Consider the following 54407-nt stretch of genomic DNA (forward strand, 5'->3'; position numbering starts at 1 on the left):
TTGGGCCGATCCATCAGCTTTCGTCGGAACGCACCCCTCACTTTCCCGTGGCCCTGATGGGCGCGATGAAAATGACTATGAGCGGCTAGTCACATATGCTGACATGTTCCTTGTTTGTCATGAATATGGCCATCACTTACTCGGTCACACAAACAAATTTGCGAAGAAGTTTAAGATAGAAGAAGATCTTCGTAACTTACTCAAAAAACGCGGTCTAGAGGCCGTTGTGTTTAGGCGGACACCTTCGAGGAAGGAGCCGCGAGCCAATGCGAAGGCTATAGATACTCCTGCTGTCTCCCAAAAAGAGGAATTCTTGGCAGATATTTTAGGATTGCAACTCGCTAGTAAGAGTCGTGGTGCAGACAGGACCGCGGCTGTCTATTTTGCGATGATTGGCACGATCTGTGCGCTGCTTGCGGAAGCTGATATTATGGACCACTGGTTTCTTGATTCGCTAGATACTCATCCAAGCACGTTCGAACGAATTGGCCTTCTTCTTAACTTGATGCCCACACTTTTTCATAGTTATCCTACGCATGGAATCGGTGATTCTGTAAAGCAATTGACGCAGCAATTGGCGGGATTTTCAACAGCGTGTTTTCAATACTCAATGTGCAGCAGATATCCTGACTTCTACCCTGCCCCTACAATGGGTCAGATTCTTCAGGCTTTCAACGAAAAAACGCTAGTCCGAGCTGTTTTTGAGTAGGCTATAAAAAAGGTCAGCTTGACTCATTGTGGGAGGTTGTTAAGTATTAATGACAAACGTGCGTCGTATCATTACGACTAATTCGACATGCATCAGTCCCGTGTGGGGCAGCCAAAGGGTGTTCTGAAATCATGTTGCCCGACAGGGCTGTGGAGCCTTGAGCGACGGGGTGAATATGGATTGGCTAATCGCGCGGCATGCCGCGCCGCGAAAGGCAGTTGCGCACCCATGGAAAATACGTGAGGCGCCCCTGATTCTCGCTGCTCAGCGGTTCGGCGTACGAATCTGTGGCTTATCCACCCGGTCCAGCAGCTGCAGCACTATGCGGGTGAGGGCAAAGGCCTGATCCGGGTCATAGTCGGCCAGGCTGATGTCCGCGAACAGGTGTGAGGCGCCGGGGTAGAGGAACAGCTCCGCGTCGTCGGTGGACGCGGCCAGATTCTGGGCGGCGTCCAGATCGCCGGAGTCAACAAACTCCTCATCGGCGTCCATCCCGTGGATCTGCACGGGCACTCCCGCCGGCCACGTGTCACCGTAAGTGCCCAGCGGAAGGCAGCCGCTGATCAGCACGGCGCCCCGGGCGCCCGGCCGGGTCTGCGCCAGGCGCTGGGCCGCCATCACGCCCAAAGAGAAGCCGACGTAGACCATCTCCGGCGGGAAGCGTTCAGCGATGGCCACGCTCTGCTCCACCACTGTGTCCATGCCGATTTCGCTGAGGTAGTTCAGGCCGTCTGCAAGCTCGGCAAAGGTCTGCCCGTTGTAGAGGTCCGGCACGGTCACCGTATGTCCGGCGTCGCGCAGAACCCCGGCAAAGGCGTCCATGCCCGGAGTAAGGCCCTGGGCGTGATGGAACAGCAGGATGTTGGCCATGCCGGCTCCTAGCGTTCGACGAGGATTCCATCCTCGTCGGCGTACAGCGTGGCGCCGGGACGGAAGGTGACACCGCCGAACTCTACGGGCACGTCCACTTCGCCAACAGAGTCCTTGGCGCTCTTGCGCGGGTTGGAGCCGAGCGCCTTCACGCCCAGGGGCAGCTTGGCCACGGCGGCGCGGTCCCTGATGGGTCCGTTGATGACAACGCCGGCCCAGCCGTTGGCAACGGCGGCCTCGGCAATCATGTCTCCCATGAGGGCACTGTTGAGGGATCCTGCGCCGTCCACCACCAGCACGGCACCATTGCCGGGCGAGTTGAGGACGGACTTCACCAGGCCGTTATCCTCACGGCAGCGGATCGTGCGGACCTGGCCGGTGAAGGACAGGTGCCCTCCGAGGTCCTGGAACTGCAGGGAGACGGAAGCCAAAGACTCACCGTGCTGGTCATAGAGGTCTGCTGTGCTGATTTCCATGGGACCACTGTGGCACGAGTTAATGGTTCTGCGGAACACTGGCGGCATGCGCCTTCAGGACATCCACAACCTCCAGCAGGTCGGCCACTGACTGGGCAGCGGAAGAGTCCTGGTCCCGCGGCCAGCCGCCCGGCAGGCCCTCGTTGTAATAGAGTCCGTCGCCGAGCAGGACAATGGCACGGGCAATGGCCGGATGGCCTACTTCCTCGAGGACCAGATCCATCCAGCTGCGGTGGATCCGTTCCAGCACCGCTGAGGCATCCGGATCGGAGGCCTGGGCAAGACGGACGACGCCGATCAGCGCGCGGTCCAAGGCACTGCCAACATAAACGGACTCCCGGACCAGATACCGCGACGGGCCTTCCGGGTCGGCGCGCATCCTCACAAGGTCGGCCGCAGCGAGTTCCTCGAGGCGGGAGATGAGGGCCGCGGCCATCGCTTCCTTGTTCTTGAAGTGATAGAGCAGCCCGCCCTTCGAGACTTCGGCGCGTGCAACCACGGCATCGAGGGTGGCGCCGCGTGGGCCTTCATTGATGAGCAGCTCCTCGTAGGCATCAAGGATGCGGTCCCGGGCAGGACGAGTGTTGGACATGCTTTTACGCTACGCCATCACACCGGAAAGCAGTCGCAATTTGAGAACTGTACAGTCTAGACGGTACAGTAGCTTGCCGGGCCTATCTCTGCCCAAAATCCCCCACGACTTTTAGAAGGAGGACGCCGTGACGGCCGTTCAGGAAAGGCCCGCTATCACGCGTGCAGGAAAGCGCGAATGGTGGGGACTTGCAGTCCTGATGCTGCCAGTGCTGCTGATCTCCATCGACAACAACGTCCTCAGCTTCGCCATCCCGTCACTGTCCCGGGCCCTGGCGCCCAGCGGCACGCAGCTGCTCTGGATTGTGGACATCTACGCGCTGGTGCTGGCGGGACTGCTGGTCCCGATGGGCAGCCTGGGGGACCGGATCGGCCGCCGCCGGGTGCTGATGATCGGCAGCGTAGGTTTCGGCGTCATGTCGCTGGTCGCGGCGTTTGCGCCCTCGGCCTCCATGCTGATCCTGGCCCGCGCCCTCATGGGTGTTTTCGGTGCCATGCTGATGCCTGCCACGCTGTCGCTGATCCGGAACATCTTCGCGGTACCGTCCCAGCGGCGCGTTGCGGTGGCCATCTGGGCTGCGGGGTTCTCCGGAGGGGCCGCCCTGGGGCCCATCGTGGGCGGAGTGCTGCTGGAGAACTACTGGTGGGGCTCGGTGTTCCTGCTGTCCATTCCGGTGCTGCTTCCGCTGCTGGTCTTCGGGCCCATCCTGCTGCCTGAATCCAAGGATCCGAGCCCGGGAGCCGTCGACGCGCCCGGCGTCGTGCTGGTCATGGGTGCCATGCTGTCCATCACCTACGGCATCAAGTCCTTCGCGTCCGACGGCGCCGCTCACGGACTGCCGTTCATCCTCCTCGGCCTGGTGCTGGGCACCTTGTTTGTGCGCCGGCAGCTGAGCCGCGAGAAGCCGATGCTGGACGTCCGCCTGTTCCGCAATCCGGTGTTCACCGGGTCCATCAGCGCCAACCTGCTCAGCCTCTTCGCCATGGTGGGCTTCATCTTCTTCCTCTCCCAGCACCTGCAGCTGGTGGTGGGGCAGTCACCCATCGAAGCGGGCCTGACCATGCTGCCCGGACTGGTGCTGACGGTCATCACCGGACTGGCCGTGGTGCCGCTGGTCAAGCATCTGCGCCCCGCCTACGTGGTGGCCGGCGGGCTGCTGTTCAATGCCGCCGGCTACGCTCTGGTGTTTTTCGCCGGCGAGTCCGTGACAGTACTCCAGCTGGTGGTGGCCTTCCTGTTCCTGGGCGTCGGAGTGGGCGCAGCGGAAACCATTTCCAATGACCTGATCCTCGCCAGTGTTCCGCCGTCCCGCGCCGGTTCCGCCTCGGCCATTTCCGAGACGGCCTATGAGATCGGCTCCGTCCTGGGCACCGCGGTGCTGGGCAGCATCCTCACGGCTGCGTACCGCAACGGCGTGCAGGTCCCGGCGGGACTGAGCGCCGAACAAGCCGAATCGGCCGGCCAAACCCTCGGCGGCGCCGTCGATGCAGCGCAGGCGCTGCCGCCGGAACAAGGTTCGGCTCTGCTGCACTCGGCGCAGGCCGCTTTTGATTCGGGTGTCAGTGTCACGTCCCTGATCGGCGTGGTGATCATGCTGGTGGCTGCCGCCGGCGCCGGCGTGCTGTTGCGCAAGGCTCCGGCCGGGCACTAAGTGCTGCGGCAGGATCCGTACCGTTTACGCCGATTCGCCGCGGTGAACGATCAGCACCGGACAATGGGCATGTGCCGCCAGCGTTGAGCTGACGGATCCGAGCAGCAGTCCCGCAAAGCCGCCGCGTCCGCGGTTGCCCACCACCAGCATTTCCGCCCCGCGGCTGGCTTCGATGAGGAGCTCCACCGGCAGTCCCACCAAGGCGGTCTGCTTGAGATCCACCGGGACGTCCTCCCCGAAGGCTTCCTCCACTGCCTCCTTGAGCGTCAGCTCGGCCTGGGTCTGCGGAGACCAGACTTCCGTGGGAACCGGCGGGGCCAGGGAAATGCTGTACTCCCAGACGGTCACCACCTCCAGGGAGCACCCCAGCACTGCGGCCAGGCGCCGGGCCTTCCAGAGCGCTTCAATGGAGAGCCGGGAGCCGTCCACCCCCACAACAATGCGTTTGCGGTCCTCTTCACCGTTGCTCATGGTGCATCCGTCCTTCTCAACGTTGGCTTTGGGCGTGCTGGATGGTGCCGTGCTGCCATCCTCCACCTGAATGGAGCCGCGGGGGAGGGGCCACGTACCATCAGGCCTATGTTTAGTCCGTTTCGCCGCAAGCCGGTTACCGCCATGACAACCGGGTTGTTGCTGGTTCTGGCCCTGCTCTCCGCCACCGGGCCGTTTGCCACCGATCTCTACCTGCCCTCCTTTCCGGCCATGACCGATGAGCTCGAGGCGTCCGCCACCGCAGTGCAGCTGACCCTCACCGCGTTCCTTCTCGGCATGGGGGCCGGCCAGCTGGTGTTCGGCCCGCTCTCGGACCGGTACGGCCGCTTCCGCCCGCTGTTCCTTGGATCCGCAGGCTTTGTTGTCGCGTCGGCGGTGTGCGCCCTCGCACCCAATCTGGCCGTACTCGTGGCCGGCCGGCTGCTCCAGGGGCTGTGCGCTTCGGCAGGGGTGGTTATTGCGCGCGCCATGGTTGCGGACCTGACTACGGGCGCGACGTCGGCACGCACCTTCAGCCTGCTCATGACCATCGGCGGCGTGGCGCCGGTGGTTGCGCCGACGGTGGGCGGGCTGTTGGCAGAGCACCTTGGCTGGCGCGGCGTCCTCTGGGTGCTTGCCGGGCTGGCGCTGGTGATGTTCGTGTGTGTGGCGGGTGTGCTGGCGGAATCCCAGCCCCTGCACCACCGCAGCAGCGGGCCGATGCTGGCCGGGCTGTCAGGCGTGGTCGCGAACCGCAAATTCCTCGGCTATGCCGTGCTCTTTGCCAGCACCTTTGGTGTGCTGATGGCCTACATCTCGGCCTCGCCCTTTGTGTACCAAAACCTGATGGGACTGACGGCGTCCGCCTATGGACTTGCCTTCGGAGTGAACGCCATGGGCCTGGTCGGTGCCGGATTTGTCTCCGCCCGGCTGGCCCGCCGGATACCGCCGAGGAAGACGGTCACGGCGGCGGTGTCCGTGCTGCTCACCATGTCCGTCGCTGTTCTGGTGCTGTCAGTTTCGGCTGCACCACCACTGCTCCTGGCGGTCCCCATTTTCTTCGCAGCCACCTCGGTGGGCTTCATCATGGGCAACACCACGTCACTGGCCCTCGCCGAGGTGGGCCTCGCCGCGGGCAGCGGATCGGCAGTCCTGGGCGGCGGCCAGTTCTTTGCCGGGGCACTGGTCTCCCCGCTGACGGGACTTGCCGGAGAGGAATCCGCGGTGCCGCTGGCGGTCATCATGACGCTGTCCGCACTGGTGGCCGTGGCTGCGCTGATTGCCACCCGCACACGTTCGGCCTCCGGTCGGTAGACTCGACGGACTATGCGAACCATGAACAAGTACCGAACGCTCATCGTCTGGCTCCTCATCATCGCACTGGTGGGCAGCCTCAGCGTGGGGTTCCTCGGCATGCTCTTCTGACCCGCCGGACCCCTTCCCCCGCGTGCAGCGAGACCCAACTTGAGGGCTGCCGCCTCATGGGCATAGGGTAGTAAGCATACTTACGCTTCTTGTCGGGGCGGTGAAAGTCCGCCCCAGATTGGCGTACCGCATGCAGAATGACCTACCGAAAGTGGGAAACTCTATGACCAACGGCAACACTAGCGACCAGTACACCTTCCAGAACCCCGTGGACCGCTTCCCGACCATCACGCCGCCGAAGCAGGACCAGCCCGAGCCTGGCCTGGATGCGACTCTGGAACCCAAAACGGACCGCGGCGAGGAATCCTACCGCGGCACCGGCCGGCTGGAAGGCCGCAAGGCCCTGATCACCGGCGCCGACTCAGGTATTGGCGCGGCAGTTGCCATTGCGTACGCACGTGAAGGCGCCGACGTCGCACTGGCCTACCTGCCCGAGGAAGAGGAAGACGCCCGGGAAATCGTGCGCCTCGTGGAGGAGGCTGGCCGCAAGGCTGTGGCTCTTCCCGGCGACGTGCGGGACGCGGAGTACTGCAAGCAGCTGGTTGCGGACGCCGTGGAAGCCCTCGGCGGCCTGGATATCCTCGTGAACAACGCGGGCAAGCAGGTTGCCGTGGAGAATCTTGAAGACCTCTCCGACGAGCAGCTGGATGACACGTTCAAGACCAACATCTACGCGTTCTTCCGCATTACCAAGGCTGCTCTGCCGCATCTGCCGGCCGGATCGAGCATCATCAACACCACCTCCATCCAGGCCTACAGCCCGTCACCGTTCCTGCTGGACTACGCCAGCACCAAGGCGGCCATCAACAACTTCACCAAGGGACTGTCGATGCAGCTGGCACCCAAGGGCATCCGCGTGAACGCCGTGGCACCGGGTCCGTTCTGGACGCCGCTGCAGGTTTCCGACGGCCAGCCTAAGGAAGCACTGCCGGAATTCGGCAAGGACACCGCACTGGGCCGCGCCGGACAGCCCACCGAGCTTGCCCCGGCCTACGTCTTCCTGGCGTCCCCGGAATCCAGCTACGTCATCGGTGAAACCCTGAACGTCAACGGCGGCATGCCCACCCCGTAGGGATCAGGCGTCCCGCTTAGCTCAAAAGGAACCGGCCCGCACCTCGAAAGGTGCGGGCCGGTTCTTTCGTCTGCTCCGGAAAGTCAGAACAGATCAGGCGCGGACGTCCGTGTCGCTGTAGTCGGCGCGGTCAATCCGGCGGTGATAGCGCATACCGGCAAGGCCGCCGAGCAGCGCACCGATGAGGGTCGCGGCCAGCGTTGCGGCAACGGCGAGCCAGGTTGCCGCTGTGGCCCCGTCGAGGTCATCGGGAAGGGGTGCCACAGTGTTCAGCTGGGTGATGCTGCGGATGTCGTCACCGAAGATCAGTCCGAGCACCACAACAACCAGTCCGGCGATGAGGGCCCACAGCCAAACGGCCAGACCCTGCTTGAGGCCGTTGAAACGTGCCATCCGTCCCGCCACGTACCCGCCGGCGAAGTAGGCCAGCAGCAGCACCAGCAGCAAAATGACCGTGCCAATGATGCCGGCACTCTGGTTGGCCATCGCCTGGTCCAGGGACTGGCCCAGGTCATTGTCGGTGTTGAAGTCGACGGCGGCGCCAATGGCTGCTGCCAGAGCGGACAGGAGCACCACCATTCCGGTGGCGGTCAGCCAGCCGAAGAAAGCCGCTCCGAACTTCATGCCGCCAAAACGTTCCTTTTCCATCGCCAGCAGGGCCTCGCGGTTGGCCTTGCCGGGCAGGGCACCGCCGTTTTCGGTGCTGCGAACGGCCGTGCGTCCGGAGTCGTCGCCGGTGTGGCGTCCGCCGTCCCCGGGACGGTATTCGGTGCCGTCGTCATAGTCTGCGTTGGGATCCTTGGTGTGGCTCACCGGCATCGCCTGGGTGCGCCCGCCGTCGTCGGTCTTGTTGCCGGAAGCCCCCGTCGCGGTTCCTGTTGCAGGGTTCCCGGCTGCGGTTGCTCCGGTTGCTGCGGTTGCCCCGGTCGCCGGGGAATTCTGTGCCTCGGATCCGTTGCCCGCGGGCAGGACCTGGGTTTCGTCGGCGGGAGCCAATCGGTCCGACCTGTCGCGCAGGCGTCCGCCGTCCGGGCCTGTGGAATTTCCGAAGTCGCCGGAGTTGTTGGCTCCGGCCCGGCCGTTGTTGCCTGGTTCCGTGCTCATCTGTGTCTCCTGTTGCCATCGAGTGATCGGGCTGTCAGAGCCAGCTTATAAGTATCCTTACTATTTTCTCCACTTGCCCTGGATCCCCGACTGCCCGCCTGGAACTCCGCTTTGGGACAAATTGACCGGTTTGGGAAATCCCTGCCGCGGCGGACCGGACGGATTTTCCCAAACCGGAGCAGAATCCCAAACCGGAGGGAAAACTCCGCAGCGGCAGGTCGGCATTCGGGGTTGGCGCCCAAATGAAACACTGGAGGAATGGACCCCGACATAGTCATTACCGTCATTGCCGCCCTTGCCGTCGCCGTGGGTCTCACCGGAATCATCATTCCGGTTCTGCCTGGCAGCATTCTGATCATCGCCGCATTGCTTGGCTGGGCGTTAGGCATGCAAAGTGCAGCTGCCTGGTGGACCTTCGGAGTGGGCGCGGTGCTGGCGCTGGCAGGTTTGCTCGCCAGCGCGGTGTTGACCGGCAGGAGGTTGAAGCAGCGTCAGGTCCCCAATACTTCCGTTCTGGCGGGAGTGGTGGTGGGTGTCGTGGGGATGTTCCTGATTCCCGTGGTGGGGCTCATCGTGGGGTTTGTGGCGGGTCTGCTGCTCAGTGAGTTCTTTCGCCGCCGCAGCCTGCCCGAGGCGTGGTCAGCCAGCTATGCCGCACTGAAGGCGATGGGGCTGGGCATTCTGGTGGAACTGGGCCTTGCCTTCGCCGCCGGATCCGTGTTTGCGGGCGGGATCTGGTGGCATTTCGCCAGCCGCTGACCAACCCCTGACCAGCCCTCCGCCTACGGGCTAGCCGGCGCTGACAAACTCCGCCAGCGCGGTGAGCTGGTCCAGCCGGCACTCCGGCTTCAGATACATCATGTGGCCGGCCTCGTGATAGTGGTGCGTGAACCGTGCCCGCGCAGCATCAGTCAGCCGCATGTGCGCCCAAACGTACTCGGCAGCGAAGTGGGGCGTGGCGCCGTCGTGGTAGCCGTAGTCCACGTGCACGCGCAGGTGAGGGTTGTGTGCCAGCAGCCGTTCGAGCGTTCCGGTGACATCCACGGGAACCCCTTCGAAGCTCTTGTAGCTCCAGGGCTGGACCCGGCCGGTGAGGATTTCATACGGGAGGTCATTTTCGTAGCCCAGCTCGGCCCGGACATAGTGGTTGACGGCGGCCGAGTACGGTCCGTTGATGGCCTGCAGGCTGGGGTCATCCCAGTTGATGGAATCCTGCTGGTTCGCGGGAGGTGCCGTGAACCGGCCGTCTATCCGCCCCACCACGAGGTTCTCGTTGCGCAGCAGCTCCGCGGAGAACTGGGCGTAATCCCACCGCAGGTTGGTGCGTCGGATAAACCCCTCCTCCAAGGTGGTGATTTCCGCCAGTCGGCGGACGACGTCGTCGAACTCTTCCGTGCTCAGCCGGGAACCCTGGGTCAGTGCGTAGCCGAACTCCCGTCCGGCGAATTCCTCCGCCTCGGCCACCACATCAGCCAGCGGCCGGTCTCCGTGCCGCCCGTGGAAGTGCGCAATGGCCGCGTAAGTGGGCAAATGAAGTGCGTACGGAGTGTCGCGGCCCGGAGCAAAATCCAGCGTGGCCATGTTCAGGACCGTGGAAATCAGTCCGAGCCCGTTGACGGCCAGGCCGTAGGCATCGAACAACCGTCCGGCGACGGCGACGGCACGCAGGGTCCCGTAGGACTCGCCCACCAGATACTTGGGGCTGAGCCAGCGGTTGTTGCGGGTGGTCCAGAGCCGGATGACTTCCGCCACCAGGTCCCGGTCCTCTTCAAAGCCGTGAAACTCTGCGGCCTCGTTGCCGTCCACCACCCGGGAAAACCCGGTATTGACCGGATCAATCATCACCAGGTCCGCGTGCTGCAGGATGGTTTCAGGGTTGTCCACCAAGCCAAACGGGGGAGGCGTCAGTGCCCCAACGTCCCCGGAGTCAACCATCCGGGGTCCCAGCAGACCCATGTGCAGCCACACCGAGGACGAGCCGGGGCCGCCGTTGAAGGCGAACACCACCGGACGGCGGTTGGCCTGCGGGGCAGGTGAATGCGCTTCCGCCGCCGGTTCGCCCGGATCAGCGGTGTAGGCGACGAGGAAAATCTCCGCCTTGGGCAGGAAACCGTCCGCTTTTCCGTCCTTGGTTTCTTCCCGCCGCAGCACCAGGCGTCCGGCCGTGGTGGTGTATTTCAGGCCTGTTGGAAGAGTGTGGCGGCGGACCGTGAAGTCATCGGTAACCCTCGGGTTCCTTCCTTCCGGCTCTCCGCCGTTTCCGGGGTTCTCACGGCTCTGGTGCTGATTGCCGGTGTCCTGGTGCTGCTCGTCATGGGGCATTGGAGCAGTCTAACCACTTCCTCACCTGCGGGCCGGATCAGGGTACACGTCACGATTATGTGACGCACCTTACATTTCGAAGGGGACTTGGATAGGTTCTCCCCCAGAGGTGCCGGTCTGCAACGCTGCAGGCCACGCGCCTGTTCCACCGGCAGTTTCAGGATCCTTAACGCTTCTCATCTACTCGCGCCCGCGGGGCGCTTAACCAGGGAGAATCCATGCCTTTGAACCAACGGAGCTGGCTACGTCTCGGCACGGCAGCGCTCATCGCTCCGGCACTGCTCCTCTCCGCCTGCGGCAGCCCCGATACGTCCGGCGATTCCGGGGCCGGCGCGGACGGCGGCGGCGGCACACTGTCCATTGCAACCGGCGGCACCGGTGGTGTGTACTACCCGCTGGGCGGCGGCTTTGCCACCGCTATCCGCGAGAACATCGAGGGCCATGACGCCACAGTCCAGGAAACCAATGCTTCCGTGGACAACGTGCTGCTGATAGCCAACGGGTCAGCCCAGATCGCTTTTTCGGTGGGTGACGTGGTTTCCGACGCTGTGGAAGGCGTTGGAGAGTTCGAAGGCAAGCCGCAGGAGATTTGTTCACTGGGCAACATCTACAACAACTATCTGCAGGCCGTCACCGTTGACGGCACGGGTATTACCAGCGCGGAGCAGCTTGTCGGCAAGGTTGTTTCAGTGGGAGCTCCGGGATCAGCCACTGAAGTTGGTGCACTGCGGATCCTCGAGGCTGCCGGCGTTGACCCGGACAGCGTGGAACGGCGCCAGCTGGGCGTTGCGGAAACGGTGGCAGCCCTGCGGGACGGAACCATCGACGCCGGATTCTGGTCCGGCGGACTGCCCACCGGTGCGCTGATCGATCTGGCCAGCGACGGCGATATGGTCCTGCTTCCCATCGGGCAGTATGCAGAATCCATGGCGGGAACCTACGGCGAGTACTACCTGGCCGAAGAAATCCCGGCCAACACCTATGAGGGCCAGACCGAAGCCGTCCAAGCCATCGCCTCGCCCAACCTGTTGATTGCCAGCCCCAAGATGGACGAGCAGCTGCAGCAGGACATTGCCGCTGCGCTCTTCGACAACGTTGAGCAACTCGAAAAAGTGCATCCCTCGGCCAAAGAAATGGACGCCGCCACAGCCGGTGACGTTTCCTACGTAGACACCTGTCCGGGAGCGGCGACCTACTTCGACCAGGCGGGAAGCTAGCCCTCATGCGCCGGCCGGCCACCGTCGTCGTGATGCTGGGAGTTGCAGCGGCTGCCGGACTGGCCGGCGTTGCCGGAGCCGCCGGGCCCCAGCAGCAATCCGTCGAATGGACGCTGAGCGTCAGCAATGACAGCGGCCGGCTGGCGGAGGTTCCCCTTCACGGGGATTCCTTCGCCGTTAGCTACCGGAACTCGATTTACGGCACCGTGGCCGAAGAACGCTACGAGGTCAGGCCCGACGGCAGCTATCTGCTGGTGCAGCTCGCAGCGGACCAGATGGCGGTGCTGGAGGAATACTATGCGGTGCCCGGTGCCCCCGAGGCGGCGGAACCGCCGGACAGAAGACAGTGGGTTGCTGACCCGGATCCGGCCCGTCCCGCCGCCTTCACGCGGTTGTCCCTGGCGGCCACCGACCTGGGACAGCGCACCGTCCATGCGGACGGGGCGCCGCCGCTGGAATTGTGGACGCTGGTGGACGACGGCGATCCCTTCGTGACGCTGGAACTCAAGGAGAATCAATGATCAAGCGACCCCGCGGCAGCGGCGCAGTCAAAGCTTCGGCCCAGGGTGCCGCCGGAAGCTCCGAATCTCCCACTGCATCAGATCCGCTGCTCAGATCGGAACAGCTGGGCAAAGCGGGCGACGAGGTCGTCAGCCCGCTCGAGCGCGAGAGCATCATTGACGAAGACGCCCTGATCGCCGAATTCGAGGCCGAGAAACCGGCCCGCCAGCTCAGCGGACTCCCCGCCTCGGTGATCAAGGCGTTCGGTGCAGGCCTGTCCCTGTTTGCCCTGTACTGGGTTTTCAGGCCCATGCCCACCCAGTTCTACCTGCCCATGTTCCTGGGCCTGGGACTGGCGATGACCTTTCTCGTCTACCGGGGATGGGGGCGCTCGGAAAAGGCCAAGGCGAAAGGAAAGGCCGACAACCCGCAGGTTGCAGACTGGCTGCTCGCGGTTATAGCGCTGGTGCCGTTCGTCTACATCGCCTTCAACTGGGACGGATTCTTCCGCCGGGCCATCACGCCCACCTACCTGGACCTGGTCATGGGAATCATCGCCATCCTGGTCACGCTGGAAGCCTCCCGCCGGACCGTGGGCATCCTTGTTCCCCTTGTAGTGCTGGTCTTCTTCGTCTACGCGTCCTTCGGAACCCTGGTGCCGGCACCGTTCAACACCTCGGACTTCAGCTGGATCCGGCTGGTGGGCCACAACGTGATGGGCACCCAGGGGCTGTTCGGCGTGCCCACCGACGTGGCGGCGTCGTACATCATCCTCTTCACCATCTACGGCGCAGTGCTGGCATCCTCCGGCGCCACCAAATTCTTCATTGACCTGTCCTTCTCCGCCTTCGGCCAGTCCAAATCCGGCCCCGGCCGGACGGTGACCCTGGCCGGGTTCCTGCTGGGCACGGTCTCCGGATCCGGAGTTGCCACCACGGTGACACTCGGCGGAATTTCATGGCCCCTGCTGCGCAAGGCGGGTTACCCGAAGGAACACGGCGGCGCCATCCTGGCAGCGGCCGGTATTGGTGCCATCATGTCTCCGCCCACCCTTGGAGCAGCTGCCTTCATCATTGCCGCACTGCTGGGCGTGTCCTACCTGCAGGTCCTGATCTGGGCCACGATCCCGACGCTGCTCTATTACTTCGGCATCATCCTGGCCATCGAAATGGATGCCCGCCGGTTCAAGACCAAGGCCGTCGATTTCGAGGTCAAGCCCGTCGGCAGGCTCCTGCTGCGCTTCGGTTACCACTTCAGCTCGCTGGTGGCGATTGTCGTGTTCATGATGATGGGTATGACACCGTTCCGGGCGGTGGTGTATGCCACCGGACTCGCCTTTGTCCTGAGCTTCCTGGACCGGCAGTCCTGGATGACGCCGCGGCGCATCTGGGACGCCCTGTCCGCAGGCGCAACCGGCGCACTGTCCGTCATTCCGGTCATGGCCGCCGCCGGACTGATCGTGGGCGTGATGACGTTGACCGGCCTGGGCCTGAAGCTGGCCAACATCATTGTGGACTTCGCCGGCGGAAGCCTGCTGCTGACGGCGGTTTTCTCGGCGATTTCAGTGACCCTGCTTGGCCTGGCTGTTCCGGTGACCGCCAGCTTCATCATTTCCTGGGTCATCATCGGTCCGGCACTGCAGGACGTTGGCGTTCCCGCTTTTGCCGCGGCGATGTTCATTTTCTACTACTCCGTCCTGAGCGAGGTCTCTCCTCCCACCGCACTGTCGCCGTTCGCGGCGTCAGCGATCACCGGCGGCAAGCCCATCCAAACCATGTGGCTGACCTGGCGGTACACACTCTCCGCATTCCTGGTGCCCTTCATCTTCGTGATGTCCGGACCGGGTATCGGCCTGCTGATGCAGGGAGGGCCGGCCACCGTTATCCTCGCGCTGGCCGTCTCCCTGGTGGCCGTCGCTGCTCTGGCCGTGGCGACCGGAGGATGGCTCGTTGGGCTGGCCCGCTGGCCCGAACGGGTTCTGCTGGGCATTGGTTCACTGCCGATGCTGATTATGGAACCGATGTATATCGGTATTGGTCTGGGCATTATTGCCGCGGGCGTCCTGGTGCATTTGGTCGGCCTGCGCAGGCGCGCAGGGGACACCCCCGACCAACTGCCGGACAGAAGCGCCGCTCCGCCCGCCGCCGTCGTCCGCCGAGGCAGCCACCGGGCGCCCTCACCCGTCCCGCCGGCCGCCACGGAAACGCCGTGAGTGCCGGATCTGCCGTGAAAACGCGAAAGGACGCCTCATGACCCCGTCCGTATCCCCGCTGGCTCCCGGACTCTGGGGCGTACTGGCCACGCCTTTTTACGGTCCCGCGCTGGCTGTGGACACTGAATCCCTGCGCCGGGAAGTCCAGCTGTACACGGGTCTGAACGCTGCCGGAATGGTGGTGCTGGGTGTCTTTGGCGAGGGTGCCGCATTGAGTTCCGAGGAGCAGGAACTAACCGTGCGCTCCGTTGCCCGGGACGCCGGGACATGCCCCCTGGTGGTGGGAATCTCCGCACGCAGCACCGCTCCGGCGCTTGAACAGGCTGTTGCCGCCTCCCGCGCCGCCGGCAGCAGCCTTGCCGCTTTGATGGTGCAGGTCAACAGTCCGGTCCCCGAGGTCCTCGCCGCCCATCTGAGCGCTATCCACGAGGCTACCGGTGCCGGAATTGTGCTGCAGGATTATCCAGTGGCGTCTTCGGTGCATATCAGTGCCGAGCAGATCCTCGCCGTCGTCGAACGCTGCCCGTTCATTACGGCAGTGAAGTCAGAGGCTCCTCCCACGGCCCTAGCCATCGCAAGGCTCACCCGCGGAACCCGGATTCCGGTCTTCGGAGGCCTGGGCGGAGTGGGACTGCTTGATGAACTGGCAGCGGGAGCCGCCGGAGCGATGACCGGGTTCTCGCACCCGGAAGGGCTTCTCGCCGCACTGGACGGCTTTCGCAAGGGGGGATTCCACGAGGCGCGGGCAGCCTTCGCGCCCTGGCTGCCGCTAGCCAATTTCGAAGCCCAGCCCGGTGTTGGCCTGGCCCTGCGCAAGGAGGTGCTGCGTCGGCGGGGCATTATTGCCGAAGCGTCCGTCCGTCCGCCGGCACCGTCCCTTCCGCCGGAACTGTCCGATCTCATTGAAGCCCAACTCGCAGCAGTTCGAATGGAGGTCGTCTGATGGACATTGGGTTGAAAGGCAAGAATGTGCTCATTCCGGGATCCAGTTCCGGGATCGGCCTGGCCATTGCCCGCGCACTCAGCGAGGAGGGTGCCAACGTGGTGCTCGCCGCCCGCAGGAGGGACGTTGTGGAGGCGGAGGCTGCCCGCCTGGCATCCGCCGTCGGCGTGACGGTGGATTTGAACGACGGCGGTGCCCCGGAGGAGCTGGTCCGGCTGGCGGAGGAGGCGTTTGGGCCGGTTGACGTGCTGGTGCTGAACAGCGGCGGTCCGCCGCCCGGTGCTGCCGCGGATCTGACGGCCGAGCAGGCAGCCGCGGCCGTGAACCAGCTGCTCCTCCAGCAGCTGCGGCTCACCTCCCTGGTCCTGCCCGGCATGCGCCGCCGCGGCTGGGGGCGGATTATCGCGGTGGGGTCCTCCGGAGTTCAGCAGCCGCTGCCCAACCTTGCCCTGTCCAACATGGCCCGGGCCGGCCTTGCCGGTTACCTGAAAACCCTGGCGGCTGAAGTTGCCGCTGAAGGGGTGACAGTCAACATGGTGCTTCCCGGGCGGATAGATACAGACCGCGTTGCCTCCCTGGATTCCGCCGCCGCCGCGCGGTCCGGACAAACCCCCGAAGAGGTCCGCGCAGCTTCCGAAGCCTCGATCCCCGCCGGACGGTACGGGCGCCCCGAGGAGTTTGCCGCCGTCGTCACTTTCCTCGCCGGAACCACCGCGTCCTACGTCACCGGGGAGCAGCTCCGGTGTGACGGCGGACTGGTCCGTTCCTACTAGAGAGTTCCTGCCGGACGCCTTCGTCCACTGTTGAAAGGACCGTTTCCGTGACTCCCCGTATCCTGCGCCTGTGTTCCATCCACGAGGGCAGCTCCAGCCCGGAACACCCGGTGGAAGCGCCCGCCGTCGTCCATCCACGGCGCGGCACGGCATTGGTCCGCGACCTGCTGCCGGGATTCACCGGTGATCTCCTGGCTGTGCTGAACAACGGACTGCTCGGGGACCTGGAGGACGCGGCGGAGAAAGCGGACGACGCCGTCTTCACCAATCCCGGGTCCGTCACTTACGGCGCACCCTACCGTCATCCGCGGCTCATCTGGGGCATCGGTTTGAACTATCTGGAACATGCTTCTGACCTGGCGGAAGTTGTTCCCGACGAACCGGCGTCCTTTATTAAGGGCGACCACACCGTCATTGGTCCCGGAGAAGCCATTCCTGTGCCGGAACAGAGCACACGCACCACCACGGAGGCGGAAGTGGGTGTGGTGATCGGACGGTACTGCCGCAATGTGGAACCCGAAGACGCCCTGTCCTACGTGGCCGGCCTCGTGCCGGTGCTGGACCAGACGGCGGAAGACATTCTGGAACGCAATCCGCGGTTCCTCACCCGCGCCAAGAACTTTCCGGGGTTCTTCTCCTTTGGTCCCCAAATTGTTCCGCTGGCCGAGGCCGTGGGGGAGGGGACGCTGGGGGACCTGGTGGTTTCCACCGTGGTGAACGGAGAGCAGCGGCGCACCAACACGGTGTCCCATATGCGCTATGACCCGGCCTTCCTCATCAGTTTCCACAGCAAGGTCATGCCCCTGTTTCCAGGGGACATCATTTCCACCGGCACACCGGGCGCCGTCCACATCCGGGCCGGGGATACTGCGCAATGCCGGATCAGCGGGTTTCCGGAGCTCATCAACCCCGTCACCGGCTCCGGCGGCTCCTAAGTGGCACAGGGCTCAAACCATGCAGTAATAGCCGGCGCCGGGATCGTCGGACTGGCCACGGCACTTGAACTTGCCCGGCGGGGCAACCGGGTGACGGTCCTGGACAAGGAAAGTTCCGTGGCGGCGCATCAGACCGGCAACAACTCCGGCGTCATCCACTCCGGGCTGTACTACACGCCGGGAAGCCTGAAGGCAGCCCTGGGCGCCGCCGGGGCCAGCTCCATGCGCGGCTTCGCCGAAACCCACGGCGTGGATGTGCGGATCACGGGAAAGCTCGTAGTGGCAACCCGGGAAAGCCAGCTGCCGGCCCTGAAGGAGCTGCTTCGCCGCGGAATGGAGAACGGTGTTCCCTGCCGTCTCATTGGGCCGGAAGAAGCGCGCGGCTATGAGCCGAACGTCCAATGCCTCGCGGCGCTGCGGGTGGAGTCCACCGGGATTGTGGATTACCGGGGCGTCTGCGCAGCGCTGGTCCGCCTGATCCGGGAGGCCGGGGGAGAAATTTACCTCAATGCCGAGGTGTTGGCAGTGCATTCCGACGCCGGCGGGGTCACCGTCGAGACGGATGCCGGAACCTTCCGGGGCCATCAGTTCGTGAACTGCGCGGGGTTGCACAGCGACCGCGTTGCACGCCTGGCCGGAATCCGGCCCGACGTGCGGATCATCCCGTTCCGCGGCGAGTACTTTGAGCTAACTCCGCAGGCACAGCATCTGGTGAACGGGCTGATCTACCCGGTGCCGGATCCAGCCTTTCCGTTTCTGGGCGTCCATCTGACCAAAATGACCACAGGATCCGTACACGCCGGTCCGAATGCCGTTTTTGCCCTGGCCCGGGAGGGATACACCTGGCTTACGGTCAACCCGCGGGATGTGCTGGACAGCGCCGCCTGGCCGGGACTCTGGAAACTGGGAGCAAAGTTCTGGAGGGTGGGACTTTCTGAAACCGCCCGGTCACTGTCACGGAAACGCTTCCTTGCCGGACTGCGCGAACTGGTGCCGGCTCTTCCGGATGACTGCCTCGTGCCGGCACATGCCGGGGTGCGGGCACAGGCCATGCGGCGGGACGAAACCCTGGTGGATGACTTTTTGTATGAGCGGGCGCCCCGGCAGATTCACGTGCTCAATGCACCGTCTCCGGCGGCCACGGCAGCGCTGGAAATTGGCCGCCTGATCGCCAATGAACTCACCGGAATTCAATAGTAAGTATGCTGATTACTCTTCCCCTGCGGGGGTTGCCGCGGCTACGTTGAGGGTACGCGCACCGGCTCGCCTGCTGCCAAAGCGGTGCCGAAGCGGGTGCTCCAACCCCTCACGGAGGTATCTATGTTTTTCCACAAGCAGGAACTCCAATTCAAGTCCACGCCCGACAAGCCCGACGCCGTCTATGCCCGCAAGCTTCAGGAGGTGCTTGGCGGCCAGTACGGTGAAATTACGGTTGCCCTGCAATATGAATTCCAAGCCTGGAACACGCACATTCCCGGCAAATACCGCGACCTGCTCTTCGGAATCGGGGCAGAGGAAATGGGCCACGTGGAGATGCTGGCCGTCATGATTGCCCAGCTGCTGGAGAAGGCGCCGCTGGGAATCACGGAAGACGCCGTCCAGAATGATCCAACAGTGGCGGCGGTGGTCGGAGGGATGGACGTGCAGCATGCCATCGTGGCCGGTGCCGGCGCGCGTCCGGTGGATTCCAACGGCAATCCCTGGCAGGGCAGCTACATCACCGCCAGCGGTAACCTGTTGGCCGACTTCACGGCGAATGCCAACGCCGAAATGCAGGGCAGGCTCGCTGTTGCCCGGCTCTACCATATGACCGATGACCATGGTGTCCGGGACCTTCTGTCCTTTCTGCTGGCCCGCGACACCATGCACCAGAACCAGTGGCTGGCGGCGGCCAGGGAGCTCCAGGCCGAAGGCGCTGAATCCCTTCCGGTGCCGTCCAACTTCCCGATCAAGAAGGAAGAACGCTCCGTCTCGTACCAGTATTTGAACTTCTCGGACGGAAAGACTGCTTCGGAAGGTTCATGGGCTTCCGGCCCCACTCCGGACGGACACGGTGAGTTCACCTACCATGACGGGCCGACGACGTCGGCCCCCATGCCCCCTCCCACCAGGGTGGACGCGCGTTACTACGGCACCACTGATTTGCCGAACGTAGTCGAAAAGGTGGCGGGCAGCGTTCAGGACAAGCTGCACAAGGAGTAACTGAAGAGCTGATGCCGGGGCTGCCGCCGTCCACAGGTCCGGCGGCAGCCCCGGCATCCACATGGCAGTAAGCGGTCCGGCGGCGGGCTCATCAGGGGAGGTGTGGCGCTGTGGTTCGTCCGGTACTGGCTGAAGCCGGATACATCCTGCCGCTCAAATGGAACGACGGCGGGGACCTTGCCTCGCTTTGCCGGTATCTGGAAGAGCTGAGCCAGTGGATCTCCGTCCTGGTGGTTGACGGTTCTCCCGCCCCTCAATTCTCCCTGCATGCAAAGGTTTTCCCCGCGGCCGTACGGCATTGCCGCCCTCATCCGCTGGGTTTGGCGAACGGAAAGGTCGAGGGCGTGCTGACGGGGGTACAGCTCAGCGCGTTTGAATACCTGGTGATTGCCGACGACGATGTGCGGTACACCCGCGAGTCTCTCGAGCGTGTGGTCGCGCTGCTCGAAAACGCCGACGCCGTCCGCCCCCAGAATTATTTCGCGGACGCAAAACCGTGGCATGCCCGCTGGGATACCGCCCGAACACTGATCAACAGGGCGCTCGGCTCTGACTATCCCGGGACGCTGGCCATCCGCAAGTCAACGCTGCACGCGGCCGGCGGCTACAGCGGTGACGTCCTCTTCGAAAATCTGGAACTGCTCCGCACCATCCGGGCCGCGGGCGGCCGCGAAATTCGGGCGGATGACCTGTTTGTCGCCCGGATCTGCTGTTCAGCCCGTCACTTCTGGGGCCAGCGGGTGCGCCAGGCCTATGACGACTTCGCCCAGCCGGGGCGCCTTGCTGCCGAGGCTGCGCTGCTGCCGCTGCTGCTGATGCTCCGGAAGGAACCGGCACGGCTGGCGATGGTTGCGGCAATCAGCGTCATGACAGCCGAGATTGGCCGGCGCCGGGCGGGCGGAGCGCGGGTGTTCAAGGCGGACGCTGCTCTGTGGGCTCCGCTGTGGGTGGCGGAGCGTGCGGTCAGCATCTGGCTGGCGGTGGGCTGGCGGCTGACGGGCGGAGTTCCCTACGCGGGGAAACGGCTCCTCACCGCCGGACACTCCCAGCGCCGGCTCCGAAAGATCATTTGACGCGATACCGCTGCACCTCCGTCGCTGCTGCATCTGCGGCGCCGAGTCACACTCCGGGCAAGCCTGTGTTTTATGTCACAATTCCGGTATCTTATCCGCAAGGTGCATACCGAACGTTCTTTCAGTTATTCCAGCCCTCCGGATGAACAATGGAGTTTTTCATGAGCAGCAGCATCGCGGGAGCCCCCGCCGCCGGCAAGATGTCACGGGAGGAACGCAAGGTCCTCGCGGGAACCCTCGTGGGCACCACCATCGAATGGTACGACTTCTTTATCTACGCCCAGGCAGCCGGCCTGGTCCTGGCAACGCTCTATTTCGGCCCGGTCAGCGAAGGACCGCTGGGACAGGTGGTGTCCTTCGCAACCATCGGCATCAGCTTCCTGTTCCGGCCGCTGGGCGCCGTTGTCGCCGGGCACCTCGGTGACAAGCTCGGCCGCAAGAAGATGCTCGTCTTCACCCTGCTGATGATGGGTGCTTCGACGGCACTCATCGGGCTCGTTCCCACCTACGCCCAGATCGGCGTTGCGGCTCCCATCCTGCTCGTGCTGCTGCGCATCCTGCAGGGCTTCTCGGCGGGCGGCGAGTGGGGCGGTGCGGCCCTGTTGTCCGTGGAGCACGCACCCGTGAATAAGCGCGGACTCTTCGGCGCCTACCCGCAGATCGGCGTGCCGATCGGCATGATCCTGGCGACGTTCGTCATGTACGTGCTCAGCACCAGCCTCACCGAAGAGCAGTTCCTGTCCTGGGGCTGGCGCATCCCGTTCCTGTTCTCCGTGGTGCTGATCGGGGTGGGGTACTTCATCCGCCGGTCCGTGGATGAGAGCCCGGTCTTCCTGGAAATCCAGGAGCGCAAGAAGGAATCCTCCGCGCCGCTGGCCCAGCTGTTCAAGCACAACACCCGCGAAGTTGTCCTCAGCGCCCTGATCTTCATTGCCAACAACGCCGCCGGATACCTGGTCATCGCGTTTTTCGCTTCCTATGCCACCGGCAAGGCAGACGACGGCGGGCTGGGGATGCACCGCCCCTCAGTGCTGCTGGCCACCACCTTGGGATCCTTCGGCTGGCTGATCTTCACCATGTACGGCGGGATTCTCTCGGACCGGATCGGCAGGATCCGGACCTTCCAGATCGGCTACGCCTGGGTGTTCCTCTGGGCCGTACCCATGTTCCTGCTCATCGACACCGCCAACATCGTCCTGTTCGCCGTCGCCATCTTTGTGCTGACCATCGGATTGGGTTTGTCCTACGGCCCGCAGTCGGCGCTGTACGCCGAGATGTTCCCCGCCCGGGTCCGGTACTCCGGGGTGTCCATCGGCTATGCGCTGGGTGCAATCCTTGGCGGCGCTTTTGCTCCCACCATCGCGCAGATGCTGCTCAATGAAACCGGATGGTCGCCGTCCATCGGCATCTACATCATGGTGCTTTGCGTCATCTCCTTCGCTGCGGTGAGCATGGTGAAGGAAACCCGGGGTGCTGACCTGCACGTCGATGAAGTGCACAAGAGCAAGCGGTGAAAATCCGGGGAGCGGTGCTCGAGGAGATCGGCAGGACACCCAACTACGCGGATTCCAAGCCACTGACCATCTGTGACCTGGAACTGGATGAGCCCGCCGGCGATGAAATCCGGGTCCGGATCGAATGCGCCGGGATCTGCCATTCGGATTTGTCCGTGGTCAACGGCGACAGGGTGCGCCCGGTGCCCATGCTTCTGGGCCATGAGGCCGCCGGCATTGTGGAAAGTGTCGGAGACTCCGTGACGGAGCTCGTCCCCGGTGACCGCGTTGTCATGACGTTCCTTCCCCGGTGCGGGGAATGCCGCGGGTGCCGGTCCAACGGGCTCCTTCCCTGCACTGAGGGAACCGCCTCCAACACCAAGGGAACCCTGCTGTCGGGACAGGTCCGGCTGCACCGCGGCGGCGAAGACGTGCTGCATCATCTGGGCGTTTCCGGCTTCGCCACCCACGCCGTCGTGGACAAGCGGTCGGTGGTGAAGGTGGGCGCCGATGTGCCGCCGGAGGTCGCCGCCTTGCTGGGCTGCGCCGTCCTCACCGGAGGCGGGGCTGTGCTCAACCTGGCCAAACCAAAGCCGGGGGACACCCTGATGGTGGTGGGCCTGGGCGGTGTGGGAATGGCTGCCCTGCTCACGGCACGCGCCCTCGGCGCCGAGGTCATTGGGATCGACGCGAATGAGGAAAAGCTGGGGCAGGCCCAGGCTCTGGGCGCTGCGGAGGCCTACACGCCGGCGGCCGCGGCTGAGCTTGGCATCACGGCGTCCACCGTGGTGGAAGCTGCCGGCAATGCCCGGGCCTTTGAGACCGCTGTGGCGCTGACCGAGCCCGGCGGCACCACCATTACCGTGGGACTGCCGGCTCCGACGGCCCTGGCGCAGATTTCACCGCTCACCCTGGTGGCTGAGGCCCGGACCATTATCGGCAGTTATCTGGGATCAGCCGTTCCTTCCCGTGATGTGCCCATCTTTGCCGACCTCTGGCGCCAGGGACGGCTGCCGGTGGAGAAGCTGGTGTCGGCCCGGATTCCGCTGGAGGGCATCAACGCTGCCATGGACGATCTCGCCGAAGGCCGGGCCCTGCGCCAGATCATCCATTTCGACGGGGAATGACTAGTTAGCGCTGAAGCGTGCCGATGGGGTCGCCGTCGTTGTTGAACAGTGCGAGACTTTCGCCGTCAACCTCGGCGGTGGCCGCATCGGACAGCCAGGTGTCGACGCCGATGCAGCCCACCAAGGTGGAGGTCATGTCTTTCAGTTCCACCGCGGAACCTTTTTGGTCCCAGCGGCCCATCAGGGCGTTGCAGCCGTCGGTGCCGTTCACCCGGCCGCCGGATTCGAACACCAGGGACGGCATGCCCGAATCCTCGGTGTTGCCCCAGCTGCCTTCAACGGAGGAGGAAGGTGTTCCGGCAGAGTCCGCGCAGGACGACAGTCCGGCTGCCGCCAGCACAGCCCCCAGCATGGCTGCGGACCGAAGCGGCGCTGCAGGGCGGCGTCGCATGCTCACAGCCATTTGTTCCTCTTAAAGGTCAGATACAGAGCTGCCGCCATGACAACCATGGCGCCAAGGGCCAAGGGGTACCCCCACTCCCAGGACAGTTCGGGCATGTTATCGAAGTTCATGCCGTAGATGGCCCCAATCAGGGTGGGGGCAAACAGGATGGCAGCCCACGAGGAGATGCGTTTGACCTGCTCGTTCTGCGCAATCGAGGTTTCCGCCAGACGGTTCGACGCCAGGGTGGAGGAGAGGTTCAGGGCATTCTCCAGCAGGGCACGGTAGGCGTTGACCCGGTCGATCAGACGCAGGACGTGGTCCAGGACGTCGCCCAGGTTGTCCTGCAGCTGATCCGGAATGCCGAACTCTCCGGTGTTGCTCCGCAGGGTTCCCACCATGCCTTCGAGCGGTGCAATGGCACGCTGGAACTGGATGACTTCGCGGGAGAGCTCATAGATGCGCCGTGATACTTCAACATCGCCGCCGAAGAGCTGGTCCTCGATCTCATCGATGTCGTTCTCCAGCCCGGCCGCCACCGGTGCGTATTCATCCACCACCTGGTCCAGGACTGCGTAGAGCACGGCATGCGGACCGAGGGCCAGCAGGTCCGGTTCCTGTTCCAGCCGCTTCCTGACACGGCCCAGGTCAGGGGATTCAGCGTGCCGCACCGTCACTACAAAGTTGGGGCCCACAAACAGGTGCAGCTCGCCGAACTCGACGCGTTCGACGTCGTCCAGGTACCGGGCCGGCCGCAGGACCGTAAACAGCGTGGTGTCATAGTGCTCAAGCTTGGCCCGCTGGTGGCCCGCAAGCGCGTCCTCCACGGTCAGCAGGTTCAATCCGAATTCCTCGGCGACGGCCAACAGCTCAATGTCGTCGGGGCGGTACAAACCGATCCAGGCCATGCCGCCGGAAGTGCGGGTCAGCTCGAACGTTTCATCCAGACTGTCCGGTGTGTGCTGGCGCTTTCCGTCCACATACACCCCGTTGTCGATCAGTGTCATGGACGTCCCTCCGTGTTGTTGGCTGCTGCCGCCCGCGGGCAGGTGCGGCGCGGACAAAAGTTCATTATCCCTGCTGTTACGCGGAATTCAGTTCCGAACCGTTCCCGGCACCACGCCGGGAGACTGCCGCGGCGCCGTCGATCCGGCCCAGCGGCCGGGCTGCGGCGGATCCGCCGCCCACGGCGCGCAACGCGTTGAGGATGGCAGCCAGGTCCACGAGCTCCTGGATCAGGGCTCCGGCCACCGCGGGGATGAATCCGAAGGCAGCGGCCAGCATCAGCCCGACGCTGAGTGAGATGCCCAGCCAGATACTGCCCAGGGCAATGCGCATCGTCCGCCGGCCAATGACGACGGCGTCGGCCACCTTGGAAATGTCATCCGCCACGATCACTGCGTCAGCCGATTCCCCGGCGGCAGTGGAACCGCGTGCGCCCATGGCAATGCCGACGTCGGCCGCAGCGAGCACAGGTGCGTCATTGACGCCGTCGCCCACCATAATGACCGGGCGCAAGGGCATCGCTGCCACCAGCCGGACCTTGTCCTCGGGCAGGAGCTCAGCATGGACCTGCTGGATCCCCAAAGCCGCCGCGGCGCTTTCAGCAGAGGCGCGGCCGTCTCCGGTGAGCATGACGGGCGGTTCCAGGCCGAGCCGGGCAAGCTGCTCCAGGGTGGCCTTTGCGTTCCGCCGCGGCGTGTCACTGAGGAGGAGGGTGCCGGCGAAGCGTCCGTCCACCGCCACGTAAACCCTGAGCTGCCCGGCGCCGGCCTTCGTTTCACCGCCGTCTCCGGTGTCGGGAGCCTCGGCGGCAACGAAGCGGCGCTTGCCCACCAGGACCGTGTGGCCATCCACAACGGCACGCACGCCGTTGGTCGCAACCTCTGAAGCGGTGGTGGCCGGGCTCAGCTGCAGTCCGCGCTCCTGGGCGGCACTTTGCACGGCGGCGGCCAGCACATGGGACGAGTATTGCTCGGCCGAGGCAGCCAGCCGCAGCACGTCGTCGGCTGCGAAGGAGGAAGCGGGCTGAATAGTTGTCAGCTCGGGCTTCCCATAGGTCAGCGTGCCGGTCTTGTCGAAAGCAATGCTGCGGGCTCCGGCCAGCTGCTGCAGAGTTGCCCCGCCCTTGACGATGATGCCGTCCTTGGCGGCCCGGCTCATGCCGCCCATGAAGGCCACCGGTGCGGCGATCAGCAGGGGACACGGAGTGGCCAGCACCAACACCTCGGCGAACCGGACCGGCTCCCCGCTCACCCACCAGGCAATGCCGGCAAGGAGGAGGGAGAAGACAGTGAACGGGACGGCAAAGCGGTCGGCAAGCCGGACCACCGGGGCCTTGGACTCGGCGGCCTCGCGCACCAGGGCGACGATTCGCTGGTACTGGCTGTCCTCCGTGGCCGCGGTGGCCCGGATCAGCGCAGCCTGCGATCCGTTGACCGAGCCGCTCATCACTGTTTGTCCTTCGGTGATGGTCACCGGCAGGGGTTCGCCGGTCAGCGAGGATTCATCAAAACTGCCTTCCGGGCTGAGCAGGACGCCGTCCACCGGGACCAGTTCAGCCGGTTTAATCAGCAGCACATCGCCCGGGACCACCGCACCCGCCGGGATGTCCTGAGGCGTTTGGGAATTCGGCGGCAGCCGGTGTGCCGCCTGCGGTGCCCGGGCGAGAAGGGCATCCAGCTCCCCGCGTGCCCGCCCGGCGGCGTAGTCTTCCAGCGCCTCGCCGCCGGAGAGCATCAGCACAATGATCAGGGAGGCAATGTACTCGCCCACCGCCACGGTGGACAGGATGGCCACCACGGCCAGGATATCCAGCCCCCAGTGACCGCGGAGGATGTCACGGATCATGCGGGCACTGGTTACAGCGGCGACCAGCAGGGCGAAAATTGAGGCGATCCATGCGGCGGGGGTATTGAGATCGGTGCCCAGCAGCGCAAAAACCACCACGCCGACGACGATGGTTGCCGCCACCACCGGGTACCTCCGGATTGCACGAAGAACTCTCATGTCTCCCGTTATAGGCCTGCCGCAAGGACCCCGCCAGCAAGAGATGGCTTGCCTAACTCCGAGGCCGGATTTAGTTCATCCGTGCGGTGATCGAACGCGCCGTTTCTGCCAGCCGCCGGCCCAGTGTTTCTTCATCCCTGCCGGAGCCGAAGTACACCACCGACACGGCCGCCGGCAGCTGCCCGGAAACGGTGATGGGAGACGCGACGGCGGAGACTCCGCCGATGACTTCGTCGTGGCTGACCGCATAACCCCGGGCTCGCGCCAGAGTGGATTCCGGCCGATAGGGCTGCCCGGGGGCCAGCTTGGCCCATTGTTCCTCGCCCACGGCGGACTGGATGGCAATGCCCGGCGCTCCGGAAGCGAAGGAGTGCCTGGTCCCCGGGCGCTGGACCAGTGCCGTGCGGCTGTGGCGCGGCTCCACTGTCACCAGCGTGACGCAGTCATGCTGGTCCCACACGGCCACGAAAGCGGTCATGGAGAGTTCTTCGGCCAGGACCGTCAGCTCGGGCAGTGCCGCCGTCTGGAGGTCCCGCGATACACCGCGGGCCAGCGCTGCGAGGCCGGGCGCCGTCGCCACCCGGCCGGCGTCGTCGCGCATCACCAGCGAATGCGCTTCCAAGGTGCGCAGGATTCGGTAGGCGATGGAACGGTGGACGCCGAGGCTCTGCGACAGTTCAGCGATGGTCATGGGCGCCTCGGCCTCCGCCAGCAGTTCCAGGGCGTGCAGGCCGCGCGAGAGGGTCTGGGATAAGGATCCGGCTCCGCCGGACCCCGGGGAAGGGGCAGATGCGGATGCGCCGTCGGGGCCGGAGGGTTCAGTCATGGAGCCATCTTAGGATGACACGCCCGGGGCCGGCCGAAGCTAGGGCATTCGGCGGCGGCTCAGCAGGCCGGACATGAGGAAGGCGAGCCCGCCGGCCAGCGGCCACCAGGTGTACATGCTCAGGGTTTCGCCCAGGAAGGCGACCACCAGGATGCCCAGCATGCAGGCAATGACCATGATCATGCCCACCACTATGCGGATGCGTCCGCGGTTGGGCGAGGGCAGGGGCGGAAGCCACGGAGGACGCTCGTCGGTCCAACTCATGCGGCAAGGTTAAGCCTGCCGGGGCCGATTGCACCCGGCTGGGAGTGGCTTTTTTCTCAGCCGCATCCGTCAATGCCGCTGCTCTATCCCGGCGCGTGCACCCGTGAAATGATGGCGGCGATCCTGTGTGCCGGGCGCCGCCCCTGCACTTCTCCTGCGGTTTACCGGCGCGGCAATTCTTTCTCTCTACGACTGGAGTACCGACATGGAACAGAGCGATCTCCTCATTGACGCCTTTGGCCGGCTTCCCCAGGCGGCCCGAAGCGCCACCCACGGTTTGGACGCGGGTGCACTGAACCACCGGCCCTATCCGCAGGGCAACTCCATCGCGTGGCTGGTCTGGCATCTGGCCCGCGGCGAGGATGCCCAGATTGCTCCGTTGGCCGGGCATGAACAGGCGTGGACCGCGGAGGGATGGTACGGGCGGGTGGGACTTCCACTTGCGGTCGAAGACACCGGATACGGCCACAACTCGGAGCAGGTGGCGGCCGTACAGGTTCAATCAGCCGATGTGCTGCTGGGTTACTACGAGGCGGTGCATTCACGCACGGCCGCCTTTGTTTCCGGACTTTCCGGACAGGACCTGGATCAAGTGGTGGACACCGCCTGGGATCCGCCCGTAACCCTCGGAGTGCGGCTGATCAGCATCCTCGGTGACGGCATGGAACACGTGGGCCAGGCCGCTTACCTTCGCGGGATGGCGGTGGCGGAGGGTTTGTAGCCGGCGGCCGCCGTCGTCGTTGGTAATTGCCCGCTGATCAACTGCGGGACATGACCACCAGGAGTTCCTCGCACATGGCGGCGCAGCGGCGGCATGTTTCCGCACAGATGCGGCAGTGTCCGTGTTCGGCGGCATGCTGGGCGCATTCTTCCGCGCACTGGCGGCAGGCCGCCGCGCACGCCCGCAGCAGTGCTTCCGTGCTGTCCGGATAGCCGGCGTACCGTGTTCCAACCCGGGCTACGACGGTGCCTGTGGCAGCGCAGATGTCGGCGCAGTTGAGGTCCTTGCGGATGCATTCCACCATGTCGCCGAGCATGTCCTCACTGAGGCAGGCGTCGGCGCAGGCGGTGCAGACCTGTACGCAGTCAAAGCAGGCAATGACGCAGGTGGAGACGGCCTCGAGGTCCGTTCCGGCGCCGTCGGGACGTTCACTGAGGATGGATTCGATGAGGCTCATGGCACTGCTCCTTGTTGCGTTCGCTGATCGGTGCGGTTTCGCCGGGAGTGCGGCCGGGGATGCTGCGGCCCGGGCTGTCAGGATAGCCCTGCGCCGGAAGGCCAAACCAGAGCGTGAGCGGCCAGAGGCACCGCGGGGGGCCAGAACACTGCGGCGATTTGCCTATGAACCTGTGCCCGGGTCTAGAATCGGGGTTATGCCCCTCGGGGTTGTCCGGCTTTGGCCGGACTGGGGCTTTAGCTCAGTTGGTAGAGCGTTTCGTTCGCAATGAAAAGGTCAGGGGTTCGATTCCCCTAAGCTCCACCCTTTCAAAAGGGGCCTGCTTTCCTTGTTCCAAAGGAAGGCGGGCCCCTTTTGTGTCGGTAAAGAGGTCAATCAGTTACTTCGACACGACGCCGAACGGTCACGCCTGCATAATGAGGCGGTTCAGCGTGTCCGTTACGTGCTTTGCCTCGGCGTGGGAGACGCGGAAATCGATGGTGTTTCCGGTCGTGATCACGGAAACGATGGTGTACATCATTCCGTCACGTCTTGTGGTCACAGATGAAACTCTCTTGAGCGGGATCATCTCCGTGAAGGCGTTTCCGTGCTTCACTCCGGTGCCAAGGAGGGATACGCCCCCGGTCAACAACCCGGCGGTGAGTTTGCCGGCGGACAGGCTCCGCTTCAATTCCCACTCAATGCGGTCGTGGAAAATGCGAACCTGCGCGTTCCTGCCTTTGGTGTGGGAGGCGAACTCGAGGATCGGGATGCTCACGGTCTTCCTTTCAGTAGTTGATGAGGGAGGACGCTTGGGAGGGCTCTTTTCGACCAGACTCCCGGGGCCGAACCTGCATTGCATCGGTTCGGGGCATATCCCCAATTTTATAAGGTGTGTCCCACAGCCATGTGGCTGAGTCCCGCACGATTCCTTGCCCTATACTCGGGCGACGTGCAATGAATCCGACAGCACAGATCCGACGTGCGTCACATCCAAGGAGCAACCATGAAAGTCCTCATCACCGGAGCCCACGGAAAAGTCGGACGCGCCGCCACGCAGGCAATGATCGACGCCGGACACGAAGTCATCACCACCGACCTCAGCCGGCCAAGCTACGAACGGAAGTCGGAAGGCACGCCCCGCTACGTCATGGCCGACCTCACGGATGCCGGGCAAGCGTACGCCGTCGTGCACGGAGTCGACGCCGTCGTGCACATCGCCGCCATCCCCGAGCCCACGGGCCATGCTCCCCAGGTTGTCTTCCAGAACAACCTCATGTCCACCTTCAACGTCCTTGAGGCCGCCGTCAGCTTCGGCGTTCAGCGCTTCGTCTTCATCTCCAGCGAAACGGTGCCCGGGTTCTTTTTCCCGGAACGCGATTTCCTTCCGGAGTACGCTCCCGTGGATGAAGAACACCCGATCCAGCCGCAGGACCCTTACGCGCTCGCCAAGCACTTTAGTGAGCAGCTCATGGACGCCGCTGTTGCCCGGTCCGACATTCAATGCATCTCCATCCGGCCCAGCTGGGTGCAGTTCGAGGGCAACTATGAAAACAATCTGGGCCCGCAGATCCGCGACGCTTCTGTGCTCAGCCCCGGGCTGTGGAGCTACATCGATGTGTATGACCTGGCTGACGCCATTGTCCTCGCCGCCGAGTCCGACCTGCCCGGACACGAAGTCTTCTACATCGCCTCACCGGACAACGCGGGCGGCCATGACTTCGCGGAGGTGCTGACGAAGTACTACGGCGACCGGATCGAACTGCGCGATCTTGACCGGCCCGACGCTTCAGGAATCTCCAGCGCCAAGGCCCAGCGGATGCTCGGCTGGCAGCCCAAGCGCTCCTGGCGTGACTACCTGGACGCCGACGGAAAGGCCCTTCAGAAGGACGACGGCGCAGCCGGCTAATCGGTCGGAGGCCGCTGCCGCTGGCGCTTGGTGGCGGAGCGCTGCTTCTTGGCGTCGAGACGCCGGTAGTTCGAGCCCCGGGTGGGTTTGGTTTTCCGCCGGGCTGCTGCCTCCGGGGCGAGGCCGTCCGCCACCATCTCGGCAAGCTTGGTGAGGGCGATCTCGCGGTTGCGCAGCTGGGAGCGCTGTTCCGAAGCGGTGACGGTGACGGTTCCGGCAATCAGGTGCCTTTTGAGGCGCCGCAGCAGGATCTGCCGCTGGGTGTCGGTCAGGGACGTCGAGGCAGCCACATTCCAGGACAGTGCTGCCCGGCTGTCGGAGGTGTTGACGTGCTGCCCGCCGGGACCGGATGAGCGCGAGAAACGCCAGGTCAGTTCCGACGCGGGAATCGTGAGCGCGGGCGACACCATCAAGTCCATACCCCCAGCCTCGCATGGGTTAGCCGGTGCAGCACCGTGACAACCACTCTTCCATCGGTAGTGTGCCATTGGTACAGTGCCGCCCATGACTACAAACACCCTGCCTCAGCCAACCGTCAATGCACGCACCGTGCTCCTGCCGTATCTGCTGGTTCTGGTCGCCGCCACGGCGGCGATCCAAGCCGTGATTGCCTTCACCGGAGGAGACATCACTCTTCTCGCCGGGATCCTCACCGCCCTGGTTGCAGCCGGAATTGCCGTCTGGTTTTGGCGCAACTACCGCAAACTCACCAAGATCCGCTTCGGCCTGGCCATTGCGCACACCCTCGCTTTTGTCACCGTAACGGCATCCTTCAACCTGCACGCCGTCATCCGTGCGCTTTCACTGGGTTCGACCGGCGGAGCCGACGGCGCCGCGGCCCATGAGCTGCTATCCACCCCCTGGTTCGGCGCCACGCTCGTGATGAGTGCCGCCTGGGGAGCCGGGCTCCTCGTCCACCTCGCCGGCGTCGTGCTGGGCCGCGGATGGGAAGACTGAGCGTGGCCCGACCCGTTGAGGAACAGGAATGGGTTCAAGCCCGGGTTGAATCCTGGGTGGAGACCTACAAGAAAGCCATGCTGACGCCGGTGGTTTTGCGGGCAGTGGCCGAGCGTCAACCGGTGACGGTGGCCAGGGTCGCAGAAGAGGTTGCAGCAGGCACCGGCTGGCAGATCACCGAGCGCAGTCTCTACCGCACCCTGAAAAGGCTGCAGGACACCGGTCTCCTGCACAGCGCGGAGGTCGATGTCCCGCGCACCGGGGCAAAGCGCAAGGAGATCTCCCTGACAGGCCTGGGGTCGCAGTTCCTTGCCGGAATCACCGCCAGCCTGGTTGAATTTCCGGACCCTGGAGCCGGCAGGAAAACTGGCCGCTAAACCGCCTTCACCACCGGAAGGTCGGACCACTCGGTGGTGTAGCGCGGGGAAGCGAAGTTCCGCGCCATGGTCCAGTCCGGCTTGGCTGTGGACATCCCGGCCAGTCCCAGGCCAATGCTGGCAGCGCCGTACTTGTCGGTGACCTGCGCCAGCAGCGGCCCGATGTCCTTCTGCTCCGGTCCGGCATCGAACAGGTCGAACACCGGCTCGGCGCCGGCGGGGGAGAGGCCCGTGAGCATGATTCCGGCCTTGGCATACCGGGCACCCTCCACCACCTGGGGATCCATGGCGTCAATCGCGGCCCGGGTGAGCACCAGGGGATCCGCGGTGGGCCGCTGAAGCCGGACCGTGGCCGAGGGGGAGGATGCTTCAGTGCCGCTGAACCGCGAGGTGGACGCAAAAACCGTCATGACGCTGGCCAGCTGTCCCTCCTTGGCCAGTCGAATAGCCGCTTTCTGGGCGTACAGGCTCATGACCTGGCGCATCGATTCCTGTGTAGTCACCGGCGTCGCGAAGCTGCGTGAAAAGAGGACCTGCTGCTTGTCTGCAGACTCGGTTTCCATGGGAATGCAGGCGGTGCCGTTCAGTTCCAGCACCGTGCGCTGCAGCACCACGGAGAACTTCGCACGAATCGCGGCGGGATCGGCGGCGCGCAGATCCGCGACAGTGTGGATGCTCAGCGCGTTCAGCCGGGCACCGTTGCGCGCGCCCACGCCCCACAGGCCGGTGACCGGCACGCGGGACATAATGGTGTCGACGACGGCGGGATCCAGGGTGTCGAGGTTGCAGACCCCGCCCATGTGGGGATTCTGCTTGGCGATCCGGTTCGCGAATTTGGCCAGGGTTTTGGTGGGGCCGATTCCCACGCAGACCGGCAGGCCGATGTTCTTCGCCACGGCAGCCCGGATGTCAGTGCCCCGGGTCCGCAGTTCCTCATCGGTGCCGTGCAGGTGCAGGAAACACTCGTCGATGGAGTAAATCTCCTGCTCGGAGGAGAAGCGTGCCAGCAGCTGCATCACGCGCGAGCTCAGGTCCCCGTACAGCTCATAGTTGCTCGAGCGCTGCACCAGACCCAGCTTGGGAGCGGCCTCGGCCAGCTTGAACCACGGCTCACCCGTCTTGATGCCCAGGGCCTTGGCCTCATCGGAGCGGGCCACCACGCAGCCGTCGTTGTTGGAGAGCACCACCACGGGAATACCGGCCAGCGTCGGGTCAAAAACGCGCTCGCAGGAGACGTAGAAGCTGTTTACGTCCACCAGTGCGATGCGGTGCTGCTCAGCCATGAGACGGCCTAGACATGGTGCAGGCACCGGGTCACGACACCCCAGACGGACAGTTCCGCGGGATCCGGCACCCGGATGTCTTCTGAGTCCGGGCTGTCCGCGTGCAGGAAGATCCCCTGGCCGGTCAACTGCAGCCGCCGGATGATCAGCTCTCCGTTGAGGACGGCAACAACCACCGACCCGTCTTTGGGCGTCAGCGACCGGTCCACGATCAGCTCGTCTCCGTCGCTGATGCCGGCTTCGTCCATGGCGTCGCCGGAAACCCGCATGATGAAGGTGGACGTGGCATCGCGGATCAGGTGCCGGTTCAGGTCAATGCCGGCGTCGTAATAGTCCTGGGCGGGCGAGGCGAACCCGGCCGGAAGCGTTGAACCGCGGGTGGCCGGCTGTTCCTTCGCGCCGCCGGAACGCGGCGCAGAGTCGGAGGAAAACACGGGCACCGCACACCTCCCTAGAACACACTTTCGAATAACAACAGGTTAGCACCGACCTTTAAAACACTTGGCTCACAGCGCGGGTTCGCGCAGACTAGGCAAAACAAACTAGGCAGTACTAACCGAGCAGGACAAGACCCAGCCCACGTCTGATGCCACCGGAGCTCCCATGAATCAGCCCGCCGTCGAAACGACCAGCCTCGTCAAGGCCTTCGGCTCTGCCCGTGCTCTGGACGGGTTCTCGCTCACGGTGGAGGCAGGGCAGGTTGCCGGTTTCCTGGGGCCCAACGGAGCCGGGAAATCCACCGCCATCCGGGTGCTGCTGGGCGTGCTGCGCGCTGACGCCGGAACCGCCGCGGTGCTGGGGCTGGACCCGTGGTCAGACGCCGTCGCCATTCACCGCCGGATCGCCTACGTGCCGGGGGACACCACCCTCTGGCCGAACCTGACGGGCGGGGAAGCCATTGACATCTTCACCCGGCTACATGCCGGCAAACGGTACGCGGGGAAGGACCGGGACGCGAAGCGGCAGGCGGCACGACGCGCTGAACTGCTGGAACGCTTCGAGCTGGACCCCACCAAGAAGGCGCGCACCTATTCCAAAGGCAACCGGCAAAAGGTGGCGCTGGTCGCCGCGCTCGCCTCAGATGCTGAGCTGTTCCTGCTCGATGAACCCACCTCGGGCCTCGATCCGCTCATGGAGGCCGCGTTCACCGAGGAGATCCGGAACCTGCGCAGCGAGGGACGTACCGTGCTGCTGTCCAGCCACATCCTCGCCGAGGTGGAAAAGCTGTGCGACACCGTCACCATCATCCGCTCCGGCCGCGACGTGGAAACCGGTACCCTGGCCCAGCTGCGCCACCTCGCCCGGTCCACGGTCACGGCGACGACGACGGCGGATCCGGCCGCGCTGGCCGCTGCACCGGGGGTGCACAACCTCAGTGCGGAGCACGGATATCTGCGGTTCGACGTCGACAATGCGCAGGTGAACAGCATCCTGGCACTGCTGGCCGAAGCCGGCGTACAAAACCTGACCATTGCCCCGCCGTCACTGGAGGAGCTGTTCCTGCGCCACTACGGTGACGAGGCGGGAGCAGAGCAATGAGCGCACCACCCACTGCCCGCCGGCAGTCCTTCCGCAACCCGTGGGCTGCCACCGGCGGATTGCTGCGGCTGCACCTGAGGCTGGATCGGATCATTATTCCGGTCTGGACCCTGGCCGTCGGCACAGGCGTTGCCGGGTCCATGGCCACTTTCGAGACGACCTACACCACCCCGGAATCACTGCAGGCCCGGGCGTCGCTCATGGACAACCCGGCCACGGTCATGATGACCGGACCGGCCTTTGGACTGGAGAATTACACGTTCGGCGCGATGGTCGCCAACGAACTCTCCTTGTACCTCTATCTGGCCGCCGCCATCATGAGCATCCTCCTCGTTGTGCGGCATACCAGGGCGGAGGAGGAATCCGGCCGGATGGAAATGCTCCGTGCCCTGCCGGTGGGCCCTTTTGCACCGGCCGCCGCCGCAATCATCACGGTCGCCGTCGCCAATGCCGCGGTCGGGGCGGCCGTTGTGGCGGCGCTCGCGGGCACAGCGTCCCTGGACCCTGCCAGTTCGCTTGCCCTGGGCGCCGGGACCGCGCTCACCGGCATGGTTTTCGGTGCGGTTGCCGCGGTTGCCGCCCAGCTCAATGAGCACGCGCGGGGAGCCACCGGCACGGCAATGGCGGTTCTGGCTGCCGCCTTCCTGATCCGGGGAATCGGCGACGTCATCAATAACCAGGGATCCTGGCTGTCCTGGTTCTCGCCGCTTGCCTGGCCGCAGCAGACCCGCCTCTGGGTGGACCTGCGCTGGTGGCCGCTGCTCCTCTCGGCTGCGGCCACGGCAATACTGCTGGTGCTCGCCGTGGAGCTGGCCCGGCGGCGGGACCTTGGCGCCGGGCTGCGGACGCCCCGGCCCGGTCCGGCAACCGCCAGGCCCGCCCTGCTTTCCCCGGCGGGTCTGGCCGGCCGGCTGCTGCGCGGCTCCTTTGCCACCTGGACCGTCTCCGCTTTCCTGTTCGCGGCCGCTTTTGGGGCGCTGGCCAATTCCCTGGAGGAATCATTCTCCGATCTTCCGCAGCTGGCGGATTTCATCACCGTGGACCTGGCGGATGTGACCACCAGTTTTGCGTCCGCCATCGTCTCCTTCGTCATCGTTGCCCCGCTCATCTTCAGCGTCTCGGCCGTCCTGCGGCTGCGCGCAGAGGAGGACGCGGGCCGTGTCGAGCAGCTGCTCGCCACCGGCAGTTCCCGGACCGGGCTGCTTGCGGGATGGCTCGCTGTGGTGGCCGGGCAGACCGTCCTGATGACCGCCGTTGTGGGGCTCGGCGCAGGTTTGGGAGTGGCCGCGGGAACCGGCGACGGCGGATGGACGGGCGAGCTGACCCTTGCTGCGCTGACGTATTTGCCCGCCATCGCCCTGTCCGCCGGCGTCGCGGCGGCCCTCTACGGCCTGGTTCCCCGGCTCGCTGCACTGGCGTGGGCGCCGGTGGTGTGGAGCGCCATTGTGCTCTTTCTGGGACAGCTGCTGGCTCTGCCCGATTGGGCCATGGACCTGTCATCCCTCGCCCATGTGGCGCTGGTGCCCAGCGCCGATCCGGAGGCTGCCCCGCTGGCGGTTCTGACGGCGGGTGCAGCAGTCCTCGTCGCGGCGGGTTTTACGGGTTTCCGGCGGCGCGACGTCGGGATCGGGTGATCAGGGCACCCGGATGCAGGCTGCCCCTAGCTGCCGTTTCGGCCGCCCCCTAGGCTGGCAGCGGCAGCCAGTCGGCCGCCGTCGGAACCGCCTCAGGAGCTCACGATGAAGCAGGCACCAGTCCGTACCGTCATCAGTCCCGGCCGCTACGTGCAGGGCGCCGGCGCCATCCACCGGCTCGGAGAGTTCCTTAGCCAGGTCGGCAAGACACCGCTGCTGGTGGCCGACGACGTCGTCTGGGGCTTTGTCGGCCATGACATCGGCACGTCCCTGCAGGTTGCCCAGCTGCCACTCACCCGGGAAGTCTTCAATGGAACACCCACGGCCGTTGAAATTGACCGGCTGACCGGCGCCATCCGCGCCGCGGGCGCTGACGTGGTGGTGGGAGTGGGCGGCGGCAGCACCATCGACGCGTGCAAGGCCGCCGGCGACGCAGCCGGCATCCGCTGGGCATCGGTGCCCACCGTCGCTTCCACTGATGCGCCGACGTCGGCGCTCGCCGTCGTTTACACCGCCGACGGAGCCTTCGAGGAGTACCGGTTCTTCACCCGGAACCCGGATCTGGTGCTGGTGGACTCGCAGATTGTGGCCAACGCTCCGGCGTCGTTCCTTGCCTACGGGGTGGGCGACGCGCTGGCCACCTGGCTGGAAGCACGCGCCACGGCTGCGTCTTTTTCGCTGACCATGGCCGGCGGCCTGCCCACTGAGACCGGCACCGCGCTGGCGCGGCTGAGCTGGGACGTGCTGTGGGAGTTCGCGCTTCCCGCTCTGGACGCCGCCCGGGACAACCTCGTCACGCCGGCGCTGGAAAAGGTCATCGAGGCCAATACCCTGCTGTCCGGCCTGGGGTTCGAGTCCGGCGGACTGGCTGCCGCCCATGCCATCCACAACGGCCTGACCGCTGCACCCCAGACGCATGGCCTCGCCCACGGACAGAAGGTGAACATCGGCTCACTGACGCAGTTGGTGCTGGAGGGCGCTCCCACCGCTGAGATCCGGGACTTTGTGGAGTTCACAACGCGCGTCGGCCTGCCGAACACCCTTACGGAGGTGGGTTTGTCCGTGGACGACGCCCGTGAACTGGATCTGGTGGCGGAGGCTGCCACTGTTCCCGCTGAGACCATGAAGTCCATGCCGTTCGATGTTGGTCCAGCCGACGTCAAAGCCGCACTGAAATCCATCGAACGGTTCTCGCGCCGGGTACGCCGTGAAGCGGGGCTGCCGGAACCGGTGCCGTACAAAGCGCACTAGGCTCCCCGCAGGGCCACGACGGGTTCAATGCGCGTGGCCTTGCGGGCCGGAAATCCGCCGGCGACCAGCCCGACGAGCGCTCCCAGGAGCGCCCCGCCGCAGGCGACAAGCGGGTTGAGGACGGGCGTCCACTGCTGGGACAGGGAGATTCCGATGACGGTGAAAACTCCCGCGGCCGCGCCGAGGATCCCGCCCAGGAGTCCGATAATGACTGACTCCGCGACGAACTGCGCGGCAATTTGGCGCCGGGTGGCACCGATGGCACGGCGCAGACCGATCTCTCCGGTGCGTTCCATGACGGAAAGCATCGTCACGTTCGCAATTCCAACGCCGCCGGCCAGAAGCACCACCACGGACAGGACCACAAAAATGAGGTTGACGTCCGCTTGGACATTGCCCGCGAGCTGGGAGCGTCCCTGCGGGGCTGCGACGTCGATGCGCTCGGGCTCATCGGGGGAGAGGGAGAGGGCAGTCTGGTCCGCCACCTGGGGGCCGGCGCCAACAACAATGCGCGCCTGCACCTCTCCCGGTGCACCAAGGCCAAAGTCTGAACGGGCCGCGCCGGTGGAGATGACAACACTCTCCAGCAGCTCGGAGCGCTGCTGGACGTCGCCGAAAACACCGACGACGGCGTACGGCAGGCCGTCGATGAAGATGGACGGTTGGGAATCCACCCGGGTGATGCCAAGACGGTCTGCGAGCCGGTTGCCCAACACAGCCACGCGGTCATGCCGCTGGTCGTGTCCGGCGTCGAAGAGCCTGCCGTGCAGGACGGTGCCCTCCAGCGTGTCGATGAGTCCGGGGGAGGCGGCAAAAACCCGCGGCGGTGAGGTGAGGGGTGCGGAGGGATCATTGACGGGAACGGCGGTGACGGTGCCTTCGCGGAGTTTCACTTCGGTGATTAATGCTGCTTGTTCGATCCCTGCGAGGCGTTCCATGCGTTCCACTGCGTCCCAGGGGAGGGAAGCGGTGGCAACGCTGTTGCCGTCGGAGTTCTGGGCCGTGGCGGGAGACGCGATGACCTGGGTGGCGGCGAAGGCGTCGAACTGTTTGGCCAGTTGCCCGGCGGTGGTCTGGGCGAAGCCCAGGGTGGCGACGAGGGCTCCGATGCCGAGGATGGTTCCGGCAAGGGTCATCAGGAGCCGGCCGGGCCGTGTTCCGAGGTCGGAGGTGGCTTCGATCAGCAGGTCGATAAAACTGAAGCGGTCTGCGGAAGGAACGGGGGAAAGGAGTCCTGCCGCCGGCGGGTCGGCAGGGGGACGGTTTCGTGTGACGCGGGCGAGCTTCATACGGGCGTGACCACCCTTCCGTCGGCAATCCGGACGCACTGGGGTGCACGCCGGGCCACGCCCTGGTCGTGCGTGATGATGACCAGGGCCAGCCCGTCGGTCACCAGTTCCTCGAACAGCGTCATGACATCCTGCGTGGTGCCGCCGTCGAGGTTGCCGGTGGGCTCATCGGCCAGAAGCACGCTGGGGCGGGTGACGACGGCGCGTGCCACGGCCACGCGCTGGCGCTCGCCTCCGGAGAGGGTGCCGGGCAGGAAATCGATGCGGTGGCCGAGGCCAACGCGCCGGAGTGCCTCCCGGGCGCGGTCAGCGCGCTCGATGCGCGGGGTTCCGCTGTAGAGCATGGGCATCATCACGTTCTCCAGGACCGACCGCCGCGGCATGAGGTGAAAGGCCTGGAAAACAAACCCGATGCGCTGGGCGCGGACTGCAGCGCGCGTGTCCTCGTCCAGAACTCCGGTCAGATGGCCGTCAAAGCGGTACTCGCCCACACTGGGCCGGTCCAACAGGCCGAGGATGTTGAGCATGGTGGATTTGCCCGATCCGCTGGGACCCACAATCGACACGTAGTCGCCCTGGCGCACAGTGAGGTTGATGCCCTTCAGTGCCTGCACTTCGGGTGGACCCGGGAAGGACCTTGTGACATCACGCAGTTCGAGGAGGGGGACACTCACTTGCCCACCACAACAAGGTCCCCTTCGGCCAGTTCCCCTTCCACCGGGATGACTTCCACGGCACCGGGAGTCGCCAAACCGCTGCGGACAACCACCAGCCGGGTGGCCGTCCGTTCGCCCTCACGGGGATCTCCTTCCACCACTTCCACGCGCGTTTCGCCCCCGGGACCGGCGGTGAGGGCCGCGTAGGGAACGGACAAAACATCGCCGTCGGTGGCGCCGACGGCGATCGACACGCGAACGTTGGTTCCCTGGAGTTCCTGGATCTGCTCCGGCGTCAGGGGGTCCGGCTGCAGCTGAACGGTCCATCGCGCGGAGTCGCCTTCTCCGGCTGCAACGGACGTGATGGTGGCCGCGTGCGCGGTGCCGTCCGGCAGGTCAAAGGACGCTTTGTCTCCGGTCTTGAGGAGGCGGGCATCAGCTTCCGCTGCGGAACCGGACAGTCCCAGCGTTGCGCCGGAGACCGTCATGGAGGATCCCTCCAGGATGGAACCCCGCGCGGTAGTGACGGTGTCGACGCGACGGGGCAGATCGGCCAGGTACAGCACCTCTGAGGCAGGCAGTGACGGCAGCGCAGCCTGCTCGGCGAGGACCAGGTCCTCCTGGGCCTGCGCGAGCTGCACCGCAGCGGCGTCAACTGCTGCCCGCTGTGGAGCGTCGGTTCGGTCGGCGCCGATTTGCTGCCGGCGCAGTTCAGCCAGTTCAAGGGCATCCACCAGGTTGCCGATCTGCAGCGCATCCCGGGGTGTGGCCTGCTGCGCGGCGGCCAGCTCTCGCTGTGCGGCGGCTACGGCATTGTCGGCCTCCCGGATCTCCACGGGTGTTGCACCCACCGGCGTCATGGCCAGCTCGTTCTGGGCTGAGGACAAACCCTGCTCCGCCATCCGTACAGATTCCTGCGCTGCGCGGACGGATTCGGCGCTTCCCTCCTCCGACTCCGGAAGCGAATACCCGGCCGCGGCGTAAAGGGTTGCGACGGCGTTGGCTGCGTCTGCGCCGAACACCGGGTCGGACGGATCGCCGGCGTCGATTCCCACCGTCCGAACCGCCGTCTTGAACTGGACCACGTCGGGGCCCGATGCGCCGAGGGAAAGGGTCCGGTAGGCAGGCAGTTCGCCGGGCAGGACCATGATGGGCCGGCCGGCAACCTCCAGGGCTATCGATAGGGGCTTCAGTTCCGCTCCAACTTCCGGCACCTGGCCCGTGACCACGGCGGGGCCGGCTATTGATGTGGTGTCGATGCGCACTTCCACCGGGTCCGCGTAGGCCACCTCTCCGCGGATGGTTACGTCATTGCTGAGCTGGCCGTACTGCACGGGAACGGTCACCAGCCCCGGCACCGGAGGCTCGGCCGCACCTGCTGCGTCAGCCGGCGAGACCAGAAACCGCCCCAGCAGCAGGCCGGCAACCAGGCTCAGAACGGCGGCAGCAGCCACAATCCAGAGAGTCCGGTTACGTTGGAAAACGGTGATGATGCCTGCCCATGCTGATGACCGTGCGGGAACGTCCTGCTCCTGGGCCCGGTCCGGAGCCTCTTCCAGGAGCAGACCCAGGCCAGATGCCTGGTCCGCCGGCCGGTCGGCACCATTGCGTCCAAGCCCCGCCACTCAGTTGCCCTGCTCGATGTCCGCGCGGAAAGCTTCCAGCTCGGCCTTGTGGTCATCAATGAACTGCTGCTCGAGCTCGAACTGCACGCTCTCCATGGTGTCCTTGTAGTTTGTCTTCTCCCGGCAGTCCAGGTCAGCGAGGGCGAGGGTAATTTCTTCCTCGGCCAGCTCGTCCATGTCCGGTTCGACCATTGCGCCGGGGTCAACAGCCTCGGCGGTGGCGCTGGTGCTGGCACTCACCCCGTTGTAGGCGGAGTTCATCTTTTCATTGATGCTGTTCTGCGCATCCATCTGAGCCGTGAACCCGGGGTGTCCGGCGTCGGCCATGCAGGAGGACCACTCGGCATCGGCCTCGGTGAGTTCCGGGGAACTCATCATGTCCTCGTAGAGGGTATTCATGGAATCAATCAGCGGCTGGTGCTTCTCGGAGGTGTTGACGTCGTCGCCGTTTATTTCGTTCTCCGACCATCCGTAACAGCCCGCGGTGGTCCAGTCCCATTCCGTCATTTCCCCCTCGGCGGGCATGTCCTCTTCGTCGGGAGTGGGGCCGTGGAGCGCCTCATAAAAGGCGGTTTGCTCAGATTCTGACAAACTGGAGACATAATCCGCGTTCGGATCGACGTATTCCTGTTCGCTGGCCACGGGCTCGTCATCCCGGCCGGGGAAATTGATCATTCCATAGCCGTATTGGGACACCCATTCCCGGGAATCAGGATTCCATTCCGTGTCCGTTCCCATGGAAAATGACACGTCCTGGACATTCGGCGTGTACTCGAAACCCTCCTCCGTCATGCACTGGGCCACGAGGTCTTCCCGCTTGCGCTCACGTTCGGCGTATTCCTTCTCCTGCTCCTCCACGCTCATCCCGCTGTCATAGGCGGAGGACATGAATTCGGCCAAAGGGGAATCTTTGGCGGCAGGAGTTTCTTCAGCTTCACCGGACGAACCACACCCGCCGAGGACTATGGAGAAACACAAAGCGGCAAGAAGCGCAGCAGCGCGCGGAGAATGGTGCACGGATATCCTCTTTTAGGAGTGCGGGCGGTGAACCTGCGGGCTCACGTACCTCAAAGAATGCCTCACAACCGGCCTGGAAATATGCTCGCGGCCAGTAACGTTTTCATCTCATCTGCAGACGGCATTAAATGGAGAGAAATTCCGGTGCGCGGCGACGGATCGGCCGCCCTTTCCTTCGGTTAGGGTTCCCCTGCTGGAACGGACACCGAGGTTGTAGCCGGCTGTGGATCGCCGGTGCCGCCGGATTCCGTTGTAAAGAGGAAAACCGACGCCAGAATGCCGATGGCCAGCACGACGACTAGGAGGACACCACTGGTAATTGCGATCACCCAGGCGCTGCGTGGCTGCGGCCGCCGTCGAATCAAAGCCACGACCGCGAGTACCAGGGCGAGCCCGGCCAGCGGAAAGAACAGCGGTATAAGGACAATGGACAGGACCAGCGCCGTGAGGGCAATGATGCCCGGCGGGGTGCCCAGCCACGGGCTGGCCGGACCCGGACGGACAGTGGTCCCGCCAGCGCCGGACGGTGGAGACGGGAGGGCGCTCAAGACTCCAGATCCTCCTCCTGCGCTTCGAACCCCTGCCGCTTGCCGTGCATGGACAGCACGATGTCCAGCACCCGAAGGTCGGAAATGGGTTCGGTGATGCCCGACTTGGCACGGATCTCCGTCAGCCGTTCGGCAAGAACCCCGTCCGCAAAGGAGGCGTGCCAGTACTCCCACTGGTCCTTGGGCCCGGGCGCTGCCGTGACCCGGCGGATGATGGAGTCGTACACCGGAATCAGCCGGGGCCGCTTACGGGCAAGGAGTTTGCTGGCGGTGCTCGGGCCCACGCCCCAGCCGCCGTCGTCGTCGTGCCTGCCGCGCAGGAGGTTCCACAGCTGGCGCGCCGGGCTGCCGGCGCCCAAATCCTGCACCGGGTCCGCGTCGGGCAAATCGACGTCCGCCGGGATGGACGCGAGCAAGTCGGAGATGTCCCCGGCCCGGGTTTCCAGCAGGGCAACGGCCGTCCGCGCCGGGATTTTCACCGAGCGGAAGGACGCGGCCACGACGTCGTCGGCCGTGAACCGGTTCACCACATCCGGGGCATCGCCGCCGCCGGCCCATGAATCAAACCGCGAACTGCTGCGGACCCTGCCGGTCCGCGGCATGAGTTCGGTGAAATAGTCCTGCAGATTCCGTGCAGCCGACTCAACGGTGATTTCCCCGGTTGAAACAACTCGTCTCATGAATATCCCCAAGTCTGGTTTGGAATGGGTGAGAATGCTGGTGGACACCTAATGACCAACACCCTACTGGTGTCGGATAGGCTCCCACCATGGTTATTAACTTTCGCCCCATGGCCGAGTCGGAGTCTGAGGCGGAAGCAATTGTGCAATTCCTGACGTCAAACAGTTTTCCTTTCCATATGACGGCACAACATACGGCGGAGTCGGCACGGGAAGCGGTGGACAGCGGCAGGTTCTGGTCTGAGGAATCGGTGGGCTACTGGATCGTCGATGATGCCAAAACTGTCGGAATGGTGGTGCTTGATGACCTGGAGGAGGACACCCCCATGTTCGACCTGCGGCTGGCGGAGGAGTTCCGCGGCCGGGGAATGGGGCCGCAGGTCCTGAAGGCCCTGTGCTCCCTGGTGTTTGAAATGTTTCCCGATCCGGTGCGGTTTGAAGGTCAGACACGGGAGGACAACGTTGCCATGCGCAAGACTTTCGTCCGGGCAGGCTTTCTCAAGGAGGCCCACTACCGCCTCGGCTGGCCCACGGCGGACGGTACGCGGGTGGCTTCGGTTGCCTACGCCATCCTGCGGCAGGACTGGGAAAACAACGAAACCACGCCCTTTGAATGGGACGATCTGCACCAAACCTCCAGCTAGACTTTCCCCAAACCGGCTGCGGCTGCCGGAGAATCCGGGGGAATTGTGGCAATCAGCGGAGACACCGCTATATCCGTGCGTGGGCTGACCAAGAAATACGGTGCCACCACAGCTGTTGACGACCTCTCTTTTGAGGTTCAGCCCGGTACCGTCTTCGCCTTTCTCGGGGTCAACGGCGCCGGTAAATCCACCACTATTTCCTGCCTCACTACCGTCATTCCCTTCAATGCCGGTGAAGCCACCGTCAGCGGGCACGACGTACGCAGCGAGGCCGGCGAAGTCCGTAAGGACATCGGCGTCGTTTTCCAGGACTCGTTGCTGGATCCTCTGCTCACCGGCCGGGAAAACCTGCGGACGAGGGCCAAATTCTATTCGGCCGACACCGCGGTCAACGATGCCCGGATCCAGGAACTGAGCGCCATGATCGGGATCGACGACTTTGTCGACCGCCGCTACGGCACCTATTCCGGCGGACAGCGGCGGCGCGTGGACATTGCGCGCGCACTGCTGCATTCGCCGTCGATCCTCTTCCTGGACGAACCCACCGCCGGGCTGGATCCGGCCAGCCGCGCCATGGTCTGGTCCACCATCCGCGAGCTGCGGGACCGGCACGGGCTCACCGTCTTCCTCACCACGCACTACATGGAGGAAACCGAGGAAGCGGACCGCGTGTGCATTATTGAACGCGGCCGGATCATCGCCGACGGCACGCCCGCCCAGCTGCGCGCCCGGCACAGCAACTCCGTCCTGAGCATCACCACGGACAACCGTCCGGCGCTGCTGGCGCTGGCAACCGCTGCAGGCGCCGGCATCCGCGACGAGGACGACGGCGGGGTGGTGCGGCTCGTCGTCGACACCGCCGACACGGCCCGCCGCATCCTGGCGGAACACGGGGACTCCGTGGCGGACTTCGAATTCCGGCACGGAACCATGGACGACGTTTTTCTGGCGCTGACCGGACACGAGGGGGAGGGCGCATGAACATCGTCGGAAACCTGATGCAGCGCAACCTGCGGCTTTTCTTCCGGGACCGGATGGGCGTGTTCTTCTCGCTGCTTTCGGCACTGATTCTGTTCCTGCTGTACACCTTGTTTCTGGGCAGCACCCAAATCGACAGCCTGCAGAGTTCATTCCCTGCCGCCACGCGGGACGAGGTCAAGGGCTTCGTGGACACTTGGATGTTCGCCGGGATTGTCGGCATTACTTCCATCACCACCGGCCTGGGCGCCATGAACGTGTTTGTGGAGGACTCGTCGTCGGGCCGTTTCCGGGATTTTCTCGTGTCCCCCATCCGCCGCGAACAGTTGATTCTTGGCTATTTGCTCTCCGCCGGCGTCGTGGCGCTGATCATGACAACGGTGGTGCTGATCATCAGCCTGGCCTACCTGTACCTGGTGGACGGGATCAGCTTCGATGCCGGTCAGATCGCCACGGTCTACGGCTTCCTGGCGCTGAGCTGCGTGGCGTTTGCGGCACTGAGCGCCTTTGCGGTCTCTTTCGTCCGCACTTCCGGCGCGTACTCAGCCCTGTCCACCATTGTGGGCACGATTCTTGGTTTCCTGGCCGGCGCCTACATTCCGGTGGGTGCCCTGCCTGAGGGTGTGCGCACCGTGGTTAACGCTCTGCCGTTCATGCAGGCTGCGGTGCCCCTCCGCCAGGAGATGACGGCCGACTCCCTTCAGGTCCTGGCAGTGGACCAGCCGGAGGCAGTGATTGAGCTGCAGGAACTCTTTGGGATCACTGCGTCGGTGGGGGACTGGACGGTCACCAACGCCTACGTGGTATTCGTCCTCGCCGCCATGACGGTGGTGTTCACCCTGCTGGCTGCCGTTCAGATCCGGCGCCGCATCGGCTGACTTAGGCTGTTGGGACCGGCAGGGCGGGCCGCGGATCACGTGCGAGGATACCCATGCTGATCGCATCCACCCGCTCACCGTCCCAGAGCAGAGCCTCGCGCTGGCGGCCCTCCACGGTGAACCCGGCCTTCTCATAGGCGCGCTGGGCCCGGGGATTGAACGCAAAAACCTCCAGCGCCACCCGGTGCAGGCCCAGATCATCAAACGCGTGCCCGACGACGGCGGCCGTCGCCTCGGTCCCGTACCCCTGTCCCCGCACGTCCGCCGGTGCCAGGGCAATCCGGAATCCGACCGACCCGTTGTCGGCATCGAGATCGTTCAGCACCACTTCGCCCAAGTACCGTTCCTCCGGGTGGTGTTCGTCGGAGCGCCGGATGACGGCCCAGTCCCCGCGGTCATGCTGTCCGGCGAGCCCGGCCAGCCATGCCTGAATTTGTTCGGGGGTGAATTCTGCGTGGGTTCCGGTCAGGCGCCGTGCTTCCGGATCCTGCAGGCTGGCCCAGGCGCCCTCAAAATGTTCCGGCCCGAGCGGTTCCAGCCGGAGCCGGGCGGTGGTTAAGGTGGCCTGGTTGGCAAAGAGGTTCTCGGGAAGCATCAGATCAGCCTACTGGGGTGTCCGGATTGGTTTCCCGCTGCCACTTCGAAAATGATCTCCAGCCCGTCTTCCTCATCCCACTGGGAACCGTTTTCCTCGAACCCGTACTGCAGCACCAGGTTGCGGGATGCTTCGTTATCCGGGCTGATAGTGGCGCGCACAGTGCGGACGTCCGGCTCGCGGGCGGCCCGGGCCAGCAGCAGTTCCAATGCGGTGCGGGCGTAGCCGCGGCGGCGGAACATTGGATCCACGGAATAGCCCAGTTCCACCATGCCGTCCGAATCCGGCGGTCCGTGAAAACCTGCGCAGCCCACAGCCTGCCCCGACTCCGTGTCGACGATGGCCCCGGTGATCCAGCCGGCGTCGTCGGGCGCTGCCGCAAGCTGGGCGCTGCGCATTTTCCACAGCGACTGCCGGTCGGAGGAAAAATGCCGGGTGAGGGGAACGGGGGAGTGCCGGTTGGCGGTGTCCAAGTCTCCTGCTGCCAGCGCGTCAATGGCAGCCACGGGCAACTGCGCCAGGTGTACGCCAGGCCGCCGGGAAGCGGGATGCTGCCGGGCGGGAGTCGGTGAAGGAGAGGGCATCGCTCCATTATGGCGGCGCCGGCACGGAACTTCTTCCCGGCCGGAGCCGGGGCGGTCACACTGGGATCAGTGCCCCTGCTGTTCCCCACCAGACCGCACGCCAAGGACTACCTCATGAATACCGATCAGGTCATCATCATCGGCTCCGGTCCGTCCGGCTACACAGCGGCCATTTATGCGGCCCGGGCTGGTCTGAAACCGCGTGTTCTTGCCGGGTCGGTGACCGCGGGCGGAGCCCTGATGAACACCACTGAAGTGGAAAACTTTCCCGGCTTTCCGGACGGTATTCAGGGCCCGGACCTGATGGACAGCCTGCGCCGGCAGGCGGAAAAGTTCGGTGCCGTGGTGCAGTACGACGACGTCGTGTCAGTGGATCTGGGTGGGCACATTAAGCGGGTGGAGACCGGCGGCGGCGACAAATACAAGGCACGCAGCGTCATTCTGGCCACGGGATCCGCGTACAAGGAACTGGGTCTGCCGGAGGAGAAGCGGCTCAACGGCCGCGGCATCTCATGGTGTGCCACCTGCGACGGTTTCTTTTTCCGGAACCAGGACGTGCTGGTGGTGGGCGGCGGCGATTCCGCCATGGAGGAGGCTCTGTTCCTGAGCCGGTTCGGACGGACCGTCACGGTGATTGTGCGGCGCGGCGAGCTGCGGGCCTCACGCATCATGGCCATGCGGGCCAAGAGCCACGAAAAGATCCGATTTGAGTGGAACAGCGAAGTGACCGCGGTGCACGGCCAGGACAAGGTGACGGGGGTGACCCTTACCGACACGGTCACGGGAGAACGGCGCGAGTTGGCGGCTACCGGGGTATTTGTCGCCATCGGGCATGTGCCGCGCACCGAACTGCTGCATGGGCAGGTGGACCTTGACGCGGAGGGTTACATAACGGTGGCGGCACCCACCACGGCTACCTCCGCCGACGGTGTTTTTGCGTGCGGCGATGCCGTGGACCACCGCTACCGTCAGGCCATCACCGCCGCCGGCACCGGGTGCGCCGCAGCTCTGGACGCCGAACGCTATCTGGCCGCGGTGCAGGATGCTGACAGCATTGCCACCGCGCTGGTGGAGGGGACGCTAAACGACTGAGCAGGGGACCGGTGACACGGAGGTTCCCGTCGTCGTCGTGCTGTGGTGTTGGACCTTTCCGGCGCTAAGCCGCGCCGGTGAAGGTCAGCACGAGCAGCGTAATGTTCAGCCCCACCAGCAGGATGGCCACCACCACTCCCAGCGCGGTGGTCCACCAGCGGTTGGTGTGCACACCCATTAGATCCCGGCGCGAGGTCAGCCACACCAGCGGGATCAGGGCAAACGGAATGCCGAAGGACAGGATGACCTGGCTGAGGATGAGTGCCCAAGTGGGGTCGACGCCGGCCGCCAGGATCAGCAGAGCGGGAATCAGCGTGATCAGGCGGCGCAGCAGCATCGGCATGCGGACCTTCAGCAGCCCCTGCATGATTTCGGCGCCGGCGTAGGCGCCTACGGAGGTGGACGCCAGGCCGGAGGCCAGCAGGCCAACGGCAAAAAGGGTGGCGACGGCGCCGCCAAGGGACGCAGCGATCGCAGCGTGCGCACCTTCCAAGGTGTCGGTTCCGGCGACGCCCTGGAGGGAGCTCGCTGCCAGGAGCAGGATCGCCAGGTTCACGGTTCCGGCGACAGCGAGAGCAATGGTGACATCCCAGCGGGTGGCTCGGATCAGCCTCGGGGTCGTTAGGAAAGCAGTGCGGTCCGGGAACCGGTCCCGGGTCAGTGCCGAATGCGCGTAAATGGCGTGCGGCATGACCGTTGCGCCAAGAATGGATGCTGCGAGCAGCACGGATTCGCTTCCCTCGAAGCGGGGGATGAGGCCGTCAGCCACGGCGCCCCCGTCGGGCGGTGAAATCACGATTCCGGCCGTGAAGCCGACGGCAATAATCGCCATCATGGACACGATGACGTACTCAAACGTGCGGTGACGTCCGCTGCCCTGAAGGCCCAGAACAGCCATGGATATGACCCCGGTAATGACGCCGCCGAGGAGCAGCGGCAGGTCGAACAGCAGCCACAAGGCCACGGCGCCGCCGATCACTTCGGCCACATCGGTGGCCATGGCTACGAGCTCCGCCTGGAGCCAGTAGAGGCGGCGTCCGGTTTTGCGGCCCAGTCGTTCTCCCAGCAGTTCGGGCAGGGATTTGCCGGTGACCAGTCCAAGTTTTGCGGAGAGGTACTGGATGAGCCAGGCCATGATGTTCGCGGCAACCACAACCCACACCAGCAGGTAGCCGAACCGGGCGCCCGCCGTCATGTTGCTGGCCACGTTTCCCGGATCCAGATAGGCGACTCCCGCAACCAGTGCGGGTCCCAGCATCCAGATCAGGCGTTTGGGAACAGCGGGCATTTCGGTCGGGGAAGCGGGCACAGGGGAAGGTGCGCCTGTTGCCGGCTTGGCGGGCCTCAGGAGGGCAGTCTTGCGGCTCATGACAGCAACGTAACACAAAAGTTCGGTGGCCCGAAGATCGCGGAGCTGGGCTGGCGAACTTTTCGGATGGGGTGGGAGGGGGCTCGTCCACGGGTGGGTTCGGACGGCGGATGTGGGGAACCGATATAGATCGCTTTGACGGTGTGCGCCGGCGCGGCGTAGGCAGCCCTCCTCCTGGCAAGTAGTTTTGGGAAAAAGTCGAGTATTTGGAACGTCCCAAAGAGGCCTGTTTTCCGGCTTTTGGGGCTGTTTTCGGGACGGAAATGTCGGTGGCAGGTGAAAGCCTGAAGACATGGATCAGAACGGATCTTTTCGACGCGAAGGCACTGGTGAAGCATTCGGTGCCGGGCAGGCTGCCGGGCTGGCCGATGGCGCCAAACGGCATGCTGTCTCCAGCCGGTCGGTCTTTGATGCCGCACCCGGTGCCGCTCAATCCGGTACCGCTGATCCTGGAACTGCTCAGAGCCTAGAGGGTTTGAGCGGAGTGTTGGTCCTGCAGGGTGCGGAGTCCCTGACCCAGGACGAAACCAGTGTGGTGTTGTCCCGGTTGGATGCTGTGGTGCGGTGGGCGCAGGCCCAGCAGGCCAAGGTGCTGCACCGGATGGAAACCCTCTTCCGTGACGAGCTCCTCGAAGATGTTGGCCGGGAGGATCCGGCCCTGACCTTCAGCCTGGCCGCGGAGGAAGCCGCAGCCATCCTGCACCTGCCCACGAACACCGCGAAGATGCTGATGAGTGAGGCGGGACGGTTATGCACCACCCACACCGCAACCCTGGCCCGGCTGGAGGACGGGGCCCTGGGCTACGGGCATGTGCAGACGGTGCTGGACCAATCCCAGAACGTCCCCGACTCCGAACTGGCCGGTTTCGAGGCTGCCTTGCTGGAGGCCGCTGGTGCGGGGCAGACGTCGTCCCAGTTCCGGGTGAAGGCCAGAAGGCTGCGGGAGAATCGGTATCCGGACACCATTCCGGTCCGGCATAAGAGTGCTTTTGAACGGCGGCGGGTGTGTTTGGTGCCGGAGGAGGACGGGATGTCGTGGCTGTCGGCGTTATTGCCCGCTGCGAGGGCGCAGCTGGTTTATACGCAGCTGACCACGGCGGCGCGCGGTGAGCAGGGTGCGGGGGATCCGCGGGGAGTGGATCAGTTGCGGGCGGACATTCTGGCTGACCTGCTCGACGGTGATGAGGATGCCAGCGATGCCGGTGGATTAGATAGCGGTGGCCGAGACCGCGGTGACTCCCACAGCGTGGAGGCCGGTGGCCGGGACCGCAGGGACAGGGACAGGGACAGCGGCCGCGACACCAAGGATAACCGGGCCCGGGCACGTGCCCGGGCCCGCACGGAAATTCTGGTCCTGATCACTGCCGAGACCCTGGTCGGTGCTGATGAACAGCCTGCCGAACTGCACGGATACGGGCCGATCAGCCCCGAAACTGCCCGCCGGCTGGCCCGGCAGGCAGCACACTGGACACCGGTGGAACGACATCCGGACACTGAGGAGATCCTGCGGGTCGGGCGGCGGCGGAAAGTACCTGCCGGGCTGCAGCGCTGGCTGCGAGCCCGCGACGGGACCTGCCGGTTCCCGGGATGCCGGACCAACGCCGTCATCGCCGAAATCGATCACACCAAACCCTGGTCCCACGGCGGGAGCACCGATCATGACAACCTGGAGCATCTCTGCAAGCGGCATCACATGTTCAAGTCCCGGGGTTTCTGGAAAGCCCACCAACGCAGTCCCGGGATTATTGAGTGGACGTCGCCGGGCGGGCGGACCTACCGGACCGATCCGCACCTGACCCTGGCCTCAGCACCAAACGCAGCACCAAGCACAGGACCAAACGCAGGACTAAGCGCGGGACCCAGAGAGGAAGACACGAAACCTGCTGTAAGCCGGATGTCGGGCTGGATCCCTGAAGGCGAGCCTCCGGAAGACTACGGCGACGATCCGCCACCCTTTTGACGATAGTTCGGACGATCCGCCGCCCTGCTGTCGGCCATTCTCATGATCCGATCTCATGACCCGCCGTGTCTTCGCGGCGCTTGAGCAGTCCTAGGGATCGCGGACTTCCAAGAGAATTTCCGGCCCCTCCAACGTTGAGGGCTTATCGCCGCCGTCGGTGGGAAAGGCCGCAGTCCGCCGGTGGGAAGCGGCCAACCACAGCACCGACCCCACCACCGGAAGCAGCACAACAGCAAACATCCACCCACGACGTGCCGAGCTGGAAACCCACGGGGAACCGGCCAGACTGTAGAGCGCTGCGGCAGCCAAAGTGAGGTACAGAACCAATGACAGCACCACCAGAGGAGCCCACATCAGGTATTCGATAGGCATAACGAAAACCATGCTCTTTCATCATGAACGGAGTCAGAACAAACAATGAACGGGGTCGCGCCGTTTATTTGGGGGTGGACGCCATTCCAGAATAGGGTTCCGGCAGGACAAATAACCTCATCCCCTGTGATGACATGCGGGCGATCCGTACCGTCCCCAAGTAGTACGGCCGGGACCTGCCCGTGCGCCTGGCCGGAAACATGTTTAGCCGTGAACCTCGCCTAGCCTTAAACCATGAGCACCACATCCCCGGCACGGTCCATGGTCCGTCCCGCAGCCGTTTTTTCTGCTGTTGCGGCGGCGTTAAGTCTCCCGATGGCTCTGCTGGTTCCTCTGTGGATCACAGCAGGACGGATGCTGTTTGGCATCCAGGGGAACCTGGTAGTGATCTTTGCGGCAACTGTTGGGCCGCTGATGGCCATCCTGATGTTGTTGTCGGCAGCGCGCATCACAGTGGCTGCCGCCCGGCGGCCGCGTTTCGGGGCACCATTGCGCACGTCTTTTCTTCTGCTGGGGCTGTGGCTGGCAGGCGGGGCCTTTGGTTTCCTGGTGCCCGACGTCGGCGGGGAACCAGGGCACGACGGTTCAGTAATGTCCGCGCTGGTCGGAGCGGAAGCGGCAGGCTTCTCCGCCGCACTGGCCAACCCGGTGGGCATACTTACGCTGGGGCTGACCGCGGCTCTGCTCGTGGTCTCGGTGCGGGACGACCGCCGCGCCTGACAGGCAGGCCTCGCGGATGACCGTTCCGCAAGTGCCGGATACCCGTCCCCGATCTGCCGGCTACCCCGGCGGAGGTGCCGCTTCGGGTGGGCGAACCTGCTGCCAGGGCAGCCGTCCAGTGACTTCCAGTTGCAGGGTGTAGCTAAGGAAGGTCCGTATCAGGACGATGAGAGCCAACACCCCGAGCGATTCAAACGTGGGAGTTACAGCCACGGTCCGGATGATGTCCGCTGCAACCAGCAGCTCCAGGCCCAGCAGGATGGACCGGCCCAGCTGCTGCCGGTACGCCTCGTAGACAGGGCGGCCCGTACGGCGCAGAAGGGTGCGCACCACGGACGCCGTAGCGAGGACGGCACCAACAATGATGACGGCTACCCCGGCCAGGTCCACAAGCTCGCCGGCGGCTTCAATGATGCCCTTAAATTCCATACTCTGCTCCACTCACCGGTTCCAATGGTTGCTCCCGTGGGCCGAACCGCCCGTACCTCCATAAGCGGGTGGGCTCCGGCCCGTGTCAAGGGAAGGGGCCCGGAAGGACTTTAGGCGGCCGTCGGCAGAAGTTCCCGGGAAGAACGCTCCGGAGAAGAACCTGCGGCAGCGCCGGGATAGTAGAAGGCCCAGTCGTCATAGGGGTCCTGCCACGATGAATCATCCCGGGCGACGCGGCGGACGTTTTCAGCCGGCACCCAGCGATTGTGGGCGCGCCCGAGGTCGTCAATCCAGTGCAGGAGCACCGAGACGCGGGTCCAGGCGCAAGCCTTGCCGTCTATGATCGACGACGTCGTCTGGAAACGGACGTACGGCTCGCGGCGGTAGGGGGCGTGGGTGACTGTCATGGCACAAGCCTGTCGTGCGGCACTGACATTTTGATGTGCCGCACGATCCGGTTCCGTCAGGTGGCCGGGGCGGGGAACTGACGGAACGCCGGGAGTTCTAACAACCGGAAGTCAGGAAGCCAGATCCCGCCACTTGGCAGCGGCTTTGTTGGTCAGGGCTGCACTGTGGTCGGCAACCCTGCGCGGAACGAGACGAATAACGGGTGCAAGCTCCGAGAAACCGGGACGGGCGGAGCTGCCAGCGGGGAGTTCTGTACGCGCAGGCTTGTTGACAACCATGTAGAAAATGGCCATTCCAGCCACACCCAGGGAAATGAGGGTCACCACGCCCAGCCCGTAAAGGGCCAGCATCGCGTAAAAGGGGGTATCAAAGAGGCCGGCTATGAAGTTCGCGCTACCCAGCAGCAGCCACAGCCAAAAGACGGCCACCAGCACGAGCATGGTACGCCCGCGACGAAAAAGCATGGCGGATTTTTTCCGCACAGAAGGCACTGTTTGAGACTCCCCGCCCATTTCTACTCCCCCAGCTAATAGGCCTGGTTATACCGGCCCTAAGCAGATGATAGCCGCTATTTGTCAGTGCGTTGTTCACCGGTGAGCCAGAATGTACTGTGTCGTTGCGAGAAGGGCAGAAAGTGAACAACAAAGCGGGTCCCGGACTTTTGTTTGTGCTGGTGTGTGCAATGGGTGCCGGGCCCGTCATGAATTACGGCATCAGCGCCACGAGCACGCTCATCATCGGCGACCTGGGCATCAGCGAAGCGCAGTTTGGGCTGCTGGCCACGGTTTGTTTCCTCAGCGCGGCGTT

The 54407-nt window shown here is 64.8% G+C and carries 60 protein-coding genes and 1 tRNA gene (2 of these 61 running past the window's edge); 32 read left to right on the forward strand and 29 right to left on the reverse strand.

Features of this window, described 5'->3' with window-relative positions:
• Positions 1-709 carry the 3' portion of a M48 family metalloprotease gene (locus CXQ89_RS18120; RefSeq protein WP_146067179.1) on the forward strand. The gene continues 464 nt to the left of window position 1, outside the view, so only the last 709 of its 1173 coding nucleotides appear in the window; its start codon lies beyond the left edge, outside the window; its stop codon occupies positions 707-709.
• Positions 710-973: 264 nt separating this feature from the next.
• Here CXQ89_RS18120 and CXQ89_RS01960 read toward each other — a convergent pair whose 3' ends face one another.
• From CXQ89_RS01960 to CXQ89_RS01970, 3 genes are read right to left on the reverse strand one after another with little or no spacing between them, the layout of a single operon-like run.
• Positions 974-1579 (reverse strand): dienelactone hydrolase family protein, encoded by a 606-nt coding sequence (locus CXQ89_RS01960; RefSeq protein WP_104160113.1) that lies wholly within the window; start codon positions 1577-1579, stop codon positions 974-976.
• Positions 1580-1587: 8 nt separating this feature from the next.
• On the reverse strand, positions 1588-2055 hold the full coding sequence (rraA, locus tag CXQ89_RS01965; RefSeq protein ID WP_104160114.1) for a ribonuclease E activity regulator RraA: 468 nt from the start codon (positions 2053-2055) through the stop codon (positions 1588-1590).
• 19 nt (positions 2056-2074) lie between these two features.
• Positions 2075-2647 carry a TetR/AcrR family transcriptional regulator gene (locus tag CXQ89_RS01970; protein WP_104160115.1) on the reverse strand — a complete coding sequence of 191 codons (573 nt, stop codon included), beginning with the start codon at positions 2645-2647 and terminating at the stop codon, positions 2075-2077.
• Positions 2648-2774: 127 nt separating this feature from the next.
• Between CXQ89_RS01970 and CXQ89_RS01975 the strand changes: the two genes are divergently transcribed.
• The gene (locus CXQ89_RS01975) at positions 2775-4298 is read left to right on the forward strand and encodes an MFS transporter (RefSeq protein ID WP_258059800.1); all 1524 of its coding nucleotides are present in this window, start codon (positions 2775-2777) and stop codon (positions 4296-4298) included.
• 24 nt (positions 4299-4322) lie between these two features.
• Here CXQ89_RS01975 and CXQ89_RS01980 read toward each other — a convergent pair whose 3' ends face one another.
• Positions 4323-4769 carry a universal stress protein gene (locus tag CXQ89_RS01980; RefSeq protein WP_104160116.1) on the reverse strand — a complete coding sequence of 149 codons (447 nt, stop codon included), beginning with the start codon at positions 4767-4769 and terminating at the stop codon, positions 4323-4325.
• Between the two features lie 108 nt (positions 4770-4877).
• Between CXQ89_RS01980 and CXQ89_RS01985 the strand changes: the two genes are divergently transcribed.
• A complete protein-coding gene (locus tag CXQ89_RS01985; protein ID WP_104160117.1) occupies positions 4878-6083 on the forward strand; it encodes a multidrug effflux MFS transporter in 1206 nt (401 codons plus the stop codon).
• Between the two features lie 274 nt (positions 6084-6357).
• A complete protein-coding gene (locus tag CXQ89_RS01990; RefSeq protein WP_181032203.1) occupies positions 6358-7266 on the forward strand; it encodes an SDR family oxidoreductase in 909 nt (302 codons plus the stop codon).
• A 93-nt stretch (positions 7267-7359) separates the two neighbouring features.
• Here the strand turns inward: CXQ89_RS01990 and CXQ89_RS01995 are convergent, their stop codons facing one another.
• On the reverse strand, positions 7360-8370 hold the full coding sequence (locus CXQ89_RS01995; RefSeq protein WP_104160119.1) for a YrzE family protein: 1011 nt from the start codon (positions 8368-8370) through the stop codon (positions 7360-7362).
• 258 nt (positions 8371-8628) lie between these two features.
• Between CXQ89_RS01995 and CXQ89_RS02000 the strand changes: the two genes are divergently transcribed.
• Positions 8629-9129 (forward strand): DUF456 domain-containing protein, encoded by a 501-nt coding sequence (locus CXQ89_RS02000; RefSeq protein WP_104053302.1) that lies wholly within the window; start codon positions 8629-8631, stop codon positions 9127-9129.
• Between the two features lie 30 nt (positions 9130-9159).
• Here CXQ89_RS02000 and CXQ89_RS02005 read toward each other — a convergent pair whose 3' ends face one another.
• Positions 9160-10692, reverse strand: coding sequence for a S10 family peptidase (locus CXQ89_RS02005; RefSeq protein ID WP_146067180.1), 1533 nt, complete (start codon positions 10690-10692; stop codon positions 9160-9162).
• 218 nt (positions 10693-10910) lie between these two features.
• On the opposite strand from CXQ89_RS02005, the gene CXQ89_RS02010 reads away from it, so the two are divergent.
• The 11 genes from CXQ89_RS02010 to CXQ89_RS02060 all read left to right on the forward strand — a co-directional run bounded on the left by CXQ89_RS02010 (position 10911) and on the right by CXQ89_RS02060 (position 23168).
• The gene (locus tag CXQ89_RS02010) at positions 10911-11909 is read left to right on the forward strand and encodes a TAXI family TRAP transporter solute-binding subunit (protein ID WP_104160120.1); all 999 of its coding nucleotides are present in this window, start codon (positions 10911-10913) and stop codon (positions 11907-11909) included.
• Positions 11910-11914: 5 nt separating this feature from the next.
• On the forward strand, positions 11915-12430 hold the full coding sequence (locus CXQ89_RS02015) for a hypothetical protein (protein WP_104160121.1): 516 nt from the start codon (positions 11915-11917) through the stop codon (positions 12428-12430).
• Entirely contained in the window at positions 12427-14622 is a 2196-nt protein-coding gene (locus tag CXQ89_RS02020; RefSeq protein ID WP_104053299.1) for a TRAP transporter fused permease subunit, read from the forward strand. Before CXQ89_RS02015 ends, CXQ89_RS02020 begins: the two co-directional genes overlap by 4 nt.
• 37 nt (positions 14623-14659) lie before the next feature.
• Positions 14660-15565, forward strand: coding sequence for a dihydrodipicolinate synthase family protein (locus tag CXQ89_RS02025; RefSeq protein WP_104160122.1), 906 nt, complete (start codon positions 14660-14662; stop codon positions 15563-15565).
• A complete protein-coding gene (locus CXQ89_RS02030; RefSeq protein WP_104160123.1) occupies positions 15565-16338 on the forward strand; it encodes an SDR family oxidoreductase in 774 nt (257 codons plus the stop codon). Before CXQ89_RS02025 ends, CXQ89_RS02030 begins: the two co-directional genes overlap by 1 nt.
• 47 nt (positions 16339-16385) lie before the next feature.
• Positions 16386-17273 (forward strand): fumarylacetoacetate hydrolase family protein, encoded by an 888-nt coding sequence (locus tag CXQ89_RS02035; protein ID WP_258059802.1) that lies wholly within the window; start codon positions 16386-16388, stop codon positions 17271-17273.
• Positions 17274-18470 (forward strand): L-2-hydroxyglutarate oxidase, encoded by a 1197-nt coding sequence (gene lhgO, locus CXQ89_RS02040; protein ID WP_104160124.1) that lies wholly within the window; start codon positions 17274-17276, stop codon positions 18468-18470.
• 123 nt (positions 18471-18593) lie between these two features.
• A complete protein-coding gene (locus tag CXQ89_RS02045; protein WP_104053295.1) occupies positions 18594-19475 on the forward strand; it encodes a manganese catalase family protein in 882 nt (293 codons plus the stop codon).
• A 110-nt stretch (positions 19476-19585) separates the two neighbouring features.
• Positions 19586-20548: a glycosyltransferase family 2 protein gene (locus CXQ89_RS02050; RefSeq protein ID WP_104053294.1), complete on the forward strand. Its 963-nt coding sequence runs from the start codon at positions 19586-19588 to the stop codon at positions 20546-20548.
• 161 nt (positions 20549-20709) lie between these two features.
• The gene (locus CXQ89_RS02055) at positions 20710-22062 is read left to right on the forward strand and encodes an MFS transporter (RefSeq protein ID WP_104053732.1); all 1353 of its coding nucleotides are present in this window, start codon (positions 20710-20712) and stop codon (positions 22060-22062) included.
• Entirely contained in the window at positions 22059-23168 is a 1110-nt protein-coding gene (locus tag CXQ89_RS02060) for an alcohol dehydrogenase catalytic domain-containing protein (protein ID WP_104053293.1), read from the forward strand. Before CXQ89_RS02055 ends, CXQ89_RS02060 begins: the two co-directional genes overlap by 4 nt.
• Positions 23169-23172: 4 nt before the next feature.
• On the opposite strand, the gene CXQ89_RS02065 is transcribed toward CXQ89_RS02060, so the two are convergent.
• The 5 genes from CXQ89_RS02065 to CXQ89_RS02085 all read right to left on the reverse strand — a co-directional run bounded on the left by CXQ89_RS02065 (position 23173) and on the right by CXQ89_RS02085 (position 27649).
• On the reverse strand, positions 23173-23559 hold the full coding sequence (locus CXQ89_RS02065; RefSeq protein ID WP_258059915.1) for an META domain-containing protein: 387 nt from the start codon (positions 23557-23559) through the stop codon (positions 23173-23175).
• 2 nt (positions 23560-23561) lie between these two features.
• A complete protein-coding gene (corA, locus tag CXQ89_RS02070) occupies positions 23562-24557 on the reverse strand; it encodes a magnesium/cobalt transporter CorA (RefSeq protein ID WP_104053292.1) in 996 nt (331 codons plus the stop codon).
• Between the two features lie 76 nt (positions 24558-24633).
• Positions 24634-26559, reverse strand: a complete 1926-nt coding sequence (locus CXQ89_RS02075; protein ID WP_104160125.1) for a heavy metal translocating P-type ATPase — start codon at positions 26557-26559, stop codon at positions 24634-24636.
• Between the two features lie 70 nt (positions 26560-26629).
• A complete protein-coding gene (locus tag CXQ89_RS02080) occupies positions 26630-27385 on the reverse strand; it encodes an IclR family transcriptional regulator (protein ID WP_104160126.1) in 756 nt (251 codons plus the stop codon).
• A 39-nt stretch (positions 27386-27424) separates the two neighbouring features.
• Positions 27425-27649 (reverse strand): hypothetical protein, encoded by a 225-nt coding sequence (locus CXQ89_RS02085; protein ID WP_104160127.1) that lies wholly within the window; start codon positions 27647-27649, stop codon positions 27425-27427.
• Positions 27650-27854: 205 nt separating this feature from the next.
• Between CXQ89_RS02085 and CXQ89_RS02090 the strand changes: the two genes are divergently transcribed.
• Complete coding sequence (locus CXQ89_RS02090) at positions 27855-28370, forward strand: DUF664 domain-containing protein (RefSeq protein ID WP_104160128.1); 516 nt, start codon at positions 27855-27857, stop codon at positions 28368-28370.
• Positions 28371-28407: 37 nt separating this feature from the next.
• Here the strand turns inward: CXQ89_RS02090 and CXQ89_RS02095 are convergent, their stop codons facing one another.
• Positions 28408-28827, reverse strand: coding sequence for a four-helix bundle copper-binding protein (locus tag CXQ89_RS02095; RefSeq protein ID WP_104053289.1), 420 nt, complete (start codon positions 28825-28827; stop codon positions 28408-28410).
• Between the two features lie 230 nt (positions 28828-29057).
• Between CXQ89_RS02095 and CXQ89_RS02100 the strand changes: the two genes are divergently transcribed.
• Positions 29058-29130: transfer RNA gene (locus tag CXQ89_RS02100), tRNA-Ala, on the forward strand.
• 100 nt (positions 29131-29230) lie between these two features.
• On the opposite strand, the gene CXQ89_RS02105 is transcribed toward CXQ89_RS02100, so the two are convergent.
• The gene (locus CXQ89_RS02105) at positions 29231-29584 is read right to left on the reverse strand and encodes a hypothetical protein (protein WP_104160129.1); all 354 of its coding nucleotides are present in this window, start codon (positions 29582-29584) and stop codon (positions 29231-29233) included.
• A gap of 228 nt (positions 29585-29812) precedes the next feature.
• On the opposite strand from CXQ89_RS02105, the gene CXQ89_RS02110 reads away from it, so the two are divergent.
• Positions 29813-30715: an NAD(P)-dependent oxidoreductase gene (locus tag CXQ89_RS02110; protein ID WP_104160130.1), complete on the forward strand. Its 903-nt coding sequence runs from the start codon at positions 29813-29815 to the stop codon at positions 30713-30715.
• On the opposite strand, the gene arfB is transcribed toward CXQ89_RS02110, so the two are convergent.
• Positions 30712-31134, reverse strand: a complete 423-nt coding sequence (gene arfB, locus CXQ89_RS02115; RefSeq protein ID WP_104160131.1) for an alternative ribosome rescue aminoacyl-tRNA hydrolase ArfB — start codon at positions 31132-31134, stop codon at positions 30712-30714. The two genes, CXQ89_RS02110 and arfB, sit on opposite strands and share 4 nt — an antisense overlap.
• An 85-nt stretch (positions 31135-31219) precedes the next feature.
• Between arfB and CXQ89_RS02120 the strand changes: the two genes are divergently transcribed.
• Together CXQ89_RS02120 and CXQ89_RS02125 are read left to right on the forward strand one after the other, a co-directional pair.
• Positions 31220-31672, forward strand: coding sequence for a hypothetical protein (locus CXQ89_RS02120; RefSeq protein ID WP_146067181.1), 453 nt, complete (start codon positions 31220-31222; stop codon positions 31670-31672).
• A gap of 2 nt (positions 31673-31674) precedes the next feature.
• Positions 31675-32049, forward strand: coding sequence for a PadR family transcriptional regulator (locus tag CXQ89_RS02125; protein ID WP_181032204.1), 375 nt, complete (start codon positions 31675-31677; stop codon positions 32047-32049).
• Here the strand turns inward: CXQ89_RS02125 and CXQ89_RS02130 are convergent.
• On the reverse strand, positions 32046-33332 hold the full coding sequence (locus CXQ89_RS02130; RefSeq protein WP_104160134.1) for a Y-family DNA polymerase: 1287 nt from the start codon (positions 33330-33332) through the stop codon (positions 32046-32048). The genes CXQ89_RS02125 and CXQ89_RS02130 overlap by 4 nt on opposite strands.
• Positions 33333-33340: 8 nt before the next feature.
• Positions 33341-33766 carry a LexA family transcriptional regulator gene (locus CXQ89_RS02135; RefSeq protein ID WP_258059803.1) on the reverse strand — a complete coding sequence of 142 codons (426 nt, stop codon included), beginning with the start codon at positions 33764-33766 and terminating at the stop codon, positions 33341-33343.
• A gap of 169 nt (positions 33767-33935) precedes the next feature.
• Between CXQ89_RS02135 and CXQ89_RS02140 the strand changes: the two genes are divergently transcribed.
• From CXQ89_RS02140 to CXQ89_RS02150, 3 genes are all read left to right on the forward strand, one after another.
• Positions 33936-34871, forward strand: a complete 936-nt coding sequence (locus tag CXQ89_RS02140; RefSeq protein ID WP_104160136.1) for an ABC transporter ATP-binding protein — start codon at positions 33936-33938, stop codon at positions 34869-34871.
• On the forward strand, positions 34868-36505 hold the full coding sequence (locus CXQ89_RS02145) for an ABC transporter permease (RefSeq protein WP_104160137.1): 1638 nt from the start codon (positions 34868-34870) through the stop codon (positions 36503-36505). Before CXQ89_RS02140 ends, CXQ89_RS02145 begins: the two co-directional genes overlap by 4 nt.
• A gap of 105 nt (positions 36506-36610) precedes the next feature.
• Positions 36611-37756, forward strand: coding sequence for a glycerol dehydrogenase (locus CXQ89_RS02150; RefSeq protein ID WP_104160138.1), 1146 nt, complete (start codon positions 36611-36613; stop codon positions 37754-37756).
• Here the strand turns inward: CXQ89_RS02150 and CXQ89_RS02155 are convergent.
• From CXQ89_RS02155 to CXQ89_RS02180, 6 genes are all read right to left on the reverse strand, one after another.
• The gene (locus CXQ89_RS02155) at positions 37753-39045 is read right to left on the reverse strand and encodes an ABC transporter permease (protein WP_104160139.1); all 1293 of its coding nucleotides are present in this window, start codon (positions 39043-39045) and stop codon (positions 37753-37755) included. The genes CXQ89_RS02150 and CXQ89_RS02155 overlap by 4 nt on opposite strands.
• The gene (locus CXQ89_RS02160) at positions 39042-39719 is read right to left on the reverse strand and encodes an ABC transporter ATP-binding protein (protein ID WP_104053277.1); all 678 of its coding nucleotides are present in this window, start codon (positions 39717-39719) and stop codon (positions 39042-39044) included. The genes CXQ89_RS02155 and CXQ89_RS02160 overlap by 4 nt, the downstream gene beginning before the upstream one ends.
• Positions 39716-41326, reverse strand: a complete 1611-nt coding sequence (locus CXQ89_RS02165) for a hypothetical protein (protein WP_258059804.1) — start codon at positions 41324-41326, stop codon at positions 39716-39718. The genes CXQ89_RS02160 and CXQ89_RS02165 overlap by 4 nt, the downstream gene beginning before the upstream one ends.
• Complete coding sequence (locus CXQ89_RS02170; RefSeq protein WP_104160140.1) at positions 41327-42226, reverse strand: hypothetical protein; 900 nt, start codon at positions 42224-42226, stop codon at positions 41327-41329.
• Positions 42227-42522: 296 nt separating this feature from the next.
• Positions 42523-42891, reverse strand: a complete 369-nt coding sequence (locus CXQ89_RS02175) for a hypothetical protein (protein ID WP_104160141.1) — start codon at positions 42889-42891, stop codon at positions 42523-42525.
• On the reverse strand, positions 42888-43571 hold the full coding sequence (locus CXQ89_RS02180; protein ID WP_104160142.1) for a DUF6308 family protein: 684 nt from the start codon (positions 43569-43571) through the stop codon (positions 42888-42890). The genes CXQ89_RS02175 and CXQ89_RS02180 overlap by 4 nt, the downstream gene beginning before the upstream one ends.
• Before the next feature lie 110 nt (positions 43572-43681).
• Here CXQ89_RS02180 and CXQ89_RS02185 point away from each other — a divergent pair, with 110 nt between their 5' ends.
• The 3 genes from CXQ89_RS02185 to CXQ89_RS02195 are packed head-to-tail and all read left to right on the forward strand — an operon-like array spanning position 43682 to position 46071.
• Positions 43682-44215: a GNAT family protein gene (locus CXQ89_RS02185; protein WP_308471678.1), complete on the forward strand. Its 534-nt coding sequence runs from the start codon at positions 43682-43684 to the stop codon at positions 44213-44215.
• 45 nt (positions 44216-44260) lie between these two features.
• A complete protein-coding gene (locus CXQ89_RS02190) occupies positions 44261-45196 on the forward strand; it encodes an ABC transporter ATP-binding protein (protein WP_258059805.1) in 936 nt (311 codons plus the stop codon).
• Positions 45193-46071, forward strand: coding sequence for an ABC transporter permease (locus CXQ89_RS02195; RefSeq protein WP_104160144.1), 879 nt, complete (start codon positions 45193-45195; stop codon positions 46069-46071). Before CXQ89_RS02190 ends, CXQ89_RS02195 begins: the two co-directional genes overlap by 4 nt.
• A 1-nt stretch (position 46072) precedes the next feature.
• Here CXQ89_RS02195 and CXQ89_RS02200 read toward each other — a convergent pair whose 3' ends face one another.
• The gene (locus tag CXQ89_RS02200) at positions 46073-46666 is read right to left on the reverse strand and encodes a GNAT family N-acetyltransferase (protein WP_104160145.1); all 594 of its coding nucleotides are present in this window, start codon (positions 46664-46666) and stop codon (positions 46073-46075) included.
• Positions 46666-47250: a GNAT family N-acetyltransferase gene (locus tag CXQ89_RS02205; protein WP_104160146.1), complete on the reverse strand. Its 585-nt coding sequence runs from the start codon at positions 47248-47250 to the stop codon at positions 46666-46668. The genes CXQ89_RS02200 and CXQ89_RS02205 overlap by 1 nt, the downstream gene beginning before the upstream one ends.
• Positions 47251-47364: 114 nt before the next feature.
• On the opposite strand from CXQ89_RS02205, the gene trxB reads away from it, so the two are divergent.
• Positions 47365-48342 (forward strand): thioredoxin-disulfide reductase, encoded by a 978-nt coding sequence (gene trxB / locus CXQ89_RS02210; protein ID WP_104160663.1) that lies wholly within the window; start codon positions 47365-47367, stop codon positions 48340-48342.
• A 64-nt stretch (positions 48343-48406) separates the two neighbouring features.
• On the opposite strand, the gene CXQ89_RS02215 is transcribed toward trxB, so the two are convergent.
• Positions 48407-49630: an Nramp family divalent metal transporter gene (locus CXQ89_RS02215; protein WP_104053268.1), complete on the reverse strand. Its 1224-nt coding sequence runs from the start codon at positions 49628-49630 to the stop codon at positions 48407-48409.
• Positions 49631-49917: 287 nt separating this feature from the next.
• Between CXQ89_RS02215 and CXQ89_RS18285 the strand changes: the two genes are divergently transcribed.
• Both CXQ89_RS18285 and CXQ89_RS02220 read left to right on the forward strand, forming a co-directional pair.
• A complete protein-coding gene (locus CXQ89_RS18285) occupies positions 49918-50181 on the forward strand; it encodes a hypothetical protein (protein WP_181032205.1) in 264 nt (87 codons plus the stop codon).
• Between the two features lie 14 nt (positions 50182-50195).
• Positions 50196-51671 (forward strand): HNH endonuclease signature motif containing protein, encoded by a 1476-nt coding sequence (locus CXQ89_RS02220; RefSeq protein WP_258059916.1) that lies wholly within the window; start codon positions 50196-50198, stop codon positions 51669-51671.
• 90 nt (positions 51672-51761) lie between these two features.
• Here the strand turns inward: CXQ89_RS02220 and CXQ89_RS02225 are convergent, their stop codons facing one another.
• Positions 51762-52043 (reverse strand): PLDc N-terminal domain-containing protein, encoded by a 282-nt coding sequence (locus CXQ89_RS02225; RefSeq protein ID WP_181032207.1) that lies wholly within the window; start codon positions 52041-52043, stop codon positions 51762-51764.
• Positions 52044-52277: 234 nt separating this feature from the next.
• Between CXQ89_RS02225 and CXQ89_RS02230 the strand changes: the two genes are divergently transcribed.
• Positions 52278-52763, forward strand: a complete 486-nt coding sequence (locus CXQ89_RS02230) for a hypothetical protein (RefSeq protein WP_146067182.1) — start codon at positions 52278-52280, stop codon at positions 52761-52763.
• Positions 52764-52823: 60 nt separating this feature from the next.
• Here the strand turns inward: CXQ89_RS02230 and CXQ89_RS02235 are convergent, their stop codons facing one another.
• From CXQ89_RS02235 to CXQ89_RS02245, 3 genes are all read right to left on the reverse strand, one after another.
• Positions 52824-53192: a DUF1622 domain-containing protein gene (locus tag CXQ89_RS02235; protein ID WP_104160150.1), complete on the reverse strand. Its 369-nt coding sequence runs from the start codon at positions 53190-53192 to the stop codon at positions 52824-52826.
• Positions 53193-53302: 110 nt separating this feature from the next.
• Positions 53303-53599 (reverse strand): hypothetical protein, encoded by a 297-nt coding sequence (locus CXQ89_RS02240; protein ID WP_104053263.1) that lies wholly within the window; start codon positions 53597-53599, stop codon positions 53303-53305.
• Positions 53600-53710: 111 nt separating this feature from the next.
• Complete coding sequence (locus tag CXQ89_RS02245; RefSeq protein ID WP_146067183.1) at positions 53711-54064, reverse strand: hypothetical protein; 354 nt, start codon at positions 54062-54064, stop codon at positions 53711-53713.
• A gap of 170 nt (positions 54065-54234) precedes the next feature.
• On the opposite strand from CXQ89_RS02245, the gene CXQ89_RS02250 reads away from it, so the two are divergent.
• Positions 54235-54407, forward strand: partial view of an MFS transporter gene (locus tag CXQ89_RS02250; RefSeq protein ID WP_258059806.1) — the 5' end (the start) only. The gene runs 1024 nt beyond the window's last position; the window shows 173 of its 1197 coding nt (coding positions 1-173); it begins with the start codon at positions 54235-54237; the stop codon falls past the right edge of the window.

The organism is Arthrobacter sp. ZGTC212 (genome assembly GCF_002929255.1).
In the GTDB taxonomy this organism is placed as follows: Bacteria; Actinomycetota; Actinomycetes; order Actinomycetales; family Micrococcaceae; genus Arthrobacter_B; species Arthrobacter_B sunyaminii.

What these genes read in the sequence shown, in the direction of transcription:
- corA (WP_104053292.1), bottom strand. Translation starts at nt 24,557, where the DNA reads ATGACACTGATCGACAACGGGGTGTATGTGGACGGAAAGCGCCAGCAC.
- CXQ89_RS02120 (WP_146067181.1), top strand. Translation starts at nt 31,220, where the DNA reads ATGACTACAAACACCCTGCCTCAGCCAACCGTCAATGCACGCACCGTG.
- CXQ89_RS02245 (WP_146067183.1), bottom strand. Translation starts at nt 54,064, where the DNA reads ATGCTTTTTCGTCGCGGGCGTACCATGCTCGTGCTGGTGGCCGTCTTT.
- CXQ89_RS02075 (WP_104160125.1), bottom strand. Translation starts at nt 26,559, where the DNA reads ATGAGAGTTCTTCGTGCAATCCGGAGGTACCCGGTGGTGGCGGCAACC.
- CXQ89_RS02225 (WP_181032207.1), bottom strand. Translation starts at nt 52,043, where the DNA reads ATGCCTATCGAATACCTGATGTGGGCTCCTCTGGTGGTGCTGTCATTG.
- CXQ89_RS02055 (WP_104053732.1), top strand. Translation starts at nt 20,710, where the DNA reads ATGAGCAGCAGCATCGCGGGAGCCCCCGCCGCCGGCAAGATGTCACGG.
- CXQ89_RS02020 (WP_104053299.1), top strand. Translation starts at nt 12,427, where the DNA reads ATGATCAAGCGACCCCGCGGCAGCGGCGCAGTCAAAGCTTCGGCCCAG.
- CXQ89_RS02110 (WP_104160130.1), top strand. Translation starts at nt 29,813, where the DNA reads ATGAAAGTCCTCATCACCGGAGCCCACGGAAAAGTCGGACGCGCCGCC.
- CXQ89_RS01960 (WP_104160113.1), bottom strand. Translation starts at nt 1,579, where the DNA reads ATGGCCAACATCCTGCTGTTCCATCACGCCCAGGGCCTTACTCCGGGC.
- trxB (WP_104160663.1), top strand. Translation starts at nt 47,365, where the DNA reads ATGAATACCGATCAGGTCATCATCATCGGCTCCGGTCCGTCCGGCTAC.
- CXQ89_RS02000 (WP_104053302.1), top strand. Translation starts at nt 8,629, where the DNA reads ATGGACCCCGACATAGTCATTACCGTCATTGCCGCCCTTGCCGTCGCC.
- CXQ89_RS02215 (WP_104053268.1), bottom strand. Translation starts at nt 49,630, where the DNA reads ATGCCCGCTGTTCCCAAACGCCTGATCTGGATGCTGGGACCCGCACTG.
- CXQ89_RS02030 (WP_104160123.1), top strand. Translation starts at nt 15,565, where the DNA reads ATGGACATTGGGTTGAAAGGCAAGAATGTGCTCATTCCGGGATCCAGT.
- CXQ89_RS02145 (WP_104160137.1), top strand. Translation starts at nt 34,868, where the DNA reads ATGAGCGCACCACCCACTGCCCGCCGGCAGTCCTTCCGCAACCCGTGG.
- CXQ89_RS02025 (WP_104160122.1), top strand. Translation starts at nt 14,660, where the DNA reads ATGACCCCGTCCGTATCCCCGCTGGCTCCCGGACTCTGGGGCGTACTG.
- CXQ89_RS02185 (WP_308471678.1), top strand. Translation starts at nt 43,682, where the DNA reads ATGGCCGAGTCGGAGTCTGAGGCGGAAGCAATTGTGCAATTCCTGACG.
- CXQ89_RS02065 (WP_258059915.1), bottom strand. Translation starts at nt 23,559, where the DNA reads ATGCGACGCCGCCCTGCAGCGCCGCTTCGGTCCGCAGCCATGCTGGGG.
- CXQ89_RS02130 (WP_104160134.1), bottom strand. Translation starts at nt 33,332, where the DNA reads ATGGCTGAGCAGCACCGCATCGCACTGGTGGACGTAAACAGCTTCTAC.
- CXQ89_RS02205 (WP_104160146.1), bottom strand. Translation starts at nt 47,250, where the DNA reads ATGCCCTCTCCTTCACCGACTCCCGCCCGGCAGCATCCCGCTTCCCGG.
- CXQ89_RS01995 (WP_104160119.1), bottom strand. Translation starts at nt 8,370, where the DNA reads ATGAGCACGGAACCAGGCAACAACGGCCGGGCCGGAGCCAACAACTCC.
- CXQ89_RS02090 (WP_104160128.1), top strand. Translation starts at nt 27,855, where the DNA reads ATGGAACAGAGCGATCTCCTCATTGACGCCTTTGGCCGGCTTCCCCAG.
- CXQ89_RS02230 (WP_146067182.1), top strand. Translation starts at nt 52,278, where the DNA reads ATGAGCACCACATCCCCGGCACGGTCCATGGTCCGTCCCGCAGCCGTT.
- CXQ89_RS02150 (WP_104160138.1), top strand. Translation starts at nt 36,611, where the DNA reads ATGAAGCAGGCACCAGTCCGTACCGTCATCAGTCCCGGCCGCTACGTG.
- CXQ89_RS02140 (WP_104160136.1), top strand. Translation starts at nt 33,936, where the DNA reads ATGAATCAGCCCGCCGTCGAAACGACCAGCCTCGTCAAGGCCTTCGGC.
- CXQ89_RS02095 (WP_104053289.1), bottom strand. Translation starts at nt 28,827, where the DNA reads ATGAGCCTCATCGAATCCATCCTCAGTGAACGTCCCGACGGCGCCGGA.
- CXQ89_RS01980 (WP_104160116.1), bottom strand. Translation starts at nt 4,769, where the DNA reads ATGAGCAACGGTGAAGAGGACCGCAAACGCATTGTTGTGGGGGTGGAC.
- CXQ89_RS02155 (WP_104160139.1), bottom strand. Translation starts at nt 39,045, where the DNA reads ATGAAGCTCGCCCGCGTCACACGAAACCGTCCCCCTGCCGACCCGCCG.
- CXQ89_RS02010 (WP_104160120.1), top strand. Translation starts at nt 10,911, where the DNA reads ATGCCTTTGAACCAACGGAGCTGGCTACGTCTCGGCACGGCAGCGCTC.
- CXQ89_RS02045 (WP_104053295.1), top strand. Translation starts at nt 18,594, where the DNA reads ATGTTTTTCCACAAGCAGGAACTCCAATTCAAGTCCACGCCCGACAAG.
- CXQ89_RS02235 (WP_104160150.1), bottom strand. Translation starts at nt 53,192, where the DNA reads ATGGAATTTAAGGGCATCATTGAAGCCGCCGGCGAGCTTGTGGACCTG.
- CXQ89_RS01970 (WP_104160115.1), bottom strand. Translation starts at nt 2,647, where the DNA reads ATGTCCAACACTCGTCCTGCCCGGGACCGCATCCTTGATGCCTACGAG.
- CXQ89_RS02180 (WP_104160142.1), bottom strand. Translation starts at nt 43,571, where the DNA reads ATGAGACGAGTTGTTTCAACCGGGGAAATCACCGTTGAGTCGGCTGCA.
- CXQ89_RS02195 (WP_104160144.1), top strand. Translation starts at nt 45,193, where the DNA reads ATGAACATCGTCGGAAACCTGATGCAGCGCAACCTGCGGCTTTTCTTC.
- CXQ89_RS02200 (WP_104160145.1), bottom strand. Translation starts at nt 46,666, where the DNA reads ATGCTTCCCGAGAACCTCTTTGCCAACCAGGCCACCTTAACCACCGCC.
- CXQ89_RS02240 (WP_104053263.1), bottom strand. Translation starts at nt 53,599, where the DNA reads ATGACAGTCACCCACGCCCCCTACCGCCGCGAGCCGTACGTCCGTTTC.
- CXQ89_RS02080 (WP_104160126.1), bottom strand. Translation starts at nt 27,385, where the DNA reads ATGACTGAACCCTCCGGCCCCGACGGCGCATCCGCATCTGCCCCTTCC.
- CXQ89_RS02005 (WP_146067180.1), bottom strand. Translation starts at nt 10,692, where the DNA reads ATGCCCCATGACGAGCAGCACCAGGACACCGGCAATCAGCACCAGAGC.
- CXQ89_RS02085 (WP_104160127.1), bottom strand. Translation starts at nt 27,649, where the DNA reads ATGAGTTGGACCGACGAGCGTCCTCCGTGGCTTCCGCCCCTGCCCTCG.
- CXQ89_RS01985 (WP_104160117.1), top strand. Translation starts at nt 4,878, where the DNA reads ATGTTTAGTCCGTTTCGCCGCAAGCCGGTTACCGCCATGACAACCGGG.
- arfB (WP_104160131.1), bottom strand. Translation starts at nt 31,134, where the DNA reads ATGGACTTGATGGTGTCGCCCGCGCTCACGATTCCCGCGTCGGAACTG.
- rraA (WP_104160114.1), bottom strand. Translation starts at nt 2,055, where the DNA reads ATGGAAATCAGCACAGCAGACCTCTATGACCAGCACGGTGAGTCTTTG.
- CXQ89_RS02015 (WP_104160121.1), top strand. Translation starts at nt 11,915, where the DNA reads ATGCGCCGGCCGGCCACCGTCGTCGTGATGCTGGGAGTTGCAGCGGCT.
- CXQ89_RS01990 (WP_181032203.1), top strand. Translation starts at nt 6,358, where the DNA reads ATGACCAACGGCAACACTAGCGACCAGTACACCTTCCAGAACCCCGTG.